Here is a 57,671-nt window from a genome sequence, read left to right as displayed (position 1 = left end):
GTGTTCAAGAGGATATCCAGCACAGTTATGATGTCGCTAAAGCCTTTAATCTGACCCATACCGTGGAGACAAACATTGAGGAAGCTGTAAATGAGATTGCGCTTGAAGTAGAGCATAGCCTGAAGTCCTTGGGGCAACATCGTCATATGACCCATCAAGGCAAGGGTAATGTTAAAGCGAGAACACGTATGGTTATGCAATATGCGCTCTCTTTTGAGAACAATCTGATTGTAGTAGGAACGGATCATGCTTCAGAAGCCATTACGGGTTTCTACACCAAGTGGGGGGATGGCGCTGTAGATATTACACCTCTATCCACACTTAATAAACGTCAGGTTCGTCAATTAGCTGCTCATATTGGTGTGCCTGCGGATATTGTTACTAAAGCACCTACGGCAGGCTTATGGCCGGGTCAGACGGATGAAACCGAGCTGGGCATTACTTATGACGATAATAGTGATTATTTGGAAGGCAAGCAGGTTAAGCCTGAGGTAGCTGAGAAACTCGAGAATTATTACCGGAGAACGGCGCATAAGCGCAATGTCATTCCTGGAATTTAGAATAGGTAGCAGTAGAAACCGCCACGGATCTGCGTTGTAGCAGCTCTCGTGGCGGTTTTTATCATATCAGAAAGTATATATTTGGGGTCCCAAAAAAAGTATCTGAGTATTCATCAAAGCAAAGCCTCACTTTGTGGGGATATTTTATGAGATGGATAAGCTACAAGAATTTTAGTTAGCCAGCGTTTGATCGATAAAATCAGTGGTCGAAGCAATCGCAAGCTCCAATTGTGGGGTAGTGCCGGCAAAAGGATGCACAGTACCGAAGGTATGATTACCCTCAGGAATATGAACCCAGTTAATATCGGGTCGGAGTTCAGTGAGCTGCTCAGATCCTTGCCGGAGGTGCACTCCATCCAGACTGCCTTGAATAAGAACAACTGGGAAGGACGCTGTCTTCATGCGTTCAAGGATGTTATAACGTTCTTGTTGGTTCTCCATATCTTCTAAAATAACAGCATCCAGCGGCATTTGTTGGCCCGTGCGTGCATTAAGGACGTGGGTTCGTCCTGTTTGCTTCATCTCCTGCTTTTGTTCTTCCGTCAACAAATCGAGCTTCGTAACCCCGTTCCAGGAAATGACCCCGCTAACTTCATTGGGATGGTCAAGCGTGTAGACCAGACAAATTCCCCCTCCAAGACTATGCCCGAGAAGGAATAAGGGCAAGCTGCCAAATTTCGGGTGCTGGCTAAGGTAGGACAACAGTATTTCCATATCCTTCAGCTCGCGACGAAAGGTGTTGCGGGCGAATTTCTCAAGCTCGGTAAAATGCAGCAGATCCTCTCCGATTCCGGCATGTGAGAAGTTGAAGGTGATCACTTCATGATCTTGGCTGAGAGTAGTGGCTATGTAAGGAAACATCCCCCAATCTTTGAAGCCCTTGTAGCCGTGTGCAATAACGATAAGGCTCTTAGGTGCTTCTTGGGCAGGAAAGTGTGAGCAGCGGAGAACAGCGTCTTCACCAGCGGGTATTTCGAAATTACGATGCTGCATAGGGTAATCCCCTCTCTCTATATATAAATGAAGTAAATCAGCAAGTCGATCACGAAGGCATCTGGATAGACTTCCAAAGCATTTTCTTTTAAGATAGCAGAAAGAATCTTATAGGACTATAATTAAAAATTGAAATGAAAGACCTGTATAATGATCATACCATTATTGAAGTAGTATAGGATACACGTCCATAAGGAGCGTGAAATTTTGATTTACGGAATCGGACATGATGTGTTAGAAATTGAGCGAATCTCTGAGGTAATGCTTAGGGGACAGGGGAAAAAATTTAACCAGCGCATCCTAACGGAGCAAGAGTACCAGCTTGCTGAGCAACGAGGTGGAAGGTTGGCTGAGTTCGTAGCCGGGCGTTTTGCTGCCAAGGAAGCCGTTGTGAAGGCTTTAGGCTGTGGCATTGGTAATGTGGTTGGTTTTCAGGATATTGAGATATTACCTGACCATAAAGGTAAGCCGGAAGTAACCTTATCATGCGAAGCCTGGAGCAGACTTGATCTACCTGAAAGACAGAAGTATATCATTCATCTTACGATAACACATGGCCGTGATTTGGCTTCAGCTTTTGCGGTGGTGGAGGAGCTAGGTTCATGAATTGAACCGTGATTATAGAAGGGCAAGGAGAGTTACAATGAAACAACAAGAACGACAGGTTTTGCAGGAACGAGAAGAAGCACGAGAAGGACAAGATTTGTTAGAGCGAGATGAACGACAAAAACAGGTGGATTTAAAAGAAGGACAAGATAAACAAGATCAGGAGCTGCGGGAGGCCAAGCAATATTTCAGTTATCATTTGCTGGAGTGGTATCAAGGGCAGAAGCGGGATTTGCCTTGGCGCAGGCATCGCAATCCTTATTATATTTGGATTTCTGAAATTATGCTGCAGCAGACAAGGGTAGACACGGTAATCCCTTATTTTAATCGTTTTATTGAACGTTTTCCGACGGTGGAGTCACTCGCTGATGCCCCTGAAGAAGACGTGCTTAAGTGTTGGGAAGGTTTAGGGTATTATTCCCGCGCACGTAATATACAGCATGCAGCCAAGCAGGTAAAGGAGCTTTATGGGGGACAGGTGCCGAATGATCGTGAGGCGGTGTTCAGCTTAAAGGGAGTGGGTCCTTACACAGCAGGGGCTATTCTCAGTATTGCGTTTAATCGGCCGGAGCCAGCGGTAGATGGTAATGTAATGCGGGTGTTGTCCCGATACTTCCTCATCGAGGATGATATCGCTAAGGGACCCACCCGCGTGAAAATGGAGCGCCTGGCGGCTGAGCTGATCCCAGAGGGGGAAGCTGCCTCCTTTAATCAGGCGCTTATGGAGCTCGGGGCGCTCGTATGCACCCCGAAATCACCGAGCTGCTTAACCTGCCCGGTGATGGAGCATTGCGCTGCGCGCCTGGCGGGCTGCGAGACTTCGCTGCCCGTCAAGACCAAGGCCAAGCCGCCGCGCCCAGAGGAGCGGCTGGCAGCCTTGATCGAGGGCCGCGGTGCCCACGCGGGCCAAGTGCTCATCCGGCAGCGGCCACAAAGCGGGCTGTTAGCCCGTATGTGGGAGCTGCCGCACTGGCAGGCGCCGCCAGCCGAAGGCGGCGCTAAGAGCGCGCGGCTGCCGGAGGCCGCGGCGCGGGACCGGCTGCGCCGGTCACTGCGGCAGGCCGGGATCTCCGCCCGGCCTGAGGAGCACTGGATGGCTGCTGAGCATATCTTCAGCCATATCGTGTGGACCCTGCAGGTGTATCGCTGCAGGGAGGAGGACGCTCTTCCGCTGCCAATAGCGGCAGAAGGACGGGAAGCCTACACCGCGGAAGCAGGCCTGTTCCCAGAGATGGACAGTAAAGTGCCCATCGAGAAATTTGAGGATGGCAATGCTAGTCCAGAGGATGGCGGAGCTGTTCGCTGGATCAACCGTGAGGACATGGCTAATTATGCGTTTCCTAATGTCTTCTTGAAGCTGCTGAACCTTTATTTCGACGAGCAGGAAGAGCTGGCGAAGTCGGGGAAGTAGAGATTATCCGATGTGGCAAAAGAATGAGTTGTAAGAGAAACAGCAGATATATGAGAAGTGTCTGAAGTAAGTAAATTACGCTGAAGTGGATGAAGTAAGAAATGCATCCAAAGTCTCTGGAGTAGGAAATGTGTTAAATGCGTCGATTGTGCTGAGCGAGATGAATATGTAGATGTTTTAGATGTGTTAAATGCGTCAAATGTGCTGAGCGAGTTGAATGTGTAGATATTTAAGATGTGATGAATGCGTCGATTGTGCTGTGTGAGTTGATGCAGTTTGATGTGTTAAATGCATCGATACAGTTAAATGTGTTGTATATATATGTTGTGCGTGAAAAGAGAGTGGCGTACGCATCTAAACATGATCACTTACCTCATCCCTGTGGTCAGTTTAAAGGGAATTCCTCCCTATAAACTGACCACGGGGATCTGTATTTGATCTTTTTAGGGAAAAACTCCCTTTAATTTGGGTGAATACCTGAGTTATGCTCCAATATGGATGATTTAGAGGGAGGATTTCCCTAATTACTCGTATTTAAGTATTTATGAGCAGAATTTGAGGGAGTTATTCCCTAATTAGAAGCAGAATGCCTCATTTAGGCGTCTTTTCAACAGCGGTACGATAAAGGGCAGTCTCGTTCCACACTCATTGATCTGCATTCAAGCGGAGTAAAAAAGTGATGTCCGAGGATAAAGATCTACCCTATTTGTTTCTAACAAACCCTGTTACTAACGAACCTTGTTTTTAACAAATCTGCTTCTAAACGAAATTAGTCTCAAACAAACTCTCTACACACCCCACCCAAATAAACGACCCAAACACAAAGAAGGTATCCTGAGCCATAACAGCTCGGAGATACCTTCTTTGTTTATACTTAGTTAAACGGTAAATCCACAGCCTTGAAGGCTATGACTTTATCCGTAATTTAATTCCTTATTTCGCGCTTTCGTAACGTTTGCCAACTTCTTCCCAGTTTACTACGTTCCAGAACGCTTTGATGTAATCAGGGCGTTTGTTTTGGTAGTTCAGGTAGTAAGCGTGCTCCCATACATCCAGTCCGAGGATCGGAGTAGCGCCTTCGCTGATTGGGTTGTCTTGGTTAGGTGTGCTTGTTACTGCCAGTTTGCCATCTTTAACAACTAGCCAAGCCCAGCCACTGCCGAAACGAGTAGTTGCTGCTGCTGCAAAATCTTCTTTGAATTTTTCGAATCCGCCCAGCTCGCTGTCGATAGCTGCTGCAAGTGCGCCAGTTGGTGCGCCGCCGCCGTTTGGTCCGATAACTTCCCAGAACAAGGTATGGTTAGCGTGTCCGCCACCATTGTTACGAACAGCAGTGCGGATAGCTTCTGGTACAGCGTTCAGGTCTGTAAGAAGTTCTTCGATGCTTTTGCTTTGCAATTCAGGTGCCTTTTCCAAAGCTGCGTTCAGATTAGTCACATATGTGTTATGGTGTCTATCATGGTGAATTTCCATCGTCAAAGCGTCGATGTGTGGTTCGAGTGCGTTGTTTGCATAAGGAAGTGCTGGTAATTGAAATGCCATGGAAAAATCCCTCCTGAGTATATTAGAATTTGTATAGATAAAGAACTTCGGCGGTTTATCGTCAAAATTCTTTATTGTTGATATGTACTATAGGGTATCTCCCAATAGGATACTTTAATTAAACAGTATCTGGATCAATAATGCAACACTAAACAAACATAAATGTTTATAAAGTATAATTGGAATGTAAACAGGAATATCAATTGTATTTAGAATGTTAAAAGAAAGAGCCTTCACCCTATAGACATATATCAATATAATTACCCTTATAATGAAACAATGAATCCTAGTCAAAATGTAAACGCTTGATATTAAGCGCTTTCAAAAGAAAAATGATGATATCACGAGAAAAGTGTGCTTTAATAGATTTAAAAGCAGGTATTCCTCGGTATTTGATGCTTTTTTTTATTTTCTCAATGTTAAGGGAACCCCTTCTTTTTGTTAAATTCATAAGCCATAGACAAGGGAGATTTTAAAGAATGCACGTTCGTTCCTTTCAATTAAGCGACGTTAGCCCTGTGACTGATTTGCTGCAAACAGCATTATCGGAAGAATGTTTCGAGAACACTATCGAGCCTTTCTCCAGGCAGCTTTCATGGGATTCAGATCTCATTGTAGTTGCGGAAGATGAAGAAGAAATTGTTGGAGCACTGATTGGTACGATTGAGAAAAACCACGGTTGTTATTTCCGGATTGCTGTACATCCTGATTATCGCCGCAGAGGAGTCGGTAGAAGTCTGGTATCGGCTATGGAATCCAGGTTTCAAGCTCGTAAGGTTAGTGGTATCTACGTAGCTGTCGATGAGCATAATTCTTTTGCCTTGCCATTGTATGAAGCTATGGGATATAGCGAGAATCAAATTTTCAAATCTGTCCGGAAGCTGAGCATTGTTGGGTAATTTCGGTCACTCAGATGCGTAAGCGGAAACATTTACTAAATAAAGAACTATAGTTGATGATATAGTCTGTTTCATTCATACTCAAGCGTATTTTCCAGAAGTCCATTACTAATGGCTGGGAGATATGCTTTTTTATTGTTATAATATCTGCAAGTATAGACATCAATAATTGAGAATAAGAGGTGACATATTGAGTCAGGAGTCCCAAGTAGAGTTCATGCGTAATCGGAAGCAAAGACATAGATCCTCCAGATCAAAGAAAGGCTTTGGAGGTCGTTTGGCCGCGGAACTGAAGGAATGGTTGCTTACAGCGGTAGTTGTCTTTGCGGTAATGTCGGTTCTTAATATTTTTGTGTTCAATATTTCAACGGTCAAAGGTCAGTCTATGCAGCCAACGCTTGTGGAAGGTGAGAGGCTCTTTATTAATAAGCTTTCATTGATGTTTGTAAACCCAAAACACGGGGATGTCGTCATTCTTCATGATCCTAGTACGGGACCTAGTCGAAAGGATTTTTTAGTGAAACGTGTCATAGGCATACCTGGAGATATTATAGAAGTGAAGGATCACCAGTTATATGTGAATGGGAAAATAGTGAATGAGCCGTATATAGATACCGAGATTGAAGACCCGGATTTCGCGGCGTTAACGGTGGAGAGCGGAAATTATTTTGTCATGGGAGATAACCGTCATGCTTCAGCAAGCAAAGATAGCCGTTATTTCGGCTCGATCCCTCAGGACATGATTGTAGGCAGAGCGGATTATATCTGGTGGCCGTTGTCTAAACTGAAAGGATTATAAGGAAGATTATTAACGATATGAAAAGGAGAAGGCGGAAATGAACAATACATTTCAGTCAACTTATGCTCCGCCAACTTTCAAATGGGCACAGCTTAAAGCGGAGATTAAGGAGGCTGCGACGTCACTCGGTATTGATGATATCGGGTTTACAACAGCGGAACCTTTTTTATATTTAAAAAATATTCTGCAAGATCATCGGGACAAAGGTTATGAATCGGGTTTCGAGGAACCGGATTTGGATAAAAGAACAATTCCCGCACTATCTTCCGGGGACAAGCCGCTATCCATTATTTCGATTGCAGTCGCGTACCCTTCCAAGATGGAGAACCCTCCTAAATCTGAGCCTGGTGCACGTAGAGGGATTCTTGCCCGAGCGTCATGGGGCAGGGATTATCATCATGTGCTGAGAGAGGCCTTAAGTAAGTTAGAAGAGTTTATTCATGAGCGTGTGCCGGAGGCTGTGCTTGAAAGTATGGTGGATACCGGTGTACTGGTAGATAGAGCGGTCGCGGAAAGAGCGGGAATAGGCTTTAGCGGGAAAAATTGTTCTATCATCTCACCCAAATGGGGATCTTGGATTTATCTGGGGGAAATGGTTACGAACATTCCCTTTGCCCCGGATGGACCTGTCCCAGTCGAGGAAGGGTGTGGAGACTGTACCAAATGTATAGATGCATGCCCAACAGGGGCACTGGTGGGGCCGGGCCAGCTTAACGCACAGGCTTGTATTTCTTTTTTGACGCAGACCAAGGGATTCCTCAGTGACGAATACATGACCAAGATTGGCAACCGTCTATACGGCTGTGACACCTGCCAGATTGTATGTCCCAAGAATAGAGGGAAGAACTGGGATCATCGCCCTCAGATGCTTCCTGATCCTGAGATTGTGAAGCCCCTGCTTATGCCGATTCTTGATCTCAGTAACCGCGAATTTAAGGAAAGATTCGGGAACAGCTCTGCTGCCTGGAGAGGCAAAAAGCCGATGCAACGCAATGCGATCATTGCCCTCGGTAATTTCAAAGAAGCAGGGGCTGTGCCAAAGCTAACAGAAATTGTTCTAAAAGAGCCACGGCCTGAGATGCGAGGCACGGCTGCTTGGGCACTGGGACGCATCGGTGGTGAGGAGGCTCTAGCTGTTGTTGAATCGGCTCTAGAGCGCGAGGAGCATGACACGGTAAGGCAAATGCTGAGCCGGGCACAGGATGTACTCCTTACTGCGAAGCAGGCAAGGGAGGTCAATGATGTTAATGAAGGAAAAAGATCATAGACAGGTTGCATATTCCCAATTGCTGTCCAGTTCTCGAAATGCTATGATAGATTCGCGCGCCATAGGGCGTTGCAGACAATAGAGTGTAGGGGTGGGCTTTAGATGAATATCGCATTACCTATTATTACATTGGTCGTAGGTCTTATCGGTGGTTTTTTCATCGGTGTTTATTATCTGCGCAGACAAATGACAACTATGCAGAATGATCCTGAAATGCTGCAAAAGGTTGCAAAGCAAATGGGTTATAACCTGAATGGGAAGCAAATGCAGCGTGCCCAGCAAATGATGAAAACTCAGGGACAGCCAGGTGCGCGCCCAGGAGCAGCTAAAGGGAATAAACGTAGAAGTAAGTAACCGGGTCCGGATAGAAATTATACGGGTACGGAAGGGGGAGACATCATGGGGAACATCAATGAATACGTGAACGGTAAAGTATCAAAGAACCGTGAGCAAATCGAGTATCACGTTGAGAAAATATTAGAATTAATCGGTGAAGATACCGGCCGCGAGGGACTGCTCGAAACACCAGCACGTGTTACGCGGATGTACGAGGAGATATTCGGCGGTTATTCGATAGATCCCCGCGAGGCGCTCGGTGTTACTTTTGATGAGTCTCATGAAGAACTAGTGATCGTGAAGGATATCGTCTATTACAGCCAATGTGAGCATCACATGGCTCCATTCTTCGGTAAAGTGCATATTGGATACATTCCGAGCGGACGGATTGCTGGACTCAGCAAATTAGCCCGCCTAGTTGAAGCAGTGAGTCGGCGTTTGCAGGTTCAAGAGCGCATTACGACGCAAATTGCGGATATTATGACGGAGGTACTAAGCCCTCACGGCGTTATGGTTGTTGTGGAAGGTGAACATCTTTGTATGTGCGCACGTGGAGTGAAGAAGCCAGGCAGTAAGACGGTAACCATGTCTACTAGAGGAGTCTTCCGGGAGGATGCCGCCGCTCGTGCGGAGTTTCTGAGCTTGATTAAAGAATAGTATATAGAGGTGTCTATGCCTCGAAATTAGAAGGACCCATCATTCACTTTTTGTGAACGATGGGTCCTTTTGGGTCAATATAAGCGAATAGAAGTGATGTCTTCTACGAAGTGGAAAGTGATCAGTAAGGCTTCCATGCCAGTTTACTGGCAGCGGCATAACGCTCTGACACATATGGCCAGTTGACGACCTTCCACCAATCGTTAATATAATCCGCACGATTATTCTGATGTTTCAGATAGTAGGCATGTTCCCATACATCCAAGGCCAAGAGCGGAACAACGTCCCATTGCGATAAATTTTGATGTTTTTCTGCAGTGAGAATTTCTAGTCTATGGCTACGTGGGCTCCAGACGAGAATGGCCCATCCGCCACCTTCTACTTTATTCGCAGCTTCGGTGAACTGTTTCTTGAAGCTGTCATAGCTTCCAAAGCTTTGTTCTATAGCTTCTAATAAAGCACCTGTTGGGCGCCCCCCGCCTTGCGGAGACATCACGTTCCAAAAGATCGTGTGAAGATAGTGGCCTGCGCCATTAAAGGCTAATTCTCTCTCCCAATGTTTAACGAGATCGAAGTCACCGTTCTTACGGGAATCTGCTAATTTAACTTCAGCCTTGTTTAATCCATCTACATAACTTTGATGATGCTTATCGTGATGAATTCTCATCGTCTTTTCGTCAATATAAGGTTCTAGTGCATTATAGGCGTAAGGCAAGGGAGGTAGCGTATGGCCGCCAATGGGTACCGCGTCGTTTTTATCGCGGATATCAGGAACAGTGTCAGTAAAAGTAGAGAATCCATCATTCCGCATGGTATCGTCTGTATCGATGTTTACGACATAATCCTCTGTGTAATCGCGCATGACTTGTGAAAGCTTCCCGGGCGAGCTGAGTGTCTGCAGTACGGCTAGGAAGTATTCTGATTCGCGAATAATATGCAGAATCACAGTGGTTGCAAGGGGGACGGCTTTGACCGCTGCGCTACTCTCCATGATGGCAAAGAGCTGCCGGACGAACTCTTGGGATTGATTGCAGGAGATATGTAGCAGTTTTTCCGTTTCCGCAGTGAGTTCTGCCTGTGGTGGAGGAGAAGCGGAAAGGGCAGCATTCAATAGCTGCTGTGCCGCCTGCTCTGTTGCACCAAAAACAACGGCCCATTCATCGAGGAGTTTCACATAAGGATCCTCTAATTTAGGTACGATCGCTTTGATGACCTCAGTATGCTCTTTCTCTTGTGTTTTCCAAAATACGATTTCTTCCAGAATACGTACTGGCAGCATCGGCCCGTATACATATAGCATGCCAAGAAAACCTCCCGTGATATGTCTTTATCAGTCCATTATATGAACGGTCTTGGAAGGTTATGAAGAACATAAACTTAGAGTGACTCTTGGGCTTCTTTTTTTCCTGGGGATTAAAACAGCCTCTTCCTAGGATATATTTCTTTCTGTCCCTGGAAGAGGCTGTTCGTATGGTTATTAGCACTTAGTTAATTACTTGCCATCGCTGGCTGATCGCCATTATTATTTTTGGCCAAATGGACATTCCCTAAGAAAGCGGAGACCCGCCGCAAATACTCACGGGGATGCTCGCGGAACAACAGCTCATGATGACTACCCTCGATGATCCAGGAATCAGAGAACGGATTGTTCTGATTTGCTGCTAGTTCTTCGGCAATAGGATAAGGGGCTTTATCGTCTTTGGTTCCATGCATGAATAGGATAGGGAAAGGATAATCTTTGGACTTAACCTTGGCATAAGGAATTTGATCTAGTCCCGTACCGTTCAGTACCGGGAACAGCATTTCCATGATCGCCAGGGAAGGTTGGCGCGGCAGATCGATATTCTGCTTGATATTATGATACAGCGTGTCTGGTTCTAACAAAAAGGTGCTGTCCAGAATCATCGCGTCGATGTCCTCAGATACTAATCCTGCCTGCAGTGCTGTGCCAGCACCCATGGAGAAGCCCCAAACAACTAGCTCTTTCGCCCCGCGTTCCTTTGCGAAATCAATGGCGCCTAGAAGCTGCTGGGATTCTTTTTTGCCGCCGGTTGCAATATCCTTATTACCTTGGGCAGCAAATCCGTAATCAAACATTACGACATTAAAATTCAGACTGTGTGCATAGTGCGCGAGATCGTACATAGGTACCCAAGACTCTTCGCGGTTGGCACCATAGCCATGACTGAACACGATAGTCTTAGTGGCATCCTTGGCTGGAATATACCAGCCGTTCATCATGCGACTGCCATCCTTAGCTGGGAAGGTTACATCCTCGTAGGCGAGGCCTTTGGCCATCATAGGATTGGAATACAGTGGCGCAACGGTTGGATTGGACAGCACCCAAGCGATGTAGCCATGAAGCGAGACAAAACAAAATGCTAAAAAGAAGAATATAGATAATAGCAATGCAACGATAATATGCTTAACACGGATCATCCGCAGCGATAGTCGTGATGAACTGCCCTGTTTAGGTAGTTTAGGACGACGGGAGACTGACGTGCCTGCTCGGCTGGTTGTCAGATCCATAAGGTCCCCTCCTAAGTATGATGTGAGTACTAGTGCCTAGGATAATTTGTCGAAAATGATACTAAAGCATTAGTATATTTAATATGTTTATCGTAAGTTGAAGCACTTACAAAGTCAATGAATTGGACCGTTTTGTAATGTAACTGTAAAGTGCGGACCAGTCTTTTTCGGCTCAGTGAATATACTGGACTTTCCGTAGAGTTTTGCACTAAGATAGAGTTAATTATAATGTAACCGCGTTTCATTTGATGAAACACGAGGGGGGATTACTGTGGAGGACCGAAAGCTAACGGTACGCGCGGTAGAACGTGCGCTCGACATATTACTTTGTTTTACGCAGGACAGTGATTTAGGGTTAACAGAGATCGCATCAAAGATTGACTTACATAAGAGTACAGTCCACAGATTGCTGGCAACACTCGAGGAAAAGGGCTTTCTTATTCGCAATCCGGCGACAGAAAAATATAGGCTGGGTATACGCATCTGGGAGTTGTCTACGCATCTGCCTGCTTTTGACGAGTCGGCAGCGGTATTGCTGCCATCTATGGAACGGCTGAGAGATCGACTCGGAGAGACGGTAAGTCTTTACTTAAGGGATGGTATTGAACGCGTACGTATTCAGGCGGTACAGAGCCAGCAGGCGATTCGTAGAGTCGCACAGATCGGTGCGAGGCTGCCATTATCCGTAGGTGCGTCGAGTAAGGTGTTAGCGGCGTATGCACCGCCTGAGGTGTTGAGAGCGCTGCTGGAGAGTTCGGAGTGGCCGGATTACGTTGAGAAGAGTGTATACAAAGATCAGCTTAATGAGATCATCCGGTTAGGGTATGCTACTAGTTTCGAAGAACGTGAGTCTGGTGCGGCCGCTGTGGCTGTACCTGTCACAGGCCGTAGTGGAAATGTGATTGCGGCATTATCGCTGTCGGGGCCGGTCAGCCGCTTGTCTAGGGATACGTTAGTGGAGTATGCCGCCATCTTGAAGGAAGCAGCAAGTGAAATGGGTATGATGATTCCATAGGAAAAACAGGGTGGTCTCATAAAGTGTGTTTTTCGCTGAATGAGACAGACCGTTAAGAAGCAGAACAGCGATCTCTCCGTTATTGGAGGATCGCTGTTTGTTTTTTTGAGTAAGGGGGGCTTGATTTTGTCGAATAATGGGTACCTGACGACTAACCGAGCTCAGTGTTGCCTTTGGCAATCCACTGCTTACTATGCTGAGATGCTCGGAAGCGCGTAACGTCGTAATACCAGAGCTGGAACACTAGAGTAAAAAAGCCGTAACCCGTTCTCGTTTACCAGTAATCTAGGTGGCTCTTCTGATATCTCCCGAGCCATCCGGACTCAGAAGACGCTAATCTACCCCTGAACCCCTAGACTCAGGGCAAGGGTCCAAGCAAACAAAGAAGCCCCAGCAGCCAACAATCGGCTACTGGGGCGCTCCAGCGACAAGGAACTGCCTCACAGCCACTCATGGCCGCGAGACATTCCTTATTAAACCTATTCTACCGATACAGCCGAAGAATCTGTGGCATCTGCCAGCATTTGACGAAGTACAGTTTGTAGAATACCACCATTGCGATAATAATCAATATCAACCGTGCTGTCGAGTCGTGCAGTAACAGGGAAGTCAAATTGAGTACCGTCTTCACGGGTAGCGGTAACAGTTAGATCTTGGCTTGGCGTCACCTCGTTATCGAGACCGGTAATGTTGAAGGTCTCGCGTCCGGTCAGTCCCAAGCTGCTCCAGCCGTGGCCTTCCTGGAATTGCAGTGGAAGCACACCCATACCAACCAGATTGCTGCGGTGAATCCGCTCAAAGCTCTCAGCAATAACAGCTTTAACACCTAACAGAAGTGTGCCCTTGGCAGCCCAGTCACGTGAGCTTCCTGTGCCGTATTCTTTACCGGCGATAACGATGAGATTCTGTCCAGCGTCCTGATACAGCATGGAAGCGTCATAGATGGACATGACTTCGTCACTTGGCAGGAAGGTTGTAACTCCGCCTTCTGTACCTGGAGCTACTGCGTTACGAATCCGGATATTAGCGAATGTACCACGCATCATGACTTCATGATTTCCGCGGCGTGAGCCGTAGGAGTTGAAGTCTGCACGTTCTACACCATGATCGCGTAAATATTCGCCGGCAGGACCAGAGGTAGAGATATTACCTGCAGGTGAGATATGGTCGGTTGTTACGGAATCAGCAAGCAACGCCAGAACGCGTGCATCCTTGATATCCTTGATGTCTCCCAGACCGTCTGCCAGATGCTCAAAAAATGGCGGATTCTGAATATACGTGGAGTTATCGTCCCACTCATACAGCTCGCCTTGTGGAACAGGGATAGAATTCCAACGTTCATTAGCAGTGAATACATTCTCGTATTTACGACGGAACATCTCCGGACTAAGGGAGAGACCAATGGCTTCACGAATTTCAGCAGTGGTTGGCCAAATATCCTTCAGGAATACTGGCTCACCTTGTGGATCAAATCCGAGCGGTTCAGTCTGTAAATCGATATTTACAGTGCCAGCCAGTGCGTAAGCAACTACGAGCGGCGGTGAAGCCAAGTAGTTGGCTTTGACCTGAGCATGTACGCGGCCTTCAAAGTTACGGTTACCGGAGATTACAGCAGCTACGGTCATATCGTTATCAGTGATGGCTTGGCTAACCTCTTCAGGCAATGGACCGGAGTTACCGATACAAGTAGCACAGCCATATCCCGCCAAGTAGAAGCCCAGTGCTTCAAGTGGCTTCAGCAGGTCTGCTTTTTCCAAATACTCAGTAACTACCAATGATCCTGGAGTCAAGCTGCTCTTCACGTATGCTGGTTTGGTCAGACCACGTTCCACAGCTTTTTTCGCCAAAAGACCTGCACCAAGCATAACGCTAGGGTTGGAAGTATTCGTACAGCTTGTAATCGCTGCGATCACGACCGCGCCTGTGCTTAGCTTGCTTTTGGTGCCATTTTTATGTTCTATTTCTACAACTTGGGCGATTTTCTCATCGCTGAGACCGTAACCGCCTTTGTCTACAGGTGTACGGATAATTCCTTCGAAATTCTCTTTCATATGCGTAAGCTCGATCCGGTCTTGCGGACGTTTTGGTCCAGCTAAGCTTGGGACGACAGAAGCTAGGTCAAGTTCAATGAAATCGCTGAACTGAGGGTCTGGCGTATTCGAAGTACGGAACATGCCTTGTGCTTTGTAATAAGATTCAACGAGCTCGACCAGATCATCTGGACGACCTGTGCTGCGAAGATAAGCAAGTGTCTCTTCATCTACAGGGAAGAAACCGATCGTTGCTCCGTATTCCGGCGCCATGTTTGCAACCGTTGCCCGGTCAGCAAGACTGATGTTAGCAAGACCAGGACCGTAGAATTCGACGAATTTGCCGACTACGCCTTTTTTACGCAACATTTCAGTAACTGTCAGTGCCAAGTCTGTTGCTGTAGCCCCTTCGATAAGGCTGCCTGTAAGCTTGAAGCCCACTACATCTGGTGTAACAAAATAGAGCGGTTGTCCGAGCATACCTGCTTCAGCCTCAATACCACCTACACCCCAGCCTACAACACCAAGTCCATTGATCATAGTAGTGTGGGAGTCCGTTCCAACAAGGGAATCTGGATAAACGACAGTTTCACCATCGATAGTTTTAGTAGTGGCTACGGAAGCCAAATACTCCAAGTTCACCTGATGCACAATACCGGTAGCTGGAGGAACTGCGCGGAAGTTATTGAAAGCGGTCTGTGCCCAGCGAAGGAAACGGTAACGTTCCTCGTTACGCTCAAACTCCACGTTCATATTATATTCCAAAGCGTCTGCCGTACCGAAAGCATCAACCATAACAGAGTGGTCAATGACAAGGTCAACGGGAACGAGCGGGTTGATCTGTTTAGGATCTCCGCCGGCTTTCTTTACAGTATCACGCATAGCAGCCAGATCTACGACTACCGGAACACCGGTAAAGTCCTGAAGTACGATACGAGCAGGGATAAACGGAATTTCTTTATTGCGATCAATGTCGCCTGACCAATCAGCCAATTGTTTCACATGTTCTTCTGTAATCGCCCGTCCATCAAATTGACGAACAGCCGCCTCAAGTAATACTTTGATCGAGAAAGGAAGGGAAGAGATAGAGCCCAATCCTTGTTCCTCAAGGGAGTTAAGATCATAATAGCGATAAGATTTGCCACCTGATTCCAGGGTGCGGGCCAACGAGAAATGATCCTTGCTTGGCATATGTGCGCCTCCTTGTTTCATCTATTGAAACTCAATTTCACATTGCATGTTATTTAATTATAACGGTTACAAAGAGGGGAGTAAAGTTTTTTTTCCTATATATAAAGCCCGAATATCGCATCTCAGAAACCATTTAGAGTTATCTCTAAAACGTAAGCTATAAGCAAAGCATATGCCCTACCATGTAAATTGAAGCGATCTGTATAGCGGCCTGTTTCCTTTCATATACATAGAGCAGTAGTTAAAAGGGAATGAAGGGGTGCGAGTATAATGGAACAACAGTGGAAGCAGAGTCTATATGTATATGTAGATCAAGTGAATAAGGCCAGGGTGGAACCTAAGTCCTCATCGCAAACAGTTTCCGTATCCGTTAAAGATCCGCGTTTTCTGGTGGAGCAAGGGGAACGTTCACGCCGTATCGCTGAATGGTATACCGCTCGTGGGATCACTCCGCTGCGTGGGGAAACAGGTGTAAAGACATTACGGACCGTCCGGCAGACTCCGACTGAGGTGGTAGCAGAGGTTACGCTGCATAGTGCACTCTATTATGAAAAAGGAGGCGTTAACCACCGCGAGGATAGGGTTGAGCTGGAGCGGTTGACCTTTGTGCGGGACGGAGGGGGCTGGGAAATCGCTGCTATAGAACGAACCATTCCTGAAAGGAATATAGTTCATAGAGCTGAGGTGGAGTTATCAGGCAGGTTGTCCAAATGGGGGGAAGCTTTACCTGCTCCGCTGCCATCACAGCCCCTTCTAAACCGGAATATTCTTGGTGAGATCTCGGGCTCAAGAGAGGTTCGCTACAATCGTGAAGAAGCGGTGGCTTATGCCGATCGTTGGTGGAAAGACGGGAATCCGGAGTTCGAAACATTTGAGGTGGATTGTACGAATTATGTCTCTCAATGCCTCTTTGCAGGGGGCGCGCCTATCAACTATACTGGTAAAAGAGAAACGGGCTGGTGGTACAAAGGCTACCAAGGAAAACAAGAATGGTGGAGTTATAGCTGGGCTGTATCAGACAGTCTGCAGCGCTATTTGAGCGTTAGCCGGAGCAGTGGCTTGCGTGCGGAGGTTATGGAGCGGCCGGAGCAATTGATGCTGGGCGATATCATTCAATATGACTGGGATGGTAACGGGCAATATCAGCACAGCACGATCGTCACAGCCTTTGATGCTGGTGGCATGCCGCTTGTGAATGCACGTACCGTTAGCAGTCGTCATCGCTTCTGGGACTATCGTGATTCCTACGCATGGACGGATCAAACGAAATACCGTTTTTTTCATATTAACGACTATTTATAAGACAGAAAGAGGTTATAAAGGTATGGGGAACGCAAAACTAACCGTAGGGCTGGCGTACGGGGGCAAATCCGGAGAACATGAGGTATCGCTACAGACGGCTTTTGCCGTGATGAACTCATTTGATTACGATAAATATGAGATTATCCCTTTTTATATTTCAAAACAGGGCTTGTGGAAAGTCGGAGAGACGTTATCGGCACCTTACAGTGAGGTAGAGCAGCTTAAGCTTTCAGATGCAACGGAAGATATGGGCACAGCTCTGAATGTAGTATTTAGTGGACTATCCGGTGGGGAAAATGCGGTGGACGTCATGTTCCCACTATTGCACGGCACGTATGGCGAGGACGGCACAATTCAAGGGTTGTTCGAAATGGCGAATATTCCTTACATTGGGGCTGGTGTTCTTGCCTCTTCGGCAGGTATGGATAAGGTTGTTATGAAGAAGCTATTCGCTGATGCAGGTCTGGATCAGTGTGAATATTGCTATTTTAATATCAGTGCTTGGAAAAGAAAAAGTCATGAGTTGATTGTGGGTGTAGAGGATAAACTGGGATATCCAGTATTCGTAAAGCCTGCTAATCTGGGCTCAAGTGTAGGTATTTCTAAGGCTTCTGATAAGGAAAGTCTTGTAAAAGCTATAGACTTCGCCTTCCGTTATGACACCAAAGTCATTATTGAGGAATTCGTGGATGCTCGTGAGGTAGAGGTCGGTGTGCTCGGAAATGATGAGCCAGAGGCCTCTGTTCCGGGTGAAATCGTTTCTTCTGGAGAATATTATGACTACGCAGCTAAATATACGGACGGCAAATCGCAAATGATGATTCCTGCGCCAGTAGATTCTGAAGTTGCCGATCATTTGCGGGAGTCCGCGATAACCGCTTTTCGAGCGATTGAGGGTAGCGGGATTACCCGGGCGGACTTCTTCCTGCGGAGATCGGATGGAAAAATTTTAATAAACGAAGTGAATACGATGCCCGGCTTCACGCCTTACAGCATGTATCCATTATTGTGGCGTGAGACAGGTGTGTCCTATAGAGCTCTGCTAGACCGTATGATTGAGTTAGCTTTAGAGCGCTATAATTTCAAACAAGGTCTTAAGTATGACAATGAGTAATTGAAGCTACCAGCGGGTTTATACCGACTAGAAAGGGGCGAAAAAATATGGGTTTTCAAACTGAATTCAATTCCGTCTGTAAGTTCAAAAATGAACAAGAGCTGTACGAGCTGCTGGAGTACGGGCGTACCAAAATGGTGAAGCAGGGCTTTCGCGTATATCCGACAGGTCAGAAGGTGATTGCCTACACGCCTGAGAATGTAGCTGTAGCGATTGTCAAAATCTCTGCTTCGATTGCAGAGATTAATTTTCAGGGGCATGAGGTTACAGCGGTCGAAATGGAACTCGTGCGTAAACTGAATGAAGAAGAATCCAAAGTACAGACTGCACTAGCAGATGAAATGTTTTTTGGATCGCAGGGATGATAGTCCGATTTGGATATGTAGCGATGTCCACCGTTATTAAAGACTGCTCTCCATCCAAAACCATGACGATGGCCTCCTTCAAGAAGCTGGATGACCGTGAAGCGGCACTTCGTCGTCTGGAGAACCTCGCTCGGATGAATCTGCATAATACACTGCGACTAATGAAGCATAATGTGGGTTCGGACATCTTCGTGTATCGTCTCACTTCTAAGCTGATTCCTCTAGCGACGCATCCTGATTTACAGGATTGGAATCCGTTTGCTGCGCTCGCTGAGGAATTCGCGGAAGTGGGGCAATATGTGAAAAAGCATGGGATGCGGGTGTCTTTTCATCCAGATCACTTTACAGTGCTTAGTACACCCCGTCCTGAGGTGCTAGTAAGTTCCATCCGGGATTTGCAGCACCATACGGACATGCTGAATGCCATGGGTCTTCCTGCCATGGCGAAGAACAATATTCATATCGGCGGAGCCTACGGGGACAAGCCGGTGGCAGCCAAGCGGTTCGAGGAGCATTTCCGCGAGCTACCAGCAGCGCTGCAGGCGCGAATTACGCTGGAGAATGATGATAAGACCTTCACAGCCCCGGAGACACTGGCAGTCTGCCAGAATGTAGGTCTGCCGATGGTGCTGGATATTCACCATCAATGGGTGAATAATGAAGGAGAGCTCCCTTGGGAGCTGTGGCCTGACATTCAGCAGACATGGCGGAGCGAGCTTGCGCAGAAGGATGTTCCATCGGGAGAGCTTTTGCCGCCTAAGATTCATGTATCTAGTCCGCGCAGTCCGTCTGATCCACGCAGCCATGCAGATGGTGTGGAGCCTGCACCATTGGTAGCTTTTTTAAAGCGAATAGCTGCAGATACCCCTGCTGTCGATGTTATGATTGAGGCAAAACTAAAAGATGGTGCGTTATTTGGATTGATGGAAGCAATGAAGGAACTGGCTGATGCCGGTAACGGAATTTCCGTATTAAATGGGGCAAGTGTGAATATTGAACCTTAAACAATGAAAATAAGGCGATAGGTCCCGAATACGGGCCCTATCATGACTTGATATGTAACTTGAAATAGGGTACGTTGAATGAAACTTTATTACGATTAGATTAACATTCAAGGGATCATAGAAATGGGTATCCCTATGGAGGAACTTTGAGAACGTTTTGGCGTATTGAACGGTATTGTGAATAGGATTGCTAAAAATTTCATGCCAATGGCGATTATGTTCAAGGAAGCGGAGTGAAGATATGAGTCCTATAAAACCAGAGGGTAAGACCGAACGTGAACCCTATGTAGTAACGAGCAAGGGACATACGGCGGTAGCCATTAATGCTGCTGCCAAAGCAGGAGAGTGGATAAAGAGCAGACAGGGTCTGGTGAATGAACTTAGTACGAAAACATCGGCTCAGGATCTGGTTACGGAAGTAGATAAAGGTGTTGAACAGATGATCCGCCGATTGATTCTGACACATTATCCAGATCATGCGATCCTTGGTGAGGAAGGCGTATCCCCGGGAGCAGCAGCAGCGACGGCTGCATTGGAAGAAGCTCGTGAGCATGAATATCTGTGGATTGTAGATCCTGTAGATGGTACGACTAATTTTGTACACGGATTTCCGTTTTACTGTGTCTCCATTGCTTTGGTGATTCGTGGAGAATTATCGGTTGGTGTAATTTACGATCCGATTCGTGATGAAATGTTCGTTGCTGAAAAAGGTAAGGGAGCCTACATGCATGGTGTTCCTACCTCAGTATCTACAGAGAACGTTTTTGGAGATAGCTTGATTGCTATGGGCTTTCCGCCGGACCGTGAATTTGCGCAGCCTGTCAATATGGCAGGACTACAGAGCATTCTTCCGCAGATTCGTGGTATTCGCGCAGGAGGTTCAGCTGCTCTACACTTGGCTTATGTGGCAGCAGGTCGGGTAGATGGATACTGGGAAGTAGGCTTAAGCCCCTGGGATTGTGCAGCAGGAGTGCTTCTAGTGCTGGAATCAGGGGGCAGAATTACGGATACGCTTGGGCGTCCATATGATATTGGCACTCGTCATATAGTTGCAAGTAATGGTCATATTCACGAATATTTGGTTTCGTCACTGAAGAATGCTGAAGCAACAGGATATAAGCTTTAGGGAGGACGATGCATCATGAGCGAGAAGGATGATCTTGAACGTAAGCTAAGCGAAATGTTGGTTGATGGTGAGATGGAACAGGGTGACCGTATAGCTAAAGAAATCCGTGAGATCTCTCCGAAGTATGAGATTCGTATCCAGACCACAATGGATCCTATTGTGGAGGAGACGTTGCAGTACCGTAAGATTGGACGTGAACTAGACGAGCGTTATGATAAATATCTGGAACGTGCCGGGAAAAATTTGAATTCACAAGAGGATTCCAATAAAGAATAAGACATTCGTTGCTAGCTGTGATAATAATTGTGATTTTCAGAGCGGTTTCCTGAATATGGGTGGCCGCTCTTTTGCGTTGCTATCAGGGATGGTAGAATGAGAATTAGAACATTTTGGGAGGGATACGATGCTAAGCAAGTGGAGAAGAATTTTAGCAGCCAGCACAAGCAGTATGCTTTTGTTATCTGTGTTGATTGGCGTAGGTGCCGGATCGGCAAATGCAGCTGACACGTCTGCAACACAAGATGCAAGTCAGGATGTCTTTCGCATCGTAGCTCTTGGCGATTCGATTACTGCCGGATATGAGCCGGGAATGACGGATGTGAATACCAAGCCTTACGGCTATGCGGAGCGACTACTGGAGCAGGGTTGGTATCATGGCAGGAGCGAGCTTACCAATTATGGTATTTTAGGACTGACTACTGCTGGATTACGTAATTACACAGGGGCAATCAAGGATGGCTCAGTGATTACGGCTGAAGGTATTCAGTCAGGTCTTCCAGATCCGCGGATAGACCAATTCGTAAAATTAACCCCACAGATCGCATCAGAGCTGAAGGAAGCCGATCTGATTACGATTACAATTGGGGGGAATGATGTAAGCCGTCTTTTCTTACAGGTTAAGGAGCTGACAGATACAGATTTCGAATCTCAGCTGGAGCAGAAGCTGGCGGATTACAATACGAATGTGAAGGCAAGTCTTGAGAATATTCGTGCGATAAATCCACAAGCAACAATTATACTGGCTGATCAATATCAGCCTGCTCCTAAGATCGCTCTTGGTGCGATGTACACTAAATTGATGACCGCAGCAGCGAAATTTACGGATTCGGCAGATCGTGTGGCTGCAAGTATGAATCAAGAAGGAGCAAATGTAGTAGTAGCTCATGTAGCGGCAAAGTTTGCCGGCTCAGAGGGATCACTCACGCATATTATCGGGGCCGGACAAGCGGATTTTCACCCTACGCAGCTCGGATACGAGACCATTGCAAAAGTATTTGCTGAATTACAATGGGGGGAATACCGCATTCCCACTGTAATGGCGATGGCTGCAGATGCTGTACCGATGTCGATTGTTGTAAAGGGTGTAGAGTTAAATACGCCGAATAAGCCCATCCTTAAGAATGGTCAGAACTTCTTGGCGCTTAAAGATATTCTAAATGCCGTAGGCGCTAATGGAAAGTGGGATAATAAGACCTCCAGTGCGACTATTGAATACGGTGGACGGACTGTTGTAATCACGATCGGCAGCAAATTTATTAAGGTGAATGGACAGAATGTAGCCATTGATACCCCTGCTTTTCTGCAAAAGGTAGGCAAAGAAGATAAAACTTATCTTCCCCTTGCCGCATTGGCGACCGGACTTGGATTTGATGTTAATTATAGTAGCAAACTGCGAACGGCTTTCATAAATCCATAAATCTGCATACTATACCATAAGTACTTTAAATTAAGCCCGTAAGGCAAAGGTGGATGGAATATTGTCTAGTTCAAAATTTAGTGCTGAATATATCATCACAATGGATGATATTGTACGGGAAGGTCATCCCGTGCTTCGTACCGTGGCACAGCCGGTGGAGCTTCCTTTACAGAAGGAGGATCGTGAGACTCTGCAATGTATGCTTCAGTTTCTGAAGAACAGCCAGGATCCGGAGATCTCCGAAGAATACAATTTACGTTCGGGCGTAGGTCTGTCAGCGAATCAAATCGGACTGTTGAAGCGTATGTTTGTAATGTACTCTACGGATGAAAGAGGGCGGATTGTAGAGCATGCTTGGGTTAATCCTAAGATCATCAGTCACTCACTAACCATGGTGTACTTACCGGAGAGCGAGGGGTGTCTGTCCGTTGATCGGCCGGTGCATGGATTTGTACCTCGTTATGAATCTGTGAAGGTAAAGGGATATGATCTTGAAGGTAAGGAAGTGGTCCTTAAATTTAAGGGCTACCAAGCCATCATCATCCAGCATGAGATTGATCATCTCGATGGGATCATGTTCTACGACCGAATCAACAAGGAAAATCCATTCAAGCTTCCTCAGGGAGTGGAAATCCGTAACTTGTACGAGTAAAAGAAAATCTCCGAATCATAAAGCGTGTGGTCTTGCAGCATTAAGCTGAGGGGCACATGCTTTCTTTCTATCTGCAAGATTGAATGATTTCAAATATTTTACAAATTAATCCAAAGGAGGTACCATGTAGATAATGGGTAGAAATTAATTTTATTATCAGAAGGAGGTTATGAAATGGGGTGGGGTAGAATGCCAATAAGAGGCGTGGTCAACGAATATAATGATGAGGTTAAGCAGATTGATGAGCAGATTTTGACTCTGATTCAGGAACGTAAAGCTATAACAGGCAAAAAACGGTTCTCCCCCGAAAGTGAGCTCCTTGAGGAGTGGACAACTAGATTCGAGATGGACACTGCTCAGATTGTACAGTATATACACAGTCTGAATGAGGCTGTGCCCAGACGGAAATATTGGGAAGAGCCCGGTTTACTGCTCGGCGTTCTTCCAATTGTGAAGCGGACAGTCCTCGAAGATTGCGAGTATACACTTACACATGCTATGCAGTATGAAAACCTCAGCATCGTTACTGTGGAAATCAAGTATTTAAAAGAGACGGTGGAGCATGTTCATCTTAGAGCCGCTCTAACATTGGAAATTATGAGTGAGGTTGCCTATGAAATCCAGCCGCATGGAGGTCACGGAGGGGGCGCTCATACACAAATGCAGTTCTTGGTCTCGCCACCGCTGCCAGCGGATCTGGATACGGTTCAATTTGCCTTAATACCCGGAGGAGACCAAATGTTTCGACCTACCATGACAGAGATTATATTGGACAAGCAAATTGACTTCGAATAGTGCCAATGCAAAAAAACCTACCACCAAGCTTGGTGGTAGGTTTTAGTATGTTTAGTGGCTGTAAATAACGTCTTATTTCTCAGCCGCCATAGCGCGGAATGAATCTTCTGCTGCAATCAGCGTAGCGTCGATATCTGCATCTGTATGTGCTGTCGTTAGGAACCAAGCTTCATATTTCGAAGGGGCGAGGTTAATCCCTCGGTTCAACATGTGACGGAAGAAGCTACCGAACAATTCGCCATCTGTATCCTGTGCCTCATCGTAATTCGTAACTGGATGCTTACAGAAATGAGTAGAGAATGAACCACGGATGCGGTTAATCGTCAGTGGAATGCCATGACGGTCAGCAGATTCCTGGAGTCCATCGACGAGGCGAATCGCAAGACGTTCCATCTCATCGTATACGCCTTCTGCGCTCAGCACTTCCAGACAGGCAATCCCTGCGGAAATGGAAGCAGGATTTCCCGCCATTGTTCCCGCTTGGTATGCCGGTCCTAGTGGGGCTACTTGTTCCATCACATGCTTACGTCCGCCGTATGCGCCGATCGGTAGGCCGCCGCCGATGATTTTGCCGAGTGCTGTAAGGTCAGGGGTAATGTCTTCATGGTTATCCAGTCCTGCATATGTCTGTGTGGAACCATAGTGGAAGCGGAAGGCCGTAATGACTTCGTCATAGATAACGAGGGAGCCGTTAGCATGAGCCAGCTTGCAGAGCCCTTCGAGGAATCCCGGCTTCGGCATCACCATACCGAAATTACCGACGATCGGTTCAACCATTACAGCGGCGACATCTTCGCCCCATTTCTCCAGTGCCTCTTGCAGGCTTTCCAGATCATTAAAAGGAACAGTGATTACTTCCTGTGCAATACTGCTAGGAACGCCGGCACTATCTGGAATACCAAGCGTAGAAGGCCCGGACCCTGCTGCTACAAGCACCAGATCAGAATGACCATGGTAACAGCCAGCAAATTTTACGATTTTGCTGCGCTTTGTATAAGCACGAGCTACACGAATGGTAGTCATAACCGCTTCGGTACCGGAATTGACGAACCGCACCTTATCCATCGAAGGAATGGCTTCTTTTAGCATTTTCGCAAGTTTGATTTCGAGCTCAGTTGGAGTTCCGTAAAGAACACCATTTTCTGCTGCTGTAGTAATTGCCTTCGTTATATGCGGGTGAGCATGGCCGGTAATGATCGGTCCATACGCTTGGAGATAATCGATATATTCATTGCCATCTACATCCCAGAAGTGAGATCCACTGGCACGTTTCATAAATACAGGTGCTCCGCCCCCAACGGCTTTGAAAGAACGGGAAGGGCTATTTACACCTCCAACAATATGTTGAAGGGCTTCGTGATAAAGTTGCTCAGATGTGGAACGATTCATAATGTGATCATCCTTTCGATTGTTGGTGCTCATGGCAACGGGCGAACAACGGTGTTTCCGCTGTCCGCCCGTATTATACCATTGCCTGTAGTGTCTACTTGTGAACGTTGCTTGTCAGATCTTTATTGAGTTCCGCTAGTACTACTATTTGAAGTAGTTTCTGATGAAGGTGATGGTGTAGGCGTTGGCTCAGGACCATTTAAGGTATCCTGCACAAATTCCCTTAACTTATTTTCACTGCGAATGCCGATAACCTGTGATCCGTCACTTGTAGTTTCCTCTTTGAGCAGATCCATCGGCGGAATTTGCTCACTACCGCCCATAGTACTGTCGTACCCGACGGTTGCCAGCTTCCACATATCATTTACTGACAGATTGGTTTCGATATAAGGCGTAACTTGAGACAGGATACTCGGCAGCTTGATTATGGATGTGGTCTGGATCAGTTTGTCAGCCACAACCTTGAGAAATGCACGCTGGCGCTCGGTCCGAGTGAAGTCGGAGGTAGCGTCATGCCGAAAACGTACATATTGCAGAGCTTTATTACCGTCGAGATGCTGATATCCTTTTTTAAGATCAATGTCATATTCGGGACCATCTGCAATGGTCTTGTACACCATGTCTTTCTCGACTTCATAATCTACACCACCAACGGCATCTACTAGCTTGATGAATCCTTGGAAGTCCGTGTAGACATAATATTGAATCGGGATGCCGAGCAGGTCGCTTACAGTCTGCATCGCCGTGTTAGGCCCATAAATGATAGCTGAATTAATACGTTTTTCTCCGTGATCTGGAATCGGAACGTAAGTATCTCTAAGAATTGAGAATACGGTGATTTTCTTCTTCACGGGATCAAGTGAGGCGACGAGCATTGTATCGGAACGAGGAATTCCCCCCTTCTTGACACCGCGGGCATCCACGCCCATTAGTAGTATATTAACAGGCTCTGTACCTTCCCACTTTGGAGGTTCTGGCGTGTCAACATCAACAGTCTCGGCATTTTTAAATGGTGAATCCTCGGTGTTCGACATGCTGCCAAGCTCATTGACAATGGAAGTAAAGTAATAAATGGCTCCACCGATAATAAGTAAGAGTATAATGGCCAGTGTCCAAAGCAGAGGTTTCTTTTTTGACTTACCAGTCTTTGCGTGCCTTTTCTTTCTAGGTGGCATTTCTCGTTCTTCCTTTCGCATTCACATTCTCTACATTATAATTTCTTTTGGGGATACGCGCAATTCATGCTCGATCCTCCAATATCAAGAAGGAGTGGATATAACTTGAACGTAGTTGCTATTGGACAAAAAGTACCGAATTTCACCCTTCCGTCCTCTACTGGACAAGAGGTTAGTTTAAGTGATTACTTGGGCCGAAAGGTCATTGTATACTTTTATCCTAAAAATATGACACCAGCCTGTACGCAGGAGGCCTGCGAATTCCGTGACGCCTATGATCAAATTTCTACGCTTGGTGCGGTTGTTCTAGGCATCAGCCCAGATCCCTTGGCGTCGCATATCCGATTTACGGAGAAGAATAGTCTGCCATTTCCACTGTTGTCTGATGAAGATCATAAGGTTAGTGAAATGTTTGGAGTATGGCAGCTTAAGAAGCTTTATGGTAGAGAATTCATGGGCATTGTACGTTCTACTTTTTTGATTGATGAGCAGGGGATCTTACTTCAAGAATGGCGGAAAGTACGAGTGAAAGGTCATGTAGCATCCACCATAGCAGGGATTTCCAAATCATAAAGTTTGTTAATAACTTTTTGTAAAAGTCTGTTACATTTTTAACAGCTTTCATTAGGTGTTGTCATGATATAGTTTCCTCATAATTGCTTCAAATTTGGAGCAAGACGAGGTGGTGTAGTGATCATGCTGCGTATTGGCCTTGATATCGGATCAACGACTGCGAAATTGGTTGTCATAGAGCGTAACACTATTGTTTATCAGGACTATGTAAGACATTATAGCGATATAAAAAAAGCTGCCCTCTCTCTACTAGCTGACGTACAAGTCAGATTTCCAGAGAGAGGAGCAGTCCTTACTGTAAGCGGTTCCTCAGGCTTATCTTTATCCAAACTGGGAGGCGTACCGTTTGTTCAGGAGGTGATCGCCTGTACGAAGGCGATTGGCGAGCTGATTCCAGAATGTGATACGGCGATTGAACTGGGTGGTGAGGACGCCAAGATCATCTATCTCCGGGGCGGCATTGAACAGCGTATGAATACGGCTTGCGCGGGCGGAACGGGAGCATTCATCGATCAGATGGCTTCGCTGCTACAGACCGACCCAGGGGGATTAAATGCATTGGCAGAGAAGCATGAGCGAATCTATCCTATCGCTTCACGCTGCGGTGTATTCGCCAAAAGCGATGTGCAGCCGCTACTAAACGAGGGGGCTCGCCGGGAGGATGTGGCGGCTTCAATCTTTCAGAGTATTGTTAATCAGACGATCAGCGGTCTCGCTTGCGGACGTCCAATTCGTGGACGGGTGGCTTTCCTTGGTGGCCCATTAACCTTCCTGCCAGCTCTGCGTCAGCGTTTTGCGGAGACGCTTGAACTTGCGGAGTCAGATATTCTTTTCCCCGAGCGGTCACAGTATTTCGTAGCGATTGGATCTGCTCTATCCGAAGTAAATCCGACGATCTTGCCTCTCTCAGGTTGGCTCGCGCGAATAGCAGCCGTGGATTTTTCAGCAGATCGGGCAGCAGATGCTGAATTACCACCGCTGTTTGAGAACCCTAATGAGCTTGCTGAGTTCCGGAATCGCCATGGTAAAGCTTCTGCTGCCAGATCAGACCTGGCTGTGTATCGTGGCCCTTGCTATCTGGGGATCGATGCGGGTTCGACAACAACCAAACTCGTATTGACCGGCTCTGCTGACGAAATTCTACATACCTTTTATGGCAGCAACAAGGGGAATCCCTTGTATTCTGTCAGTGAGGCACTGAAGGAAATGTATCGGGTTCTACCGGAAGGCTGTTATATTGCAGGTTCTTATGTAACAGGTTATGGAGAGGGATTAATCAAAGCCGCTTTATGGACGGACGGCGGTGAAGTGGAGACGGTTGCTCATTACAAGGCCGCATCTAAGTTCATGCCGGAGGTAGATTTTATTTTGGATATCGGCGGACAGGACATGAAATGTATCAAGATCCGCGGCGGTGCTATCGACAGTCTAATGCTCAATGAAGCCTGTTCGGCAGGCTGTGGCTCTTTTCTGGAGAGCTTTGCTTCTGCGCTTGGATTAGGTATTGAGGAGTTTGCCAAATCAGCTCTGGAAGCGGTCAAACCGGTTAACTTGGGTTCCCGCTGTACGGTATTCATGAATTCTAAAGTGAAGCAGGTTCAGAAGGAAGGTGCGTCGCTGGCCGATCTTTCGGCAGGTCTTGCGTATTCTGTGATTAAGAATGCCCTGCAAAAAGTAATTAAAATTCGCAACCCTGAGGATTTAGGGCGAAATATTATTGTTCAGGGCGGCACCTTCTATAACGAAGCTGTATTGCGGGCTTTTGAGCGCCTAACGGGGAGAACGGTAGTCAGACCGGATATTGCTGGCGTTATGGGAGCGTACGGTTGTGCACTGATTGCCCGTGAGCAAGCAGGGGCTGACGGAAAAAGCACGCTGCTTGGACCGGAGGAAATAGCAGGCTTTAAGTACGAGGTATCTTCAGGTCGCTGTGGCCGCTGTGGAAATAACTGTGCGTTAACGATCAGTCGGTTCCCGGACAAGAGCTTCTACGTTACAGGCAACCGCTGCGAGCGTGGTGCAGGAGGCAGGAAAGAGAAGAACGTATTGCCAAATTTGATGCAGTATAAGTACGAACGTTTCTTTGATTATGAAGCATTACCAGAGGCAGGTGCAGCACGGGGCACCGTTGGTATTCCACGTACGATGAATATGTTCGAGAATTACCCGTTCTGGTACACTTTTTTCACTAAATTGGGCTACCGGGTGATTCTCTCTCCTAAATCAAGCAAGAAGCTCTACGAAAGCGGGATGGATACGATTCCTTCAGAATCGATCTGCTATCCAGCAAAGATAGCGCACGGACATGTGCAGAGCTTGATTGGTAAAGGCGTCGATTTTATTTTTTATCCTGCGGTGGTGTATGAGAAGAAGGAAGATGAAGCAGCGGATAATCATTTCAATTGTCCGGTGGTCGCCTCTTATCCTGAGGTCATTCGCAACAATATGGATGGGCTTAGGGAAAATGGAATCACGCTGGTCAGCCCGTTTCTGACCTTCGACGATAGATCTGCGTTAACCAAGGGACTCGAGAAGACATTTACGGGGATTCCGAGAGAAGAGATAACGTTGGCTGTGCAGGCAGGACTTGCAGAAGCTGATCGTGCCAAAAGTGATGTGCGAACCAAAGGTGAAGAGACGCTTGCGTATCTTGCCAGCACTGGGAACAAGGGAATACTTCTCTGTGGTCACCCTTACCATGCAGATCCTGAAATTAATCATGGCATAGCAGATATGATTACCGGTATGGGCCTCGCCGTGCTAACAGAAGATTCTGTCTGCCATCTGGACCGAAGTGAAGGGGATGTGGCGGTAGTTAATCAGTGGACCTATCATGCCCGAATGTACCGCGCAGCCCGCCTTGCCGCAGTACGAACCGACCTGGAGCTTGTTCAATTGACATCCTTCGGTTGTGGGATTGATGCGATTACATGTGATGCCGTGCAAGACATTATGGAAAGGCATAACAAAGTATATACGCTGATCAAAATCGATGAGATTAGCAACCTTGGCGCTGCGCGTATTCGGCTGCGTTCACTGATGGCAGCGATGCGCGAACGGGAAAAGGGAAAGGTGCTGCCACAGAAGCCGCCTAAAATACAGGCTAATGTAGCTTTCACGAAGGAAATGAAAGAAACGTACACGATCCTTGCGCCGCAGATGTCGCCCATTCATTTTGAATTGTTTGAGCAGGTCTTCCGCGATGCGGGATACCGTCTCAAGATCCTTGAAACCACTGGACCCGAAGAGACGGAAGAGGGCCTTAGATACGTTAACAATGATGCATGTTATCCCGCTATTGTAACGATAGGGCAGATTCTGTCGGCACTGAAGAGTGGGGACTATGATCCGAATCGTACCGCTGTAATCATGTCACAGACGGGCGGTGGCTGCCGGGCGACGAATTATATTTCTTTGCTCCGCAAAGCCTTAAAGGATTCAGACCTCGAACAGATTCCTGTGATTTCACTGAATGCTTCTGGAATGGAGAACCAGCCAGGCTTCCGAATCAGTCTTAAGCTGGCAAACCGGCTGATCGCTGCGGCTTGCTATGGTGATCTTATGATGCGGTTACTAAATCATTTTAGACCGTATGAGGTCGTTCAAGGGAGTGCTGAACGTTTATTCCGTAAGGGGATGGAGCGCTGTAAGGTCAGTCTAGTCAACTTCTCGTTCCGAGAATACAAACGTCTGATTCGTGAAATTGTCGCCGATTTCTGTAAGCTGCCCGTTACAGGTGTTACTAAACCTAGAGTAGGCATTGTTGGAGAGATCCTGATTAAATTTCACCCGGACGCCAACAACCGCATCATCGAGATGATTGAGGCGGAGGGCGGAGAAGCGGTAATGCCAGACTTCTTAGACTTCATCTTTTACTGCGTGTATAATCCGATTTACAAAGCCGAGCAATTCGGCAAAAGTAAACGACTAGGATATATTAATCCAATGTTGATCTCCTATCTGGAGATTTATCGTAAGCCGATAAAGGTAGCTCTTGAGGATGCCGGACTGGCTAAAGGACGGGAAAATATTTATGGTCTTGCTGAGAAAGCCAGCCGACTGGTATCCGTAGGAAATCAGATGGGTGAGGGATGGTTCCTGACTGCAGAAATGATGGATCTGCTGGATAACGGTGTGAATAATATTACTTGTATTCAGCCGTTCGCCTGCTTGCCCAATCATATTACCGGGCGTGGGATGATTAAGGGTCTTAAGGAGTTATATCCCGGCGCAAATATCGTCGCCATTGATTATGATGCTGGAGTTAGTGTAGTTAACCAAGCGAATCGGATCAAACTGATGATGTCCATTGCCAGCAGTCTGGAAGGAAATAAGGTATCTGATTTAGAACAATCCGTTAAACCGCTGCAGCAGACCCTACTTGAAGGCTCCTATAGTTTGACCTGAGCTTAATAAGGTAACATATAGACGAACTGCCTATAAAAAGCGGACCAAGAATTCACCTGGTCCGCTTTTTTGTGCTGATTATTAGTTCGTTGAAGGAGAGCTGGCTACACCTCTCCACCGTTTCAGATGAGGCAGCTGTTCGGCGAGTAATTTGCGGGCGACATCCTCGTCCATTCCTTCTTGAACCAAGTAGCCTGTACAAATGTCAGACATTTCTTGCAGCGTAATGTCAGGCTGTTTAAATGCTCCATCTTCGTAGCAATATACACAATAATCCTCGATTTTTTGGCCTTCCTTGTTCGTTCCAAGTAAATCTTCCGTAGGCATAGGCATCCCACAGCTTTGACAAAATTTCGGCTCATCTTGAACTTGTCTTACATGCTCTTGTTCCATATACAGCACTCCTTTTAAAAGTACGCGAAGCTTATGAGCAATCGCTTTAAGTACATTATAGAACTATGAATCTGACGACATACCGTCAGGTTTAAAGCGAGGTTGCATATTTTTTGGCAACCCCAAGAGCCAACTCACCAAGCTTCTGACGAATATGTTCCGGCTCTAGCACTTCTAAAGCCGTTCCGAAGCTGAGCAAGAAACCATAGAGCCATCCGTCCTCGGGATAATGGATGGACACGTTATACCCACCATGTCCGTCCGGCTGAAGCTCAGTGGAGTCAAAGCGATCTTCCGCAAGATGTCTCCCTTCAGCTGAGAAGTGCAGAAGGATTGGAGACACTACTGAGGCTGAAGTCACCCGCTGATAATCAGTGCTCCAAGGCAGCTCATGCATGTCCCTATCTTCTCTTATGAATTCCCGCTTTTCTTTAATGAGTCCTTTCATACGATGCAGCTTGAATAATCTGAAATCCTGGCGTTGCAGACAGTAACCATACAAGTACCATGCTTGTCCTTTTAAGACTAAAGTATAGGGCTCGACAGAACGCTGACTGGATTGTCCCTCGGCATTGACATAATCAAAGGCCACAGTTCTGTTTTCTTCCAGCGCCTCTTTTAAAGTTGCGATCTTCTCTTCTAGGATAGGCTGAAGCCCCCAAGGAGAGAAATCGATGATAAGCTGGGTCGTTTTGCTTCGGAAAGCTGCGGTCTGTGAGGGCGGGATTACGCTACTGATCTTCTCCATGAGCAGAGTGTGTTCAGTTCCGCCATAAGAGGAGACGCTTTGCAGAGCGGAGAAAATATCAGCCAGCTCGCGGTCGGTCAATACATTGCGGTCTAACCGGTAGCCTTCCATAAGTCCGATACCACCACCCGATCCCTGATAGGTGACGATAGGAATTCCCGCCCCATTAATGCTTTCAATATCACGATAAATGGTGCGCACGGACACTTCGAACATGTCGGCGAGCTCCTTCGCCTGAATGAGGCGCCGGTTCATTAGTAGAATGACGATAGAGAGCAATCGATCAATTTTCAAAAGGTGGAGCCCTCCTTTTCGGATAATTTCGTTATGTAATGATGTACTACATCTTAGCAAATTCTTGAAGATAAAGCATTGTCATAATGTATTAATTCGATTAATATCTAATTAGATAGTTATATAAATAGATGAAGCGAGGTTTACGATAATGGGTCACCAAACAGCTATTGCAATTTTTAAAGCTCAAAAGGGATATTCACGTCTGTTCACAGCCGGGCTAATCAATGGCATCGGTGATCGTTTTACTAGTGTTGCCGTGCTGGCATTGGTGCTGCAATTAACGGGGTCAGGGATGGCTGTGGGGATATCGCTAGGTGTACGGCTGCTTCCTTATTTGTTTCTGGCACCGCTTGGAGGTGTACTTGGCAGCAAATTCCCTCGTAAATACATTATGATCGCTACGGATGTACTTAGGGTTCCGGTTGCGCTAACCTTTTTGTGGGTAGATGGAGAAGATAAGCTATGGCTGCTATATATGGCGAGTTTTTTACTGGCGGCGGGGGAAGCGATCTACAGTCCTGTTCGTAAATCCTCCATTCCTTTGTTGGTGACCAAAAACTCTTTGTTGACGGTTAATGGACTAGAGCAGCTTATGAGTGGCTGTGTACTTATATTGGGTGCATTGAGTGGGGGGATCGTTTCGATGTGGTTCGGCCCAAAGGCAGCCTTCGTAATGAATGCAATATCCTTTCTGGTCGCAGCGCGCTTAATCTACGGTATTGATCTTCCACAAAATACTAATAGGGTGAATGAAGATAAGAGAAAGATAGACTCTCCTGAAAAAATCAAAACTAAAGTGGACCGTCAGCAAAAGACAAATAAAATGCATGCGCTGTGGATTATAATCAGCGGGAGTATCACGTTACAGGTTATTTTTGGGTATGAGCTGCTTGTTCCGATGCTGAATGGTCTGGATAATGTGCTGATTAGTGTGTATGCAGTACAGGAGTTTCAAGCGGGAGATATAGGAGTAGGGGCTTTTTACGCAGCGCTCGGAATCGGGCTTAGTCTCAGTTTTTTTGCTGGGCGATATGTAACAAAAGGGCTGCTGATTGTTGCGATTGTTGGGCTCATGATTGAAGGATTACTGCTGATGAGCATCAGTATTAGCAATCATTTTGTGATCGCTTTTCTGCTATATATTCTGTTATCTTTTGCCGGAGGGACGGGGAATGCCTGTCTGGATACACTGGTTATGCGAGAGACGCCGTCCACTATGCAACCTGTTATTTTTGGACTGCTGTCAGCAGTGGGAAATACGCTGCTAGGATTATCTATGCTGCTCGCGGGCTGGTTATTAGAATGGGTGGATCCTCGTACACTGGGTTTTGCAGGGGGAGCAGGGTTTTCTGGGATTGCTATATTGCTGGCAGGGTATACGTTTGTACGCAGCAAGAAGAAGGAGACTCAGCGCGCTTAAAAAGAGCGGTAAATCACCGCCCCTTGGAAGGTTTCTTAATCTGCGCCTGAATCTGTGTGGCAGCTTTGCGAGGGAAAAGACGGGCGTGGATGCTTTTGCGGTAGCGGTAAATGATCACAAGAGCTGCTATTCCTGCACCACCAGAAATAATCCAAAGCGCATATGACTCAAACAAATGGAAGATGCCCATCCACTGTGGACCAAACACCTTTCCGATGCTAAGAAACAGTACTACCCAGAATACGGCTCCACTATAAGCATATAGGGCAAATTTACGGAAGGGAAGCGCGATTATACCAGCAAAATAACCAGTGAAGTGCCGTACCCCTGGAATGAAATAACCGATAAAAATTAGAAAGCTTCCGTATTTCTCAAACCATTTCTGTGTTTTTTCTAGCTTAGTAGGTGAGAATAGAAACCATTTGCCATATCGCTGGATAAAGGGCATACCGGCTTTTAATCCGACAAAATAGGTGAGGGTCATCCCAGCTGTGGTGCCTGCAAAAGCAACTACAATTAGCGTAAAGAAATCAAGTCTCCCGGTATAGGAAAGGAAACCGGCAAACGCCATAGTGGTCTCACCGGGAAAGGGTAGGGCAACGAACTCGAGAAGTAATCCAAAGAATAATACGCTATATCCATATTTGGTGAATAAATCTTGTATAAAACTCAGCATTTCCATAAGATTGTCACTCTCCAAGAGGCAGTTGCCTTATTCTATTTTACAGCTTGTCTTCATACAATCTACCAAATGGCTTTTAAGCCAATAGAATGCTGGAGGTAGAGAAGATGAAGGGTAATAAAAGCGCACACAGCCGCCGAAAGTTGATAAGCGGATTGCTCGTTATGGTTGTGATATTCATCGTTATGCTCGGATGGAGTATAGGGAAAAACTTGAATTCATGGGAGCTCCAATCCTTGCAGCCCGCTAGCGCGGAGTCTGTATCTGTTAAGAATAAGCTTACCGCAGCGGCGATGCAAGATTTGCCATCTGCAGTAGAACCCCTCGCTTCTGCATCTCCGGAAGTGCACTCCTCTTCAAGTGCGGCCCTTACTGTGACTCAACTCCCTCAAGCTAATGGGGTAGATAAAATATCCAAGGTTTCGGCAACGAGTTCTGTAATCACAGCAGCCAAAAAATCTAAAAAAACAGTCTATATTACATTTGACGACGGACCTAGCGATAACACCTTCAATGTACTTGAAATTTTACATCAGGAAGGTGTGAAGGCAACCTTTTTTGTCCTTGGTAATCAAGCGAAAAGCCATCCTGAGCTCATCGATTCCATATGGGAACAGGGCCATGCCATTGGCAATCATACCTATAATCATAATTACCATGATTTATATAGTGGATTCACGGAATTTTGGAATCAAATTAAACAGACTGAAGAGATTGTTCAGGGGATTACAGGGGTTCGTCCACAGCTTATCCGCGCCCCAGGCGGAACCTATGATCATTTTGATAATACCTACTTCAATTTATTGAAGCAAGCAGGTTATAAGGTGATGGATTGGACGGTGGATAGCGGCGATTCTAAACGGAAAGGCGTGCCAGCTTCAGAAATTTTGAAGGAATCCACAATGGATATGAAGTCTTCCCAGGTTATTTTGCTGTTACATGACGGGGGCGGTCATCAAGAGAGCGTCAAAGCGCTGCCGGACATTATTGCACGCTATAAGGCGGCTGGATACGACTTTGGCCTATTGGATGAAACGGTAGAACCGGTACAATTTAGAGTCTCTTCCAAAGCCGCTAATTTGGGGCGGAAAAAGCCCTCAGAAGCTTGGGTCGCCTCAAATATCACACCGAATGCAGAGCTCTTTGCACCTGGAAAGCCATTGGTTCTTGAGGTCGGAAAGCTGGAGACGAAGCTGAATCCCGGGGAATATTCCGTGCGAAATGGACAGTATATGGTTCCACTTCGTGCTGTAATTGAACGGCTTGGAGGGCAAGTTAGCTGGGATGTGAATAGCCGAAGCGGAGAAATAGATTGGAACGGGAAAGCGGTTATTGCCGATGTAATGAACAAACAATTGATTCTAAACCATCCTGATAACGGCCAAAAGACAATCGATGCGAGGGTAGAAATGATTGGTGGATCGATCTGGGTATCGCTACGAGAACTGCTGGAGACAACAGGCCATCCTCCGACTAATATAAGCGTTACTGAAGTAGAACGCCGAGTAAAAACATTCTGAAGGAAGAGTTGAGGCTGTCTAGTAAAAAGAAAAAACAAATGTCTGGGCACCCTTTTTCATGGGAAGAATAGATAGTAATAAGTTCCTGAGCTGGGAACAAGTCTATGACCAAAGGATGGGTGTCCCATTGTCCTCTTCAACACTAATTGATCAACTGAAGAAAGATGCCGGAAGTGTCAAAAGCTTCTCTTATCCGCGTAGCCGAAGTGCTCTGATGGAATGGTTGAGGATGCTAACTGTGGCTGGAATTATAGGTGCTTTATATGTTTGGCGAGGAGGCCCGTCTTTGCTGTTTCTCCTGATCGTTGTTGGAGTTATTATGCTCGGTGGACTTATGCTTCAGCTCTCGGGTCCACGGACGATTAAGCTAGTTCGCACGATTACTCCATCGAGACCTATGGCTGGAAATACACTTCATGTGAAGGTACAGCTGAGCTTCTCTTCTCGGTTGCCTCTCCCTTGGATGGCGATTGCCGATTATTGGGGTGATAGCCATCATCAGAAGCTGCTATTTCCTGGATTCAAACGTTCTTTTTCATACACATACACGATTGAAAATTTATCTCGCGGCAATCATCATCTACTGGGCTGTAGAGTAACTTGGGGAGATTTTCCGGGATGGTTCACGGGAAGATCTGAACCGGATGGAGGCCAGAGTTTCAAGGTGCTGCCAGCGCCTTTATATTTTGGGGGAGCTGTACCCGATAGCGGTTTTATGACGGGTGACACCTTGTATTCCCGACGGGGAAGAAGCATCAGTGATGAGGCTTTGGAATCCAGGGATTATGAGCCAGGTGATCCACTTAGCCGAATTCATTGGAAGAATAGTGCAAGAACGGGAGCGCTGCAGAGCAAAGTTCCAGAGCGGGAAAAGGCAAGAATGACCTGTATCGTATTGGCTAATGACCCGCCCAGCTACGAGATTCCTACAGATGCGCTTAAACCTCGTGGAAGCCGTGACGATTCACCTCCGGCATTTGAGAAAGCGGTGTCGACAGCGATGGGGCTGATGCTCTCCGCTGAGCGTTCAGGTGCTTATGTTCAGTTGTTTAGCGGCGGTTGGCCAGAAGGGATGGCTAGACATGAAGGTCTGGGCAAAATCCCAGGGAGAGTACTGGATATTCTGACTGAAATTTCCCTGGACGGCACTAGAAACCTGTCGCTGCTGCTTGATGATGCTTCCCGAGGCTGGATTCCGGGGATGACAGTAGCCATTATTACGGGACGACTAGAAGAGGAATCTGCCAAGGTGATTGCCAAGTTCTTGATGCAAGGTGTGAAGGTGGAGCTTTATTATGCTTGGGACCAATCAGCACCGAAGCCAGGGGAGGCTCGCCATCTTGGAAGGGGAACTGTCGGAGATAGTTTAGCTCGTCTTGGAGCACGAATGTTTTGTCTGGATGATGCATTGCCAGCATTCAGATTCAGGGAGGTAGAGTTCCATGAATCATCCGGAAAACCAACACTACGGTAAGGGAAAATCGGGTGATACAGAACTGGCTATGAATGGCTTTCAGTTCAATTTGGGGCAAATAGAGAACAGACATGCCGGTAAGCAGAGAAAAGTGCCTCTGTACTATCGTTTGCTGTTCTCTTTGGCCATTATGGGGCTATTTATTGAATGGTTACTCCCTTTATATAGGTCTGCTTTATTAGAAGATACCTCCAAGATGCTACAAGTTCTAATGGTATTGGCGGCAGTGTTGCTGTTATGGGGGATATTTCAGATTCCGGGGTGGCTACTGCTAAGTATTCAATTTTTTATTACTGTTTCAGCGTGGTTTTACTTATGCAGTGGAGGCGAAGGTATAGGGTGGCTAGGGATTTATGCGGACGAAATTCCGAATGATCTCATTCTGCTTCTCTCTGGACATGTCTCTCAGTTAAGCGAGATCAGCAGGCTTTTGATATTGATTGTTGGTTGGGGGCTATTGGTATCCTCAGTACAGCAGCTTGCACTCTTCCGGGGGAGTACAGTGCTATTCACAGCAGTTACAATCATTTACTTGCTGGTCTTGGATATGGGCTTCAAAGTCAATACCACAATGGATATTGTGATATCAATGGGTCTTATCTTTTGGATGCATGCGATGAGTGGCCTCCTGCGTCTTCGAGAACGTGAGGGAGTTACCACACTGCCTTATGCGCGTTGGGGAGGGCTGACTTTGGCGGCAGCCATTGTCGTGATGGTAACAGCTTGGTTCGGTGGGCAGCTATTGGGGGCAAGACCAACGAGCGAGCTTACGCTGCAATCGGCATTTCAGAATTTGCAGACTTGGGCTTCAGGGCATTTGCCAGAAGATAAGGCGTCTAGTGCTTCAGGAACAACAGGGTATAGTTCGAATGACGGTGAACTCGGTGCCCCGTTATCCCGTAATACTGAACCTGTCTTTACCGCTATTACTAGCGAGCGTACATACTGGCGAGGTGAGAGTATTGCTTACTATGATGGCCGCCGATGGATTAGGGGGGGCGAAGAGTTTATGCCGCTTAATCTGTCTGGCCTTGCAAAGAATCCTCCCTCGGCGCTAAGCGATGATAAGAGCAAACGAGTACTTCAGCAGCAGATTCAATTTGTTACGCCTTCCTCTGAGGGAATTCCTTTATTCAATGCGGGAATAATAATTGATGTTGAGTCGGTGGGTCTATCGAACGGCAGTAGACTGGGATATGTTTTGGCTAATATGGACAGGGAGAGTTTTCGTCTGCCGGATTCGATAGGATCTGCACGAATTACAGAGTATACAGTGAAGTCTTTACTTCCTGAGAGTGACCCTGTGCTACTTCGTGGTATAAATAGTGACGATCCACAGGAAATTAAGGGCAAGTATTTGCAATTGCCAGATTTGTTACCTGCTCGAGTGAGAGATCTGGCGGAGAAGCTTACAGCTTCTGGTAATCGCTATGACGCTGTAACGTCCATTAAGGATTACTTACAGAGTGGGTATTCCTATACGTTGAACACAACGGTTCCACCATCCGGATCTGATTTTGTGGATCACTTTTTATTTGAGACAAAGCAGGGTTACTGTGTACATTTTGCAACAGCTATGACCATTCTGCTGCGCAGTGCGGGGATTCCAGCTCGCTATGTCCAAGGCTTTGGGCCTGGGACCTTGCAGGACGATGCTATGCCGGCGAAGTATTTAGTCACCCAGGGCGATGCCCATGCTTGGGTGGAGGTCTATTTCGCCGGCGCCGGTTGGGTCACATTCGACCCAACGCCTGGCCCCGCTCTTGCCGCAGGCTTCGCCGCGCCGGCGCTGCCTGCGGCAGCCTCGCTCGCGCCGCAAGCTGCGCGAAGTGCGGGCCTGCCCGCCCTGCCGCTGGCGGGCGGGACCTCCGCCGCGCCGCTCGCTGCCGCGGCGCTGCTTCCCGCCGCCGCTTGGCGCTGGCGGCGTAGCCTGGCTCTGCTGCTGGCCGCGCGCAGCACCAGCAGCATGAGCCGCGAGAGGCAGCTGCGAGCTGCCTCTCTAGCTTGGCACGGGCTGGCGGAGCGGTATGGACCGCCGCCGCCCGGTGTCACTGGCAGGGAGTATGTGGACTCCCTGCAGATTTACGATGCCGGACTAAGCGAAGCTGTTCGGCAGTTCGTACGCCAGTGGGAGACCCTGGCGTACGCGCCCGCGGCTCCAGCCTTCGTCGCGGCCGATCCCGCGAACGAAAAGCCTACAATGTCAGCAAGGTCTATGATATCTGCAATCCCTGCAATGTCTGCGGCGCCAGCATCACCTGCAGAGATCAGCGAGCTTACTACTCATGATGCGTCTGCGTTTATACGTGAATGCCTGATCATCACCTTCCGGCTAACTTAATCGGTCAGAACAGCTGTTACTGCAATACAATTCCTTCCATGGAAAGGAATGTGCTTCATAAAGTTCAGCGCTCTCCAATTATGAGAAGTGTGTTCCCCTTTCCTTGACGATGAGAATTAACCATGAGTATAATGAATCCAATAATCAAGGGAGGCTCGTAATGAATAAGCCAAATGAAATTATCGTCGTTCTCGATTTTGGGGGACAATACAACCAACTTATCGCGCGCAGAATTCGGGACCTGGGAGTATACAGCGAACTTTTGCCGTACAATACGCCAGTAGACAAGATCAAAGCACTTGCACCTAAAGGGATTGTCTTCTCTGGTGGCCCTAGCAGTGTATATGCTGAAGATGCTCCACATGTAGATCCAGCGATCTATGATTTAGGAGTACCTATCTTCGGTATTTGCTATGGTATGCAGCTAATGGCTCACCAACTTGACGGTAAAGTGGAACGCTCCGCTAAACGTGAATATGGTAAAGCCGATATTGATTTTGAAGAAGGTACTGCATTAGTTGCTGGGCTAGAGAGCCGTCAGACGGTATGGATGAGCCACGGAGACCATGTAGTTGAACTTCCAACAGGCTTCAAGCTGGATGCAGGAACTGAAAGTGCGCCAATCGCGGCAATGAGCAATGACGAGCGCAAATTGTTCGCCGTTCAATTCCACCCAGAAGTGCGTCACTCTGTACATGGTAATGAGATGATCTCGAACTTCTTGTACGAAGTTTGTGGTTGCGACGGAAAATGGACAATGGAATCATTTATCGATGAAGCCATTCAAGATATCCGTAACCAAGTCGGAGATAAAAAAGTACTCTGCGCACTTAGCGGTGGCGTAGATTCATCCGTAGTTGCAATGCTTATTCACCGTGCAATCGGTGACCAATTGACTTGTATGTTTATTGATCATGGCCTTCTGCGCAAAGGTGAAGCGGAAAGTGTTATGGAGACCTTCGTCGGTAAATTCGATATTCATGTTGTGAAAATCGATGCACGCGAGCGCTTCATGAGCAAGCTTGCAGGCGTTGAAGATCCAGAACAAAAGCGTAAAATCATTGGTAATGAGTTCATTTACTGCTTTGACGAAGAATCGGCCAAGCTCGGAGATTTCGCATTCCTGGCACAAGGTACGTTATATACGGATATCGTTGAGAGCGGAACGGCTACAGCTCAAACCATTAAATCCCATCACAATGTAGGCGGTTTGCCGGAAGATATGAAATTCAGCTTGATCGAGCCCTTGAATACCTTATTCAAGGATGAGGTTCGTAAATTGGGTGAAGAGCTAGGAATGCCGCGTGCTATTGTTTGGCGTCAGCCTTTCCCAGGTCCGGGACTTGCTATCCGTGTACTGGGTGAAGTGACAGAGGAGAAGCTTACTATTGTGCGTGACTCTGATTTCATTTTACGTGAGGAAATTGCCAAAGCAGGTTTAGACCGTGAAATTTGGCAGTACTTCACCGCATTGCCGAACATGAAGAGTGTAGGGGTTATGGGTGATGCTCGTACGTATTCTTACACCGTAGGTATTCGTGCAGTAACTTCCATCGACGGCATGACGGCTGACTGGGCACGTATTCCGTGGGATGTGCTTGAGAAAATCTCTGTACGTATCGTCAACGAAGTAGAGAACGTAAACCGTATCGTGTACGATGTAACTTCGAAACCACCTGCAACGATTGAGTGGGAATAGGATCTGAGCAACAATAGATTTCAAAAAAAACTCTCTTTTATTTGCGCGATTAGCAAATAAAGGGAGTTTTTTTATTTTCCAAGTTAATAATTGTTATGGAGACACCGTTCGTTTTTCATAAATCCTTCATGAATACGTTTAATTGAAAGGGCTTGCAACCGTCTAAAAGTTATGATAAATTGTACTTGTCTAAAAAATAGACAAGATAAATAAATACATTTTCTACTAAAGGAGCCAATCAAAATGATGACTACTACCAAAGAAACACCTCATATTAAACCAAACGGAGTAGAGATCGCTGAATCGATTCTGTTGCCTGGAGACCCTTTAAGAGCAAAATTTATAGCGGAAACCTTTTTAGAAGATTACCAGTGCTTTAACGAGGTAAGAGGCATGTTAGGATATACCGGGACGTATAAAGGCAAGAAAGTCTCTGTAATGGGTACGGGAATGGGTCCAGCGAGCATGGGGATTTATTCTTGGGAATTAATCAATGTATTTGGAGTTAAGAATTTAATCAGAATTGGTACCTGTGGAGCCATGCAAGAAAACATTGAATTATACGATGTGATTTTCGGTATGGGAGCTGCAACGGACTCCAATTACGGTCATCAATTTAATTTACCTGGACAATATCCGTTGACGGCTTCCTATGAGCTATTGGAGAAAGCGAAGAAAATAGCGGATAATCAAGGACAAAAGGTTCATATCGGTAATATTTTATCTAGTGAAATATTTTATAACGCGGATCAGGCAGCTAATAAAAAGTGGCAAGATGTAGGGATTTTGGCCGTTGAAATGGAATCTGTAGCACTCTACTGGAACGCTATCCAAGCACGTGTAAAGGCGTTATGCATTCTAACCGTGAGTGATCATCTTATTACAGGAGCAAAGACCACTCCGGAGGAACGCCAAACTGCATTTACTAAAATGATGGAGATCGCATTAGAATTAGCATAAATGACCTCCTTCACTTCAGCTTTAGCAATGATTTTATTTGGGGTTTTGTTAGGTCGGAAATCAGAGGGTCATACTACTAGATAAAGGATGAGCGTAAAAATGAAGAAATTTAAACGTGTACATTTGATCGTCATGGATTCAGTAGGCATTGGAGAAGGAAAAGATGCGGATCAATTTAACGATGTGGGTTCCCATACCCTACTACATATTGCAGAACATATGAACGGATTAAATCTGCCGAACCTAGCCAAATTAGGTCTATCTAATATTGAAGAAATTTTGGGAGTTCCGAAAGCTGAGAAACCACTTGCTTATTATACTAAACTACAGGAAAAATCAGTCGGGAAAGATACAATGACAGGTCATTGGGAAATCATGGGTTTAAATATTGATCAACCCTTTAATGTATATCCAAATGGATTTCCGGACGAATTAATTAAACAGATTGAGGACATCACTGGCCGAAAAGTAGTAGCGAATAAGCCTGCAAGTGGAACGGCTATTCTTGATGAATATGGCGAACATCAAATGAAAACAGGGGATCTGATCGTCTATACTTCTGCTGATCCGGTTCTCCAAATTGCAGCTCATGAAGAAATCATTCCTTTAGAAGAGTTATATGATATTTGTGAAAAGGTTCGGGAAATTACTAAAGACCCTGCCTATTTAATTGGTCGTATCATCGCTAGACCTTATCTAGGCGAACCTGGGAAATTTACGAGAACCTCTAATCGTCATGACTATGCCTTAAAGCCATTTCATAAAACCGTTATGAATAGCTTGCAAGACGGAGGTTATGATGTCATCGCCATTGGTAAAATCAATGATATTTTCGATGGTGAAGGCGTTACAGAATCCATTCGTACAAAAGACAATATGGATGGTATGGATAAACTGCTTGATGTAATTAAGAAAGACTTCACTGGAATGAGCTTTTTGAATTTAGTTGATTTCGATGCTTTATACGGTCATCGTCGTGATCCGGAAGGCTACGGAAGAGCATTAGAGGCATTCGATAAACGATTAGATGAGGTATTCGATTCCATCCGAGAAGATGATTTGTTAATCATTACGGCTGACCATGGAAATGACCCGACCTTCCCTGGTACAGACCATACTCGTGAGTTTATTCCTGTCCTAGTGTATTCCAAGCAATTAAAGGACAATAGCGCATTACCTGAGCATGATACCTTTGCTGATATCGGTGCGACTATAGCAGATAACTTTGATGTTGATATGCCAGACAACGGTGAGTCTTTCTTGCCATTTCTTAAATAATTGATATCACGTAAAAACCTCCAAAGTTTCTGTTTGGAGGTTTTTACGTTGTGATTGAAGCAGAGAATGACATTCCTTGTCGCTTGAAAAACGATGTGTCATAATGGGGAGAAAAGGACATCAGATGAATGAACACACATAAACTAGATAAATTGAAACGGCCGCTTTATATCAATGTATATGATGAGCTTCTTCTTCAGATTAACAAAGGAGAATACCTCGTAGGTAGTCAGCTTCCTTCAGAACCGGATTTAGCCAAAAAACTCGGGGTTAGTCGCGCTACTTTACGGCAAGCTTTAGTTCTTTTGCAAGATGATGGATTAGTTAGAAATGTACGCGGTAAGGGAAACTTTGTACTTGAGTCTTCTTATAAACAAGAGGATATTCAATTAGAGAAACTGAGCAACCCCATGCATAAATGTCATATAAGCATATTTGACCAAGTAGATTTACATTATCGGCTGGACCCGCAAACGGAACATACCAAACAAGTATTAAGAAGAGATTCATCTGCAGTTGTAGCTTTAGAACGCTTGTATAGAGTAGGAGGAGAGCTACATGCTTACGCTTTTACTTTTATGTCCATGCAAGCAGTAGAGAGGTTATCTTTGGATCTTGATAATAAAGAGAGAATGCTGGATTTTCTAGAGAACAAGGCCTACGTAGATGCTAACCATGGGAATATTGAAATTAAATATACGCATACCGTTAACTTAGCTGATCGGAAAGGTAAATTAATGGGGCAGAACGAGTGCTTTTTACTACTAGAAACCCTGTACGACACAACGGAGCCAGATTATCCGTTAATGTATAATAAATTTTATATCCCACAGCAGTTCTCAAATTTAAAGTTAAATATGTCTAAAGGCTAACCAATAATAATAATGGATTAGAAAAACTCCCTTTTATCTGCGATATTTAGCAGACAGAAGGGAGTTTTTTTGACCCGAATCAAAGAGTTTTTCGATGGGGGATTGATTAATGCAAAATAAATCCTTCCTCTTCGTCCTCATTGCTTGGGAGGAAAGGCAGCTTCGGGTTCGTTTTCAATAAAGTATCCATCAACGCATGGTCAAAATTATGCTTTACTGCACAGTTGCGGTCAAAAATCATGGTTACCTCATCTCCCGGTTTACATGCCGGCCACTGGGGGAGGGAAGGGATGTTAGGATTGCCATAGCGTGCAAAGCTTATCCAGGCACCACAGATACGTTCCTCCATCCGATCGGAAACTCCCGGAATGAGGCACACAGGAACACGTTTCGTATTATGGAATACGAAAGGGATCTCAGCGCAGTGCCATGCTATCTTGCCGCCCTCAAAAGGAAATTCATAAGCAAACAAGTAGGAGTAGGTAGGCGCTTCCTCGTGTACGGATTTCTTCTCAATAAAGTCCTTGGTTGGAATACGGAAGAAGGTATCTAAGAATTGCAGGTCAGACAAGTGTTTATCCGGATACGATTCCCTAAATTGTGCGACAAGATTTTCCGTATGACTGCCATACTTTTGAGTCAGCATCTCCATGGTGGCTTCCTCAGTCGCGTCCTGCTTGTTAGGGACACCGGGACCAAAAGCGAACTCACCAAATACGCTACCAATCAATACCGGAATGGTCTTCGCATGTTCGGTGAAGCCCACCTCTCTAGGATCGCCTACATAGAATTCATTAGGCATAGGATTGCCGCCAATGTATTCCCCTTGCATTGCGAGCGCTGGTGCAACTTTATTATAAGCTGCAGCTAACTGATGATAAGGAACCGCTTCCAATTTTTCCACTTCGGCCACGCCCATATTAAGCTCTGCTAACAGTGCCTTTACTATGGCAGTGCTATCGGTCTTCCGGGTGTCCAAAAACCCATCAATTAATCCGCTCTGGATAACGCCCTTATGGAACAGACCGTCTGCTGCCGGAGTATTCATTAGTGTCCATACCTTCATACCGCCACCAGACTGTCCGAAGAGGGTCACATTGTCCGGGTCACCGCCGAAAGCTGTAATGTTTTCCTGAACCCATTTTAAAGCTGCCACCATATCGGCATTTCCGGCATTAGCGGAATTGACGTATTTATCTCCAAAAGCAGACAGGTTCATGTATCCCAGAATATTCAATCGGTGATTTAAGGTTACTACGACCACATCGCCGAACTCGCTAAGCTTGTCTCCTTCATAAGCTACCTGCTCAATAGAAGAGCCAGCAGCGAACCCGCCCCCGTGTAGCCATACCATAACAGGTTTTTTGGCCTGCGGTTCAAGGCTCTGGGTCCAGATGTTCAGATGCTGACAATGCTCATCCATAGGCCAGTAACGGTGAGGAACCAGCACTTCCATGACGGGCTGATCCTGGGTTAACATGGGAGACACATAACCGTAAGCGAGTGCATCCTTAATTCCCTCCCAAGGCGCTATTTCTGTGGGCATCTGGAAGCGCTTGGCATCTGCGTACTTTATCCCGTGGAAGGTGTAAGTGCCGTTGACCTGAAAGCCTCTTATTTTTCCGGCTTTAGTCTGTACAATGGGTTCTGTTGAGGAACATACGAAATTTTTTGCTGTCATCATGGAAATCCCCCTTACATAAGATAGCCCAATTATAATAAAAGAAGGATAGTGAAAAATATAGGAAACTTATCTGCTTTATCCTTATTCTTTGCTTCTTTTCCGGAGGTCAGCAGGTCTGGTCTTAGGATAAGAAAATATTCATGATAAAAAAGTCAAGATTCCCTTATGCAGCAAAATTCCGCCCTCTAGAGTTCCTCGCTAATTTGATCCCATAGGATTTTTATGCGATAAAGTCTTATCAAAAAATGTGATAGACGCTATATAGCTGCTTTATATGAATGTGATAAAATGGGAAAAATCTATCTTAGGGAGAAATTAACATGGGGTTTTCTCTTCTCGGCACACTAATGGCCTTAATTATCCTTGCACCTAGTTTGCTAATGATTAAGTTTCCACCTGAGAATGCACCTGCTGGTGTTCGAGATGCAGGACCGGTCTTTACAATTTTGGAGAGAGTAGGGCAATTGGGTTGTATCGGCATTCTTGCAATCTCAAAGGATAACTTTCAACATGTGAAATTCGGTGTGATAGCTGCTTTCATCGTCTTGTTTATCGTTGTTTATTATGGTCTATGGGTTCGATATATAGTTAAGGGGCAGCAATTTAAATTATTATGGGACCCTTTAGTTTTTATTCCGATCCCGATGGCAGTTCTCCCAGTATGTGCATTCGGATTGGCAGCGATTTGGGGGAAATCTATTTTTTTGAGTATTGCAGTAGTTTGTTTAGCGATAGGGCATTTAGCTAATTCTTGGCATAGTTATATGTACTCCAAGAATCAATAACTAGAATTATAGGGAAATATACCCATGCAAATAGTGATTGGATAGTTAATAAGCTACATAACTAGAGCTGGTTTTACAGTAGATAAAAGCTTGGAAATGTGTGATTTACGAACAATGGAAAAAATAAAGTCGAAAATGTTCGCTTTTTATCATTGACAACTTATGTGGTATCCACCTAAAATGATAGAGCACAACAACATAATTCTTTCGTATATTTCCGGGAATTGGCCTGGAAGTTTCTACGAGGTCACCGTAATGACCTGGCTACGATTAAGAAGAGCAGAGCAACCCCACATGGTCCTGGATTTAGGGCTATGGTCACGGGTACTACTCTTTTTTTCGAGCCGGTGTCTATCAGATACCGGCTTTTTGTTGCTGTCAGACACAACATACCTTAGGGGGAGAACAATTTGAATCGGTTTTTCAAGTTGAAAGAGAACGGCACCACAGTTCGTACAGAAATCATGGCGGGTTTGACCACGTTCATGGCAATGGCTTACATCTTGTCGGTTAATCCGAGTACTTTAACAGCATTTGGCCGTATTGATATGGGCTGGTATTCTGTATTTCTAGCGACTGCGCTGGCAGCAGGTATTTTCACCATCGCAATGGGCGTGTTCATAAACTTTCCAGTGGCATTGGCACCTGGTATGGGACTTAACGCATATTTTGCTTCCGTAATTCTATCTTCCGCCACATCAGAGCATCCATTCACTTGGCAAATGGGTCTGACAGCCGTATTTATTTCCGGTTTGATCTTTATCTTGCTGACTGTAACTCGAGTGCGACAGATCTTACTAACTGCAATTCCTGACAGCTTGAAACATGCGATTACAGTGGGTATCGGGATGTTCATTACGATCCTTGGTCTTAAGAACAGTGGACTCATGACGATTGGTGTTGAAGCTGGTAAAGACATTCCTGCTAACACTTTCACAGATGTCCTTTCCTTTGAAACTATCATTCACATGGGTAGCCTAGAGAATTCCAATGTACAATTGGTAATTATCGGACTTCTTCTAATCTCTATCCTGATGGTATTGAACGTTAAAGGTGCAATTTTATTCGGTATCTTGGGAACAACTGTCGCTGGTATGTTGATGGGCGTAGTTGATTTCAGCGCATTGTCCAGTCCGGCAACGCCTTGGGTTCCTGATTTCACACAATTGAACTTCTTCCAATTTGACTGGGATGGTATCCTGCACACAGGTATTGTTTCGGCGATTGCAACCTTCACATTTGTAGAGCTGTTTGATACATTTGGTACACTTGTAGGTACAGCTCAACGTGCAGGTATTATGGATAACCCTGAAGAAGGTAATAGACGTGTAGGTAATGCAATGTTTGTCGATGCAGTTGCTGTAGCAGGTGGTGCGGCACTGGGTACTTCGACTACTACTGCTTTTGTAGAAAGCGCGGCAGGTGTTGCTGAAGGTGGACGTACAGGTCTTACGGCTGTAACAACTGGCGTATGTTTCTTGCTTGCATTGTTCCTTGCTCCGGTGGTTGCTCTTATTCCTGGATCTGCTACAGCCGCAGCATTGATCGTCGTAGGTGTGCTGATGGCACAATCAATTCGTCAAATTGATTTTCAAGATATGGTTGTTGCGATTCCAGCATTCCTTACGCTTGTTATCATGCCGTTCACTTATAATATCGCTAACGGTATTTCCTTCGGTATCGTAACTTATGTAATTCTTGCTTCTGTAGCTAACCTTGCGGGTAAGAAGAAATACGATATTCACTGGATGATGTGGGTACTTGCGATTCTGATCGTTCTCCGTTATGTATTCCTTGGTAGCGAAGGCTAATATATATATAGTATTTCTAAAATTCATCTCGGGCTCCTTCATTACTGAAGGGGCCGTTTTTTTATTTTCGATTATGTATTCTTCTGTTCAACTTGTTGTAGGTTCTGCCTTTCCATCATCCAATATTTAGATTATATTGTTGAAGAGGTGATGAATGTTGTCCACAAGATTTAGCAATTGGTATTCTTATTTTAAGAACAATCCTTGGCCTCTCTTATTGTTTTTGTTAGGGGCTGTAGTTCGTATTCTTTACTTTGGTTCTATTCCAGGTGGCTTGAATCAGGATGAGGCATCTATAGGTTATGATGCTTACGCTATTCTTCATTATGGAATAGACCGCAATGGTATTCATTTACCTATTCATCTCATTGCTTGGGGAAGCGGACAGAATGCACTTTATGCTTACTTATCTTTACCTTTCATATTATTGTTCGGACTCACTCCAATGTCTGTACGTGCTGTTAGCTTAATCATGGGTCTACTGGGTATGCTCGTATTCTATCTTCTTTCCAAAGAGCTATTTACTTCCAGAACTGCTGGTATTGCGGCCATGTTTTTTATCGCAATTAATCCTTGGCATATTATGATGTCTAGATGGGCACTGGAATCCAATTTACTTCCCACTCTGATTCTGCTCTCCGTTTATATGTTACTTAAATCATTTCGAACTCCAAAATGGTCTTATGGCTTTACAATCATGCTTGCCCTTTCACTTTATGCTTATGGAACCTCCTATTTTTTTGTCCCGATATTTGCTTTAGGTACTGGAATTCTTCTATTCTATACAAGAGCACTAAAGCTTCGGACTATTCTATGGAACGGTGTTCTGTTTATATTAATGGCGCTCCCAATCTTCCTATTTATTATGATTAATCGATTGTCGTTAGAAGGGATTTCGACTCCCTTGTTCTCCATTCCGAGATTGACGACGCCGCGTGTGGAACAAGTAACATCGATATTTGGAGGTCAACTCTTACATACAATATCAAGCAATTTCCGGGAATTTATGAAGATATTGATTAGCGGATCGGATGGTTTACCTTGGAATTCAATTTCACCTTATGGATACGCGTATCCTATTGCGTTACCTTTTGTTCTTATAGGACTTGTATTGATGTTCACAACATTACGAAGCCGTGGTCGTGAGAGAACGGGATGGGTCGTTGTTTTACTATGGTTGTTTGTTTCGGTATTGATGACCTTTGTTACGAACGTGAATATTAATCGGATGAATGTGATTTACTATCCTATCATTTTGCTGATTGTTGCAGGGTTTATGTGGTTAAGCAAGAAAGTAAAAGTATTAGGAATTCTGTCGGCTGTAGCCTTTAGCTTATTTTTTGTTCTATTCACGACAGTTTATTTCCGTGATTATCCTAAAGAGATTGGACCAGCTTTCTTTGAATCTTTCGGTGAGGCTATTCAATATGCTTCTGAAGAGAGTGACGGGGACATTTACGTAACAGACAAAGTTAACATGCCCTATATTTATGTCCTTTTTTATGAGCAGATCAATCCCCATGATTTCTTAGCAACGGTTAATTATTCTAATCCTGGAGGTGCATTTCAGCAGGTAGCTTCCTTTGGAAGATATAAATTTGGAAATTCAAGCATAGCTCCGGGAGAGGCAGCGACATATATCTTTTGGAATGGTGATCCCATTCCTGCTGAAAGCGATAATTATTCAGTTAAACGCTTTGCCAACTATACTGTTCTGACCGCTAAGACTGGGGTAATAGAGGAAGTCTCGGAATTTACAAATGGGGGATTTGAAGAGGGGATATCAGGTTGGAGCTTCTCATCCGGTACGGGTGTAGCGACCAATAATCCCTATAATGGAAGTTATTTAGCCTATCTTGATCCGGGATTTGACAAAACGATTACACAATCTATCAGAATAGCAGAACCCGGAGAATATAAGCTTGCTATAATGGTTAGTGCCGGAGGAGAAGAAGGAAAAGTTGGCGTCCGAGTTAATGGGGGAGTGCGGGCAGAGGCGGAAATACCTGTTAGTGAGATCTATCAAGAGCTTATACTTCCAATGGTATCTATCGGTCAGAATGAGCAAACTGAAATTTTTATTAAAGGCGGTAAAGGCTGGATTAACATAGACGAGGTGAGGTTGGAACGATGATCAAGAGTACACGTACGGCCGTAGTGACTGTATTGATGCTGTTATTGTTTTTGCTTCCTGTAACAAGCATTTATGCAGATGGAAATCTATTGCAGAACCCTGGATTTGAGGAGGGGGGAGAGGATGCTCCTTCTAACTGGACTAAGGATATGTGGATTTCTGGAGACAACTCTGGCATACTTTCAATCCAATCGGACGAGGTCCACTCCGGTAGTAAAGCGGCAGTCATTGAGAATATCGAGCCCAATCATGTGAAATGGGTGCAGACGATTAAGGCAACGCCGGACAGTTATTATAAAATTTCTGGATGGATCAAAGTTGTAAGTACCGCAGGCGAGGGAATGGGCGCCAATATCCTTGCCGTTGGAGTAGGTGGGGGTTATCCCAGCGTAACGGATACAGCAGGAGAGTGGCAGTATCTTGAATACATAGGTCAGACAGGACCTAAGCAGAAAGAATTCGGCATAGGTGCAGCTTTGGGAGGCTATTCTAGCTTGATTCAAGGTAAGGCTTATTTTGATGATTTGTCTGTAGAACAATTAGATGCAGCTCCCGAAGGGGCTAATGTCATCTCACTGGATAGTGCAGCAGTTAATCAGGGTGCGGGTGGCAAAAAAGCGGATACCCCACATAAAGTATCTCCAACTAAGATGCTTTTGATCTCAGCACTGTTCAGTGTGTTTTTTGCAGTGCTTTATACAAAAGCATTCCGCAGTGAGAAGCTAATGAAGCAACCAGAGAATGTCTATTCCAAATGGTTAAGTATTGCCATCGGAGTTGCTTTTATCCTAAGGGTTTGGATGGGTCTGACGGCACAAGGCTATCAGAATGACATGAATACCTTTATAGCTTGGGGACAGCGTATGGTTGATTTAGGTCCAGGCAAGTTTTATGAGGAAGGGTATTTTGCCGATTATCCACCAGGTTATTTGTACATTTTGTACCTGCTTAGTCTTATTCGCGGCGTATTTGGCTTTGTCCATGATTCGGGTGGAGAGAATTTACTATTTAAACTACCGGCGATTATTTCTGATTTAGTACTGGGTTACATCATATATCAAATATCTCGCAAAAAACTGGGTACAGGGATAGCTTTTGGCTTAATGCTATTGTTTCTGTTTAATCCGGCGGTGCTCGTTAACTCAGCAGCGTGGGGACAAGCGGATTCGTTCTTTTTGATTTTCCTGTTGCTCAGTATTCATGGCGCTGCGAACAAAAAGTTTGTTCAATCCGCGATATTGTTTGCATTAGCAACATTAATCAAACCACAAGCGTTAATATTTACGCCGGTATTGATGTTTGCTTTTTATCATCACCGTGCTTGGAAGCAGCTTGGATTAGGAGCTTTGTATGGATTAGGTATATTCGGATTGCTTGCTGCACCATTTTTCTGGAATAACGGTGGTTTAGTTGGGCTTATTAATCTGTATAAGAGTACCTTATCTTCCTATCCCTATTCTTCTGTGAATGCATTTAATTTGTATGCACTGACTGACCCCATGTGGTCATCCCTTGACTTAACCTGGTTGGGCATTACTTATCGTGTATGGGGCTTCATATTTATTTTAGTGGCAGTAGCCGTAGCAGCGTTTTATTCCTTCAAAAAAGATCGCTTGGATTTATCCAAATCCTACTTTATCGGTATGGTGCTCATTGTAGTGGTCTTTGTGCTAGGAACCAAAATGCATGAGCGCTATATGTTCCCTGCTATTATTTTATGCATGTTCACTTATATAGCGAGTCGGGATCGTAGGTTTTTATCCTTATTCCTTGGATTCAGCTTAACGCAGTATATCAATGTAGCTTATACGTTGACCCATCTGAATGCAGGTGTAAATCCAGGTGCAGATGGAATCGTTTTGGTCACTTCTATAGCTAACCTGTCATTATTGCTATACATGCTCTACATCGGTTACGACGTGTATGTTCGTGGAGGAGTAAAACCTCTTCCAGCACCACCAACACCTGAAGAAAAATATGAGGAAGACCTTAAAGTCGTCGAGCAAATAAGACCGCACCAGAAGGGAGGGAGACTTAAGCGATGAAGTTTAAGCGTATAGATTGGATATGTATTCTTGCCATTACTGCCGTTTACGCGGCAATTGCTTTATATAATTTAGGTTCTACTAAATCTCCAGAGACCTTGTGGGAGCCAGCTGCCAGCGGTGAAAGCTTCTATGTAGATCTAGGACAGACTAAACAATTGGAACGAGTGAATATATTCGGTGGTGTAGGTACCGGTAAGTTTAAGCTTGAGTTCAGTGAATCTCCTGATGTTTGGAGCAATCCGCTGGATGTGAGCGAGGATGTTGGGAATGTCTTCATCTGGAAAAGCCAACCTTTGAACGTTGCAGCAAGATACGTGAAGTTTACAGTCACATCTCCAGGGTTCACTTTAAATGAAATGGCCTTCTATGAGCAGGGAGGCGAAAGAGTACCTCTTCCTATAGCCGGTGTTACACCGGATGCTAATGCAGCCGCAAAAAGAGGAGAACCTGCCAATCTTTTTGATGAGCAGTCACTCATCCCAGAATATTCTAACTTTATGAATAGCACTTATTTTGACGAGATCTACCATGCACGGACAGCTTATGAATATACACACGGGATTGTGCCTTATGAGAACACTCATCCACCACTAGGCAAGCTATTGATCGCAGTAGGGATGGAACTGTTCGGAGTCAATCCTTTCGGCTGGCGTATTATCGGAACATTGTTCGGGATTGCCATGCTGCCTCTCATTTATGTAATGGCACTACGTCTCTTTAAAAAGAGCAAATATGCAGCACTTGCAGCTGGATTGTTCGCACTGGATTTTATGCATTTCACACAAACAAGAATCTCTACGATCGATGTATACGGAGTATTCTTCATCATGTTAATGTTTTATTTCATGCAGCGATATTACACTATGAATTTCTTCAGGCAGCCCTTAAGAAAAACGCTAATTCCGTTATTCTGGTCCGGTCTATTTTTCGGAATTGGTGTAGCCTCCAAATGGATTGTACTGTACGGAGGAGCTGGGCTGGCCATTATGCTAGCGATTTCGCTCTTCGAGCGCTACAGAGAATACCAAGCATCGGGACGGTTGCTCGCGGAAGGGAAGATCAAAGACAAGGAACTGCTAGGCACTTGTCGCGAAGCCGTAAATTCATTCTGGAAGAATACCATTATTACACTAGCTAGCTGTATTGCATTCTTCGTAATCATACCGGTCATTATTTATAGTTTATCTTTTGTTCCGGGTTTATCTGCTTCCGCAGAGGGCTTTACTATAAAAGGCTTGATTGATTCTCAAAAGAACATGTACAACTATCACAGTCAGCTTGTAGCTACACATCCTTTTGCGTCCTCCTGGTGGCAATGGCCGTTTATGAAGAGACCCGTCTGGTTCTTCAGTGGCAGTGAAGGATTGCCGCAAGGTCAGGTCAGCAGTATAGTGACTATGGGGAATCCGCTTATCTGGTGGACGGGTATATTCGCAATGCTGGCAACGCTGTGGATTACACTGAAACGCAAGGATAAGAACCTTTATATGATCTGGATCGCATTTTTCTCACAATATGTTCCGTGGATGCTTGTCCCAAGGGAAACCTTTATCTACCATTATTTTGCTATGGTGCCTTTTATGATTCTTGGTATTGTATATATAATGAAGTTGTTAGATAGTAAGTATCCTGAGGCTCGTTATGTTAGTTATATCTATGTGGCTGTTGCTTTACTGCTCTTTGTCGCCTTCTACCCAGTCCTATCAGGGATGCAGGTAAGCGGAGATTATGTGAAGGATATGCTGCGTTGGTTCCCATCTTGGGTTTTCTAAGATTTTTTCAAAATATCTATAACAATAAGTTTATGCTTACAGCGTTATTATGAGGAATAGAAAGTTGTAACGCTCCATAAAGCTTTTAGGAGGAATAAAGGTGAAAGCCAGATATAGTGTAATTGTACCCATGTTCAATGAGGAGCAAGTAATTAGCGTTACTTATGAACGTTTGAAAAAAGTAATGGACGAATGCGGCGATACTTATGAGCTAGTCTTCGTTAATGACGGAAGTCGTGATCGTTCGGCCCAGATGATTCGGGAGATCAGTGATCGGGATGAATGCGTCAAGCTAATTGACTTCTCGCGTAATTTCGGACATCAGGTAGCAATTACAGCTGGCATGGACTATGCCGAAGGTCAAGCGGTTGTTGTTATTGACGCTGACCTTCAAGATCCACCGGAGGTCATTTTGCAAATGATCGAGAAGTGGAAAGAGGGCTATGACGTTGTGTACGCGAAGCGGCTGAAGCGCCGTGGAGAAACGATGTTCAAAAAAGTAACGGCTAAGATCTTTTATCGGTTGCTCAGCAGCATGACAAGTGTAGACATTCCTACGGACACAGGTGACTTCCGTCTTATTGATCGTAAGGTATGTGATGTCTTGCGGGGTCTCAAGGAAAAAAATCGGTATGTCAGAGGTTTAGTGAGCTGGGTCGGCTTCAAGCAGACGATGGTGGAATATGAGCGGGAAGAACGATTTGCAGGAGAAACTAAGTATCCTCTTAAGAAAATGATTCGCTTTGCACTGGATGGGATCACTTCTTTTTCGCATAAGCCACTTAAGATTGCTACGTATGTCGGATTCTTTCTTTCCTTCTCCAGCTTTCTCTATTTATTCTTCGTATTGTTTCAAAGAATCTTTTTCACCTCATGGACGGTTCCGGGTTGGGCTTCCATTGTAGGCGTCAATTTGCTCTTTAACGGTATCGTTCTGATGCTGCTAGGTGTAATCGGTGAGTATATTGGACGGATTTATGACGAGTCTAAGGATAGACCATTGTATATTGTCAGTGAGACCATAGGATATCGTAACGAAGAAGAAGTGGATCGCCGGAAGGATTATAATGATGTCAGATAAGAACTTGCGGACTGCTTTTATACAGTTTCTCAAATTTAATGCTGTAGGTCTGGTAAATACCCTCATTGATTTCGTAATCTTCACATTACTGAACTCACTTGGGATGGTATATGCATTGGCACAGGTGATTTCTTATAGTGCAGGGACAGCGAATAGCTTTATTTTGAATAAAAAAGTAACCTTTCGGGATCGCGATCGTGGCAAAAAAGAAGGTTTTGATAAGGTACAGTTGTTGAAGTTTATCATGCTGAATCTGGTGGTCTTAGGGATATCGCTGCTATTAATGCATCTGTTGACTGACAAGTTAGGCATTCAAGTGTTGATCTCCAAGGTATTAGTAACCTTTGTTACGGTGATCATTAATTTCTTCGGAAGTCGTAAATGGGTATTCTAAAATCAAGAGAATCAATACACGGAGGTGACAATCATGCGTAAATTCTCGTACGTGCTCATACTGGCTGGGATCCTTATCATGCTCTATCCAAAAGCTAACGAATGGTATAACGACTGGCAGCAGGATAAGCTATTAGAATCAGCTGAACTCAGCACCACTGAAAGCACTCCACCACCTGATCTGAAGAGCAGATATGCCGAGGTCACTCAGCTACTAGCGGAGGAATCCGTTCTAGATGCACAAGCACAGCCGCAAGAAACAGAAAAGCCGGAACCGGAAATTGAAGTGGGTGGCAAAGTCATCGCATTAATTGAGATCGATAAGATCGATCTGAAGCTGCCTGTATTAGAAGGGGCTACTAAAGCGAATATGAAGCATGCTGCGGCCCATATGAAAGAAACAACTCCATTAGGAGAAATAGGGAACGCTGCAATAGCTGCGCATAGAGCTAGAACTACGGGCAGATTGTTTAACCGATTGAATGAGGTTGTGATTGGGGATACGATTACGGTAAAAACTAGCGATCAGACTTATAATTACGAGGTTTATGATATTTCTGTTGTACTTCCTAGTGATGTGTCTGTTCTAGACGGGAATAACAAAGATAAAATTCTTACCCTAATTACGTGTGACCCACTAGTAGATCCTACACATCGTTTGATTGTTCATGCCAAGCTTTCCTAATCGTTGACGAGAAATAACAAGAGAACTCAAATACAGAGAAATAACTATAAAATAATAGTAAATCTAGCAATTTTGTTCTTGTTTACGAGGATAAATATGGTAGTATAAGACTATAAAAGCTAAACACGATAAACGGCAAACCTATCGAAAGGTAGGGACGC

Annotated in this window: 46 protein-coding genes, 1 pseudogene and 1 riboswitch (1 of these 48 running past the window's edge); of the genes and pseudogenes, 36 read left to right on the top strand and 11 right to left on the bottom strand. The window is 45.4% G+C overall.

The window, feature by feature from the left end; all coding sequences use genetic code 11:
* On the top strand, window positions 1-560 hold the 3' portion of the coding sequence (gene nadE / locus CA598_RS16295) for an ammonia-dependent NAD(+) synthetase (RefSeq protein ID WP_094870726.1). 250 nt of this gene lie to the left of the window's left edge; 560 of the gene's 810 nt are visible here — the last part of the coding sequence; its start codon lies off the left edge, out of view; its stop codon occupies window positions 558-560.
* A 171-nt stretch (window positions 561-731) separates the two neighbouring features.
* On the opposite strand, the gene CA598_RS16290 is transcribed toward nadE, so the two are convergent.
* Window positions 732-1,553 carry an alpha/beta hydrolase gene (locus CA598_RS16290; protein ID WP_094870725.1) on the bottom strand — a complete coding sequence of 274 codons (822 nt, stop codon included), beginning with the start codon at window positions 1,551-1,553 and terminating at the stop codon, window positions 732-734.
* Between the two features lie 207 nt (window positions 1,554-1,760).
* Between CA598_RS16290 and acpS the strand changes: the two genes are divergently transcribed.
* Together acpS and mutY are read left to right on the top strand one after the other, a co-directional pair.
* A complete protein-coding gene (gene acpS / locus CA598_RS16285; RefSeq protein ID WP_094877194.1) occupies window positions 1,761-2,159 on the top strand; it encodes a holo-ACP synthase in 399 nt (132 codons plus the stop codon).
* Window positions 2,160-2,196: 37 nt separating this feature from the next.
* The gene (gene mutY / locus CA598_RS16280) at window positions 2,197-3,570 is read left to right on the top strand and encodes an A/G-specific adenine glycosylase (RefSeq protein WP_094877193.1); all 1,374 of its coding nucleotides are present in this window, start codon (window positions 2,197-2,199) and stop codon (window positions 3,568-3,570) included.
* A 933-nt stretch (window positions 3,571-4,503) separates the two neighbouring features.
* Here mutY and CA598_RS16275 read toward each other — a convergent pair.
* Window positions 4,504-5,112 (bottom strand): superoxide dismutase, encoded by a 609-nt coding sequence (locus CA598_RS16275; protein ID WP_042184652.1) that lies wholly within the window; start codon window positions 5,110-5,112, stop codon window positions 4,504-4,506.
* A 479-nt stretch (window positions 5,113-5,591) separates the two neighbouring features.
* Here CA598_RS16275 and CA598_RS16270 point away from each other — a divergent pair, with 479 nt between their 5' ends.
* The 5 genes and pseudogenes from CA598_RS16270 (at window position 5,592) to folE (ending at window position 9,070) form a co-directional block, all read left to right on the top strand.
* Window positions 5,592-6,011: a GNAT family N-acetyltransferase gene (locus tag CA598_RS16270; protein ID WP_036676822.1), complete on the top strand. Its 420-nt coding sequence runs from the start codon at window positions 5,592-5,594 to the stop codon at window positions 6,009-6,011.
* Window positions 6,012-6,201: 190 nt separating this feature from the next.
* On the top strand, window positions 6,202-6,810 hold the full coding sequence (lepB, locus tag CA598_RS16265) for a signal peptidase I (RefSeq protein WP_256990523.1): 609 nt from the start codon (window positions 6,202-6,204) through the stop codon (window positions 6,808-6,810).
* Between the two features lie 37 nt (window positions 6,811-6,847).
* Window positions 6,848-8,044 (top strand): annotated as a pseudogene (queG, locus tag CA598_RS16260) (tRNA epoxyqueuosine(34) reductase QueG); the annotation flags it as partial.
* Between the two features lie 135 nt (window positions 8,045-8,179).
* Entirely contained in the window at window positions 8,180-8,431 is a 252-nt protein-coding gene (locus tag CA598_RS16255; RefSeq protein WP_094877191.1) for a YneF family protein, read from the top strand.
* Between the two features lie 45 nt (window positions 8,432-8,476).
* Window positions 8,477-9,070, top strand: a complete 594-nt coding sequence (gene folE, locus CA598_RS16250) for a GTP cyclohydrolase I FolE (protein WP_094877190.1) — start codon at window positions 8,477-8,479, stop codon at window positions 9,068-9,070.
* A gap of 121 nt (window positions 9,071-9,191) precedes the next feature.
* Here folE and CA598_RS16245 read toward each other — a convergent pair whose 3' ends face one another.
* Both CA598_RS16245 and CA598_RS16240 read right to left on the bottom strand, forming a co-directional pair.
* On the bottom strand, window positions 9,192-10,370 hold the full coding sequence (locus CA598_RS16245; RefSeq protein WP_094877189.1) for a Fe-Mn family superoxide dismutase: 1,179 nt from the start codon (window positions 10,368-10,370) through the stop codon (window positions 9,192-9,194).
* A gap of 188 nt (window positions 10,371-10,558) precedes the next feature.
* The gene (locus CA598_RS16240) at window positions 10,559-11,599 is read right to left on the bottom strand and encodes an alpha/beta hydrolase (RefSeq protein WP_076285877.1); all 1,041 of its coding nucleotides are present in this window, start codon (window positions 11,597-11,599) and stop codon (window positions 10,559-10,561) included.
* Between the two features lie 271 nt (window positions 11,600-11,870).
* Between CA598_RS16240 and CA598_RS16235 the strand changes: the two genes are divergently transcribed.
* Window positions 11,871-12,614, top strand: a complete 744-nt coding sequence (locus CA598_RS16235) for an IclR family transcriptional regulator (protein WP_094870720.1) — start codon at window positions 11,871-11,873, stop codon at window positions 12,612-12,614.
* A 479-nt stretch (window positions 12,615-13,093) separates the two neighbouring features.
* Here the strand turns inward: CA598_RS16235 and acnA are convergent, their stop codons facing one another.
* Window positions 13,094-15,835: an aconitate hydratase AcnA gene (acnA, locus tag CA598_RS16230; RefSeq protein ID WP_094870719.1), complete on the bottom strand. Its 2,742-nt coding sequence runs from the start codon at window positions 15,833-15,835 to the stop codon at window positions 13,094-13,096.
* A gap of 270 nt (window positions 15,836-16,105) precedes the next feature.
* Here acnA and CA598_RS16225 point away from each other — a divergent pair, with 270 nt between their 5' ends.
* The 9 genes from CA598_RS16225 to CA598_RS16185 all read left to right on the top strand — a co-directional run bounded on the left by CA598_RS16225 (window position 16,106) and on the right by CA598_RS16185 (window position 23,889).
* A complete protein-coding gene (locus CA598_RS16225) occupies window positions 16,106-17,137 on the top strand; it encodes an amidase domain-containing protein (RefSeq protein ID WP_094877188.1) in 1,032 nt (343 codons plus the stop codon).
* A 22-nt stretch (window positions 17,138-17,159) separates the two neighbouring features.
* The gene (locus CA598_RS16220; protein ID WP_094870717.1) at window positions 17,160-18,251 is read left to right on the top strand and encodes a D-alanine--D-alanine ligase; all 1,092 of its coding nucleotides are present in this window, start codon (window positions 17,160-17,162) and stop codon (window positions 18,249-18,251) included.
* Between the two features lie 47 nt (window positions 18,252-18,298).
* Window positions 18,299-18,616 (top strand): hypothetical protein, encoded by a 318-nt coding sequence (locus CA598_RS16215; RefSeq protein ID WP_094870716.1) that lies wholly within the window; start codon window positions 18,299-18,301, stop codon window positions 18,614-18,616.
* Window positions 18,613-19,620: a UV DNA damage repair endonuclease UvsE gene (gene uvsE, locus CA598_RS16210; protein WP_094877187.1), complete on the top strand. Its 1,008-nt coding sequence runs from the start codon at window positions 18,613-18,615 to the stop codon at window positions 19,618-19,620. Before CA598_RS16215 ends, uvsE begins: the two co-directional genes overlap by 4 nt.
* A gap of 241 nt (window positions 19,621-19,861) precedes the next feature.
* A complete protein-coding gene (locus CA598_RS16205; protein ID WP_094870714.1) occupies window positions 19,862-20,746 on the top strand; it encodes an inositol monophosphatase family protein in 885 nt (294 codons plus the stop codon).
* 15 nt (window positions 20,747-20,761) lie between these two features.
* Entirely contained in the window at window positions 20,762-21,022 is a 261-nt protein-coding gene (locus tag CA598_RS16200; RefSeq protein WP_094877186.1) for a hypothetical protein, read from the top strand.
* A 127-nt stretch (window positions 21,023-21,149) separates the two neighbouring features.
* Window positions 21,150-22,442, top strand: coding sequence for a stalk domain-containing protein (locus tag CA598_RS16195; protein WP_094877185.1), 1,293 nt, complete (start codon window positions 21,150-21,152; stop codon window positions 22,440-22,442).
* A 100-nt stretch (window positions 22,443-22,542) separates the two neighbouring features.
* On the top strand, window positions 22,543-23,094 hold the full coding sequence (gene def / locus CA598_RS16190; protein ID WP_094870731.1) for a peptide deformylase: 552 nt from the start codon (window positions 22,543-22,545) through the stop codon (window positions 23,092-23,094).
* 174 nt (window positions 23,095-23,268) lie between these two features.
* Window positions 23,269-23,889: a hypothetical protein gene (locus tag CA598_RS16185; protein WP_094877184.1), complete on the top strand. Its 621-nt coding sequence runs from the start codon at window positions 23,269-23,271 to the stop codon at window positions 23,887-23,889.
* A gap of 72 nt (window positions 23,890-23,961) precedes the next feature.
* Here the strand turns inward: CA598_RS16185 and CA598_RS16180 are convergent, their stop codons facing one another.
* Together CA598_RS16180 and CA598_RS16175 are read right to left on the bottom strand one after the other, a co-directional pair.
* On the bottom strand, window positions 23,962-25,278 hold the full coding sequence (locus CA598_RS16180) for a glutamate-1-semialdehyde 2,1-aminomutase (RefSeq protein WP_094870710.1): 1,317 nt from the start codon (window positions 25,276-25,278) through the stop codon (window positions 23,962-23,964).
* Between the two features lie 122 nt (window positions 25,279-25,400).
* The gene (locus CA598_RS16175) at window positions 25,401-26,453 is read right to left on the bottom strand and encodes an LCP family protein (protein WP_094877183.1); all 1,053 of its coding nucleotides are present in this window, start codon (window positions 26,451-26,453) and stop codon (window positions 25,401-25,403) included.
* A 105-nt stretch (window positions 26,454-26,558) separates the two neighbouring features.
* Here CA598_RS16175 and bcp point away from each other — a divergent pair, with 105 nt between their 5' ends.
* Window positions 26,559-27,026 (top strand): thioredoxin-dependent thiol peroxidase, encoded by a 468-nt coding sequence (gene bcp / locus CA598_RS16170; protein WP_256989846.1) that lies wholly within the window; start codon window positions 26,559-26,561, stop codon window positions 27,024-27,026.
* Window positions 27,027-27,149: 123 nt separating this feature from the next.
* The gene (locus CA598_RS16165) at window positions 27,150-31,433 is read left to right on the top strand and encodes a 2-hydroxyacyl-CoA dehydratase (protein WP_094877182.1); all 4,284 of its coding nucleotides are present in this window, start codon (window positions 27,150-27,152) and stop codon (window positions 31,431-31,433) included.
* Between the two features lie 81 nt (window positions 31,434-31,514).
* On the opposite strand, the gene CA598_RS16160 is transcribed toward CA598_RS16165, so the two are convergent.
* Window positions 31,515-31,826, bottom strand: a complete 312-nt coding sequence (locus CA598_RS16160; RefSeq protein WP_094870706.1) for a zinc ribbon domain-containing protein — start codon at window positions 31,824-31,826, stop codon at window positions 31,515-31,517.
* Between the two features lie 91 nt (window positions 31,827-31,917).
* Window positions 31,918-32,868: a helix-turn-helix transcriptional regulator gene (locus tag CA598_RS16155; RefSeq protein WP_094877181.1), complete on the bottom strand. Its 951-nt coding sequence runs from the start codon at window positions 32,866-32,868 to the stop codon at window positions 31,918-31,920.
* A 151-nt stretch (window positions 32,869-33,019) separates the two neighbouring features.
* On the opposite strand from CA598_RS16155, the gene CA598_RS16150 reads away from it, so the two are divergent.
* Window positions 33,020-34,291 carry an MFS transporter gene (locus CA598_RS16150; protein WP_094877180.1) on the top strand — a complete coding sequence of 424 codons (1,272 nt, stop codon included), beginning with the start codon at window positions 33,020-33,022 and terminating at the stop codon, window positions 34,289-34,291.
* Between the two features lie 13 nt (window positions 34,292-34,304).
* On the opposite strand, the gene CA598_RS16145 is transcribed toward CA598_RS16150, so the two are convergent.
* The gene (locus CA598_RS16145; protein WP_094877179.1) at window positions 34,305-34,973 is read right to left on the bottom strand and encodes a DedA family protein; all 669 of its coding nucleotides are present in this window, start codon (window positions 34,971-34,973) and stop codon (window positions 34,305-34,307) included.
* A gap of 107 nt (window positions 34,974-35,080) precedes the next feature.
* Here CA598_RS16145 and CA598_RS16140 point away from each other — a divergent pair, with 107 nt between their 5' ends.
* From CA598_RS16140 to CA598_RS16110, 7 genes are all read left to right on the top strand, one after another.
* Window positions 35,081-36,493 carry a polysaccharide deacetylase family protein gene (locus CA598_RS16140; RefSeq protein ID WP_094877178.1) on the top strand — a complete coding sequence of 471 codons (1,413 nt, stop codon included), beginning with the start codon at window positions 35,081-35,083 and terminating at the stop codon, window positions 36,491-36,493.
* A gap of 127 nt (window positions 36,494-36,620) precedes the next feature.
* Window positions 36,621-37,967, top strand: a complete 1,347-nt coding sequence (locus tag CA598_RS16135; RefSeq protein WP_179283685.1) for a DUF58 domain-containing protein — start codon at window positions 36,621-36,623, stop codon at window positions 37,965-37,967.
* On the top strand, window positions 37,936-40,308 hold the full coding sequence (locus CA598_RS16130; protein ID WP_094877176.1) for a transglutaminase TgpA family protein: 2,373 nt from the start codon (window positions 37,936-37,938) through the stop codon (window positions 40,306-40,308). The genes CA598_RS16135 and CA598_RS16130 overlap by 32 nt, the downstream gene beginning before the upstream one ends.
* A 160-nt stretch (window positions 40,309-40,468) precedes the next feature.
* Window positions 40,469-42,007 (top strand): glutamine-hydrolyzing GMP synthase, encoded by a 1,539-nt coding sequence (gene guaA / locus CA598_RS16125; protein WP_094877175.1) that lies wholly within the window; start codon window positions 40,469-40,471, stop codon window positions 42,005-42,007.
* 243 nt (window positions 42,008-42,250) lie between these two features.
* Entirely contained in the window at window positions 42,251-42,967 is a 717-nt protein-coding gene (gene deoD, locus CA598_RS16120; protein ID WP_094877174.1) for a purine-nucleoside phosphorylase, read from the top strand.
* Window positions 42,968-43,066: 99 nt separating this feature from the next.
* Window positions 43,067-44,245 carry a phosphopentomutase gene (gene deoB / locus CA598_RS16115; protein WP_094870691.1) on the top strand — a complete coding sequence of 393 codons (1,179 nt, stop codon included), beginning with the start codon at window positions 43,067-43,069 and terminating at the stop codon, window positions 44,243-44,245.
* Window positions 44,246-44,373: 128 nt separating this feature from the next.
* Entirely contained in the window at window positions 44,374-45,117 is a 744-nt protein-coding gene (locus tag CA598_RS16110) for a GntR family transcriptional regulator (RefSeq protein WP_094877173.1), read from the top strand.
* A 106-nt stretch (window positions 45,118-45,223) separates the two neighbouring features.
* On the opposite strand, the gene CA598_RS16105 is transcribed toward CA598_RS16110, so the two are convergent.
* Window positions 45,224-46,801 carry a carboxylesterase/lipase family protein gene (locus CA598_RS16105; protein ID WP_218832607.1) on the bottom strand — a complete coding sequence of 526 codons (1,578 nt, stop codon included), beginning with the start codon at window positions 46,799-46,801 and terminating at the stop codon, window positions 45,224-45,226.
* Between the two features lie 320 nt (window positions 46,802-47,121).
* Here CA598_RS16105 and CA598_RS16100 point away from each other — a divergent pair, with 320 nt between their 5' ends.
* The 8 genes from CA598_RS16100 (at window position 47,122) to CA598_RS16070 (ending at window position 57,510) form a co-directional block, all read left to right on the top strand.
* Complete coding sequence (locus tag CA598_RS16100) at window positions 47,122-47,586, top strand: hypothetical protein (protein ID WP_094870687.1); 465 nt, start codon at window positions 47,122-47,124, stop codon at window positions 47,584-47,586.
* A gap of 187 nt (window positions 47,587-47,773) precedes the next feature.
* Window positions 47,774-47,873, top strand: a riboswitch (purine riboswitch).
* A gap of 123 nt (window positions 47,874-47,996) precedes the next feature.
* On the top strand, window positions 47,997-49,397 hold the full coding sequence (locus tag CA598_RS16095; RefSeq protein ID WP_042184716.1) for an NCS2 family permease: 1,401 nt from the start codon (window positions 47,997-47,999) through the stop codon (window positions 49,395-49,397).
* A gap of 154 nt (window positions 49,398-49,551) precedes the next feature.
* Entirely contained in the window at window positions 49,552-51,531 is a 1,980-nt protein-coding gene (locus tag CA598_RS16090) for a glycosyltransferase family 39 protein (RefSeq protein ID WP_094877171.1), read from the top strand.
* On the top strand, window positions 51,528-53,576 hold the full coding sequence (locus CA598_RS32975) for a glycosyltransferase 87 family protein (protein WP_256990521.1): 2,049 nt from the start codon (window positions 51,528-51,530) through the stop codon (window positions 53,574-53,576). The genes CA598_RS16090 and CA598_RS32975 overlap by 4 nt, the downstream gene beginning before the upstream one ends.
* Window positions 53,573-55,351, top strand: a complete 1,779-nt coding sequence (locus CA598_RS32970; RefSeq protein WP_256990520.1) for a phospholipid carrier-dependent glycosyltransferase — start codon at window positions 53,573-53,575, stop codon at window positions 55,349-55,351. Before CA598_RS32975 ends, CA598_RS32970 begins: the two co-directional genes overlap by 4 nt.
* Before the next feature lie 100 nt (window positions 55,352-55,451).
* On the top strand, window positions 55,452-56,432 hold the full coding sequence (locus tag CA598_RS16080; RefSeq protein ID WP_094870685.1) for a glycosyltransferase family 2 protein: 981 nt from the start codon (window positions 55,452-55,454) through the stop codon (window positions 56,430-56,432).
* Window positions 56,419-56,826, top strand: coding sequence for a GtrA family protein (locus CA598_RS16075; RefSeq protein ID WP_256989838.1), 408 nt, complete (start codon window positions 56,419-56,421; stop codon window positions 56,824-56,826). Before CA598_RS16080 ends, CA598_RS16075 begins: the two co-directional genes overlap by 14 nt.
* A gap of 33 nt (window positions 56,827-56,859) precedes the next feature.
* Window positions 56,860-57,510, top strand: coding sequence for a class D sortase (locus CA598_RS16070; RefSeq protein WP_094877170.1), 651 nt, complete (start codon window positions 56,860-56,862; stop codon window positions 57,508-57,510).
* Window positions 57,511-57,671 lie beyond the last annotated feature (161 nt).

This window comes from Paenibacillus sp. VTT E-133291 (assembly GCF_002264395.1).
Taxonomy (GTDB): Bacteria; Bacillota; Bacilli; order Paenibacillales; family Paenibacillaceae; genus Paenibacillus_AQ; species Paenibacillus_AQ nitricinens.
The sequence above is the reverse complement of the archived record's forward strand: the minus strand, read 5'-3'. Positions and strand labels throughout refer to the sequence as shown.

Excerpts from the sequence above, each read along its gene's own strand:
- CA598_RS16290 (WP_094870725.1), bottom strand. The coding sequence starts at position 1,553 with ATGCAGCATCGTAATTTCGAAATACCCGCTGGTGAAGACGCTGTTCTC.
- mutY (WP_094877193.1), top strand. The coding sequence starts at position 2,197 with ATGAAACAACAAGAACGACAGGTTTTGCAGGAACGAGAAGAAGCACGA.
- CA598_RS16275 (WP_042184652.1), bottom strand. The coding sequence starts at position 5,112 with ATGGCATTTCAATTACCAGCACTTCCTTATGCAAACAACGCACTCGAA.
- CA598_RS16270 (WP_036676822.1), top strand. The coding sequence starts at position 5,592 with ATGCACGTTCGTTCCTTTCAATTAAGCGACGTTAGCCCTGTGACTGAT.
- CA598_RS16255 (WP_094877191.1), top strand. The coding sequence starts at position 8,180 with ATGAATATCGCATTACCTATTATTACATTGGTCGTAGGTCTTATCGGT.
- folE (WP_094877190.1), top strand. The coding sequence starts at position 8,477 with ATGGGGAACATCAATGAATACGTGAACGGTAAAGTATCAAAGAACCGT.
- CA598_RS16245 (WP_094877189.1), bottom strand. The coding sequence starts at position 10,370 with ATGCTATATGTATACGGGCCGATGCTGCCAGTACGTATTCTGGAAGAA.
- CA598_RS16240 (WP_076285877.1), bottom strand. The coding sequence starts at position 11,599 with ATGGATCTGACAACCAGCCGAGCAGGCACGTCAGTCTCCCGTCGTCCT.
- acnA (WP_094870719.1), bottom strand. The coding sequence starts at position 15,835 with ATGCCAAGCAAGGATCATTTCTCGTTGGCCCGCACCCTGGAATCAGGT.
- CA598_RS16225 (WP_094877188.1), top strand. The coding sequence starts at position 16,106 with ATGGAACAACAGTGGAAGCAGAGTCTATATGTATATGTAGATCAAGTG.
- CA598_RS16220 (WP_094870717.1), top strand. The coding sequence starts at position 17,160 with ATGGGGAACGCAAAACTAACCGTAGGGCTGGCGTACGGGGGCAAATCC.
- CA598_RS16215 (WP_094870716.1), top strand. The coding sequence starts at position 18,299 with ATGGGTTTTCAAACTGAATTCAATTCCGTCTGTAAGTTCAAAAATGAA.
- uvsE (WP_094877187.1), top strand. The coding sequence starts at position 18,613 with ATGATAGTCCGATTTGGATATGTAGCGATGTCCACCGTTATTAAAGAC.
- CA598_RS16205 (WP_094870714.1), top strand. The coding sequence starts at position 19,862 with ATGAGTCCTATAAAACCAGAGGGTAAGACCGAACGTGAACCCTATGTA.
- CA598_RS16200 (WP_094877186.1), top strand. The coding sequence starts at position 20,762 with ATGAGCGAGAAGGATGATCTTGAACGTAAGCTAAGCGAAATGTTGGTT.
- CA598_RS16195 (WP_094877185.1), top strand. The coding sequence starts at position 21,150 with ATGCTAAGCAAGTGGAGAAGAATTTTAGCAGCCAGCACAAGCAGTATG.
- def (WP_094870731.1), top strand. The coding sequence starts at position 22,543 with ATGGATGATATTGTACGGGAAGGTCATCCCGTGCTTCGTACCGTGGCA.
- CA598_RS16185 (WP_094877184.1), top strand. The coding sequence starts at position 23,269 with ATGGGGTGGGGTAGAATGCCAATAAGAGGCGTGGTCAACGAATATAAT.
- CA598_RS16180 (WP_094870710.1), bottom strand. The coding sequence starts at position 25,278 with ATGAATCGTTCCACATCTGAGCAACTTTATCACGAAGCCCTTCAACAT.
- CA598_RS16175 (WP_094877183.1), bottom strand. The coding sequence starts at position 26,453 with ATGCCACCTAGAAAGAAAAGGCACGCAAAGACTGGTAAGTCAAAAAAG.
- CA598_RS16165 (WP_094877182.1), top strand. The coding sequence starts at position 27,150 with ATGCTGCGTATTGGCCTTGATATCGGATCAACGACTGCGAAATTGGTT.
- CA598_RS16160 (WP_094870706.1), bottom strand. The coding sequence starts at position 31,826 with ATGGAACAAGAGCATGTAAGACAAGTTCAAGATGAGCCGAAATTTTGT.
- CA598_RS16150 (WP_094877180.1), top strand. The coding sequence starts at position 33,020 with ATGGGTCACCAAACAGCTATTGCAATTTTTAAAGCTCAAAAGGGATAT.
- CA598_RS16145 (WP_094877179.1), bottom strand. The coding sequence starts at position 34,973 with ATGGAAATGCTGAGTTTTATACAAGATTTATTCACCAAATATGGATAT.
- CA598_RS16140 (WP_094877178.1), top strand. The coding sequence starts at position 35,081 with ATGAAGGGTAATAAAAGCGCACACAGCCGCCGAAAGTTGATAAGCGGA.
- CA598_RS16130 (WP_094877176.1), top strand. The coding sequence starts at position 37,936 with ATGAATCATCCGGAAAACCAACACTACGGTAAGGGAAAATCGGGTGAT.
- guaA (WP_094877175.1), top strand. The coding sequence starts at position 40,469 with ATGAATAAGCCAAATGAAATTATCGTCGTTCTCGATTTTGGGGGACAA.
- deoD (WP_094877174.1), top strand. The coding sequence starts at position 42,251 with ATGATGACTACTACCAAAGAAACACCTCATATTAAACCAAACGGAGTA.
- deoB (WP_094870691.1), top strand. The coding sequence starts at position 43,067 with ATGAAGAAATTTAAACGTGTACATTTGATCGTCATGGATTCAGTAGGC.
- CA598_RS16110 (WP_094877173.1), top strand. The coding sequence starts at position 44,374 with ATGAACACACATAAACTAGATAAATTGAAACGGCCGCTTTATATCAAT.
- CA598_RS16105 (WP_218832607.1), bottom strand. The coding sequence starts at position 46,801 with ATGATGACAGCAAAAAATTTCGTATGTTCCTCAACAGAACCCATTGTA.
- CA598_RS16100 (WP_094870687.1), top strand. The coding sequence starts at position 47,122 with ATGGGGTTTTCTCTTCTCGGCACACTAATGGCCTTAATTATCCTTGCA.
- CA598_RS16090 (WP_094877171.1), top strand. The coding sequence starts at position 49,552 with ATGTTGTCCACAAGATTTAGCAATTGGTATTCTTATTTTAAGAACAAT.
- CA598_RS32975 (WP_256990521.1), top strand. The coding sequence starts at position 51,528 with ATGATCAAGAGTACACGTACGGCCGTAGTGACTGTATTGATGCTGTTA.
- CA598_RS32970 (WP_256990520.1), top strand. The coding sequence starts at position 53,573 with ATGAAGTTTAAGCGTATAGATTGGATATGTATTCTTGCCATTACTGCC.
- CA598_RS16075 (WP_256989838.1), top strand. The coding sequence starts at position 56,419 with ATGATGTCAGATAAGAACTTGCGGACTGCTTTTATACAGTTTCTCAAA.
- CA598_RS16070 (WP_094877170.1), top strand. The coding sequence starts at position 56,860 with ATGCGTAAATTCTCGTACGTGCTCATACTGGCTGGGATCCTTATCATG.